General features: G+C 64.7%; 44 protein-coding genes. 14 read left to right on the top strand and 30 right to left on the bottom strand.

What is annotated here, in order from left to right; all coding sequences use genetic code 11:
• Positions 1-103: 103 nt before the first annotated feature.
• Positions 104-1,771 (bottom strand): DNA repair protein RecN, encoded by a 1,668-nt coding sequence (gene recN, locus AC1VXC_RS11840; RefSeq protein ID WP_481538146.1) that lies wholly within the window; start codon positions 1,769-1,771, stop codon positions 104-106.
• Positions 1,772-1,955: 184 nt separating this feature from the next.
• Here recN and grpE point away from each other — a divergent pair, with 184 nt between their 5' ends.
• The 5 genes from grpE to AC1VXC_RS11815 all read left to right on the top strand — a co-directional run bounded on the left by grpE (position 1,956) and on the right by AC1VXC_RS11815 (position 8,032).
• Entirely contained in the window at positions 1,956-2,471 is a 516-nt protein-coding gene (gene grpE, locus AC1VXC_RS11835; RefSeq protein ID WP_481527601.1) for a nucleotide exchange factor GrpE, read from the top strand.
• A gap of 145 nt (positions 2,472-2,616) precedes the next feature.
• The gene (gene dnaK, locus AC1VXC_RS11830; RefSeq protein WP_481538147.1) at positions 2,617-4,533 is read left to right on the top strand and encodes a molecular chaperone DnaK; all 1,917 of its coding nucleotides are present in this window, start codon (positions 2,617-2,619) and stop codon (positions 4,531-4,533) included.
• 127 nt (positions 4,534-4,660) lie between these two features.
• Complete coding sequence (gene dnaJ / locus AC1VXC_RS11825) at positions 4,661-5,785, top strand: molecular chaperone DnaJ (RefSeq protein WP_303746657.1); 1,125 nt, start codon at positions 4,661-4,663, stop codon at positions 5,783-5,785.
• A gap of 226 nt (positions 5,786-6,011) precedes the next feature.
• Positions 6,012-6,920 carry a pyridoxal kinase gene (gene pdxY / locus AC1VXC_RS11820; RefSeq protein ID WP_313492970.1) on the top strand — a complete coding sequence of 303 codons (909 nt, stop codon included), beginning with the start codon at positions 6,012-6,014 and terminating at the stop codon, positions 6,918-6,920.
• Positions 6,917-8,032 carry a prephenate dehydrogenase gene (locus AC1VXC_RS11815; RefSeq protein ID WP_313169878.1) on the top strand — a complete coding sequence of 372 codons (1,116 nt, stop codon included), beginning with the start codon at positions 6,917-6,919 and terminating at the stop codon, positions 8,030-8,032. The genes pdxY and AC1VXC_RS11815 overlap by 4 nt, the downstream gene beginning before the upstream one ends.
• Positions 8,033-8,403: 371 nt before the next feature.
• On the opposite strand, the gene AC1VXC_RS11810 is transcribed toward AC1VXC_RS11815, so the two are convergent.
• The 5 genes from AC1VXC_RS11810 to AC1VXC_RS11790 form a co-directional block, all read right to left on the bottom strand.
• Positions 8,404-8,619, bottom strand: coding sequence for a hypothetical protein (locus tag AC1VXC_RS11810; RefSeq protein WP_313169880.1), 216 nt, complete (start codon positions 8,617-8,619; stop codon positions 8,404-8,406).
• An 88-nt stretch (positions 8,620-8,707) separates the two neighbouring features.
• Positions 8,708-10,474 carry an ABC transporter transmembrane domain-containing protein gene (locus AC1VXC_RS11805; protein ID WP_481539108.1) on the bottom strand — a complete coding sequence of 589 codons (1,767 nt, stop codon included), beginning with the start codon at positions 10,472-10,474 and terminating at the stop codon, positions 8,708-8,710.
• On the bottom strand, positions 10,467-11,063 hold the full coding sequence (locus tag AC1VXC_RS11800; protein ID WP_313169883.1) for an IMPACT family protein: 597 nt from the start codon (positions 11,061-11,063) through the stop codon (positions 10,467-10,469). Before AC1VXC_RS11800 ends, AC1VXC_RS11805 begins: the two co-directional genes overlap by 8 nt.
• 46 nt (positions 11,064-11,109) lie before the next feature.
• The gene (locus AC1VXC_RS11795; RefSeq protein WP_481539109.1) at positions 11,110-12,168 is read right to left on the bottom strand and encodes a hypothetical protein; all 1,059 of its coding nucleotides are present in this window, start codon (positions 12,166-12,168) and stop codon (positions 11,110-11,112) included.
• The gene (locus AC1VXC_RS11790; RefSeq protein WP_313169887.1) at positions 12,165-12,722 is read right to left on the bottom strand and encodes an RNA polymerase sigma factor; all 558 of its coding nucleotides are present in this window, start codon (positions 12,720-12,722) and stop codon (positions 12,165-12,167) included. The genes AC1VXC_RS11795 and AC1VXC_RS11790 overlap by 4 nt, the downstream gene beginning before the upstream one ends.
• A 181-nt stretch (positions 12,723-12,903) precedes the next feature.
• On the opposite strand from AC1VXC_RS11790, the gene AC1VXC_RS11785 reads away from it, so the two are divergent.
• Positions 12,904-15,819 carry an EAL domain-containing protein gene (locus AC1VXC_RS11785; protein ID WP_481539110.1) on the top strand — a complete coding sequence of 972 codons (2,916 nt, stop codon included), beginning with the start codon at positions 12,904-12,906 and terminating at the stop codon, positions 15,817-15,819.
• Positions 15,820-15,971: 152 nt separating this feature from the next.
• On the opposite strand, the gene AC1VXC_RS11780 is transcribed toward AC1VXC_RS11785, so the two are convergent.
• From AC1VXC_RS11780 to purB, 8 genes are all read right to left on the bottom strand, one after another.
• Entirely contained in the window at positions 15,972-16,565 is a 594-nt protein-coding gene (locus tag AC1VXC_RS11780; RefSeq protein WP_313169891.1) for an LOG family protein, read from the bottom strand.
• Between the two features lie 125 nt (positions 16,566-16,690).
• Positions 16,691-18,115, bottom strand: a complete 1,425-nt coding sequence (gene lpdA, locus AC1VXC_RS11775; protein WP_312916695.1) for a dihydrolipoyl dehydrogenase — start codon at positions 18,113-18,115, stop codon at positions 16,691-16,693.
• A gap of 129 nt (positions 18,116-18,244) precedes the next feature.
• Entirely contained in the window at positions 18,245-19,441 is a 1,197-nt protein-coding gene (gene sucB, locus AC1VXC_RS11770) for a dihydrolipoyllysine-residue succinyltransferase (protein WP_481539111.1), read from the bottom strand.
• Between the two features lie 42 nt (positions 19,442-19,483).
• On the bottom strand, positions 19,484-22,315 hold the full coding sequence (locus tag AC1VXC_RS11765) for a 2-oxoglutarate dehydrogenase E1 component (protein WP_313169895.1): 2,832 nt from the start codon (positions 22,313-22,315) through the stop codon (positions 19,484-19,486).
• 174 nt (positions 22,316-22,489) lie between these two features.
• Entirely contained in the window at positions 22,490-23,395 is a 906-nt protein-coding gene (locus AC1VXC_RS11760; RefSeq protein WP_481539112.1) for a GNAT family N-acetyltransferase, read from the bottom strand.
• Positions 23,392-24,867, bottom strand: coding sequence for a ribosomal protein uL16 3-hydroxylase (locus AC1VXC_RS11755; RefSeq protein ID WP_313169899.1), 1,476 nt, complete (start codon positions 24,865-24,867; stop codon positions 23,392-23,394). Before AC1VXC_RS11755 ends, AC1VXC_RS11760 begins: the two co-directional genes overlap by 4 nt.
• Positions 24,868-25,130: 263 nt before the next feature.
• Positions 25,131-25,640 (bottom strand): DUF3060 domain-containing protein, encoded by a 510-nt coding sequence (locus AC1VXC_RS11750; RefSeq protein ID WP_481539114.1) that lies wholly within the window; start codon positions 25,638-25,640, stop codon positions 25,131-25,133.
• Positions 25,641-25,951: 311 nt separating this feature from the next.
• On the bottom strand, positions 25,952-27,334 hold the full coding sequence (purB, locus tag AC1VXC_RS11745; protein ID WP_313169903.1) for an adenylosuccinate lyase: 1,383 nt from the start codon (positions 27,332-27,334) through the stop codon (positions 25,952-25,954).
• Between the two features lie 204 nt (positions 27,335-27,538).
• Between purB and AC1VXC_RS11740 the strand changes: the two genes are divergently transcribed.
• On the top strand, positions 27,539-28,948 hold the full coding sequence (locus AC1VXC_RS11740; RefSeq protein WP_313169905.1) for a class II fumarate hydratase: 1,410 nt from the start codon (positions 27,539-27,541) through the stop codon (positions 28,946-28,948).
• 216 nt (positions 28,949-29,164) lie between these two features.
• On the opposite strand, the gene AC1VXC_RS11735 is transcribed toward AC1VXC_RS11740, so the two are convergent.
• The 7 genes from AC1VXC_RS11735 to AC1VXC_RS11705 all read right to left on the bottom strand — a co-directional run bounded on the left by AC1VXC_RS11735 (position 29,165) and on the right by AC1VXC_RS11705 (position 33,577).
• Positions 29,165-29,593 carry a hypothetical protein gene (locus AC1VXC_RS11735; RefSeq protein WP_313169907.1) on the bottom strand — a complete coding sequence of 143 codons (429 nt, stop codon included), beginning with the start codon at positions 29,591-29,593 and terminating at the stop codon, positions 29,165-29,167.
• 69 nt (positions 29,594-29,662) lie between these two features.
• Complete coding sequence (locus AC1VXC_RS11730) at positions 29,663-30,247, bottom strand: DUF2884 family protein (protein ID WP_313169908.1); 585 nt, start codon at positions 30,245-30,247, stop codon at positions 29,663-29,665.
• A 29-nt stretch (positions 30,248-30,276) separates the two neighbouring features.
• Positions 30,277-31,101, bottom strand: a complete 825-nt coding sequence (locus AC1VXC_RS11725) for a DUF4097 family beta strand repeat-containing protein (protein ID WP_313169910.1) — start codon at positions 31,099-31,101, stop codon at positions 30,277-30,279.
• Between the two features lie 21 nt (positions 31,102-31,122).
• Positions 31,123-32,103, bottom strand: coding sequence for an ABC transporter permease (locus AC1VXC_RS11720; protein ID WP_313492987.1), 981 nt, complete (start codon positions 32,101-32,103; stop codon positions 31,123-31,125).
• Positions 32,100-32,972, bottom strand: coding sequence for an ABC transporter ATP-binding protein (locus AC1VXC_RS11715; RefSeq protein WP_313492988.1), 873 nt, complete (start codon positions 32,970-32,972; stop codon positions 32,100-32,102). Before AC1VXC_RS11715 ends, AC1VXC_RS11720 begins: the two co-directional genes overlap by 4 nt.
• The gene (locus tag AC1VXC_RS11710) at positions 32,969-33,331 is read right to left on the bottom strand and encodes a GntR family transcriptional regulator (protein ID WP_062166162.1); all 363 of its coding nucleotides are present in this window, start codon (positions 33,329-33,331) and stop codon (positions 32,969-32,971) included. Before AC1VXC_RS11710 ends, AC1VXC_RS11715 begins: the two co-directional genes overlap by 4 nt.
• Before the next feature lie 3 nt (positions 33,332-33,334).
• Positions 33,335-33,577, bottom strand: a complete 243-nt coding sequence (locus tag AC1VXC_RS11705) for a hypothetical protein (protein WP_313169916.1) — start codon at positions 33,575-33,577, stop codon at positions 33,335-33,337.
• Positions 33,578-33,705: 128 nt separating this feature from the next.
• Here AC1VXC_RS11705 and AC1VXC_RS11700 point away from each other — a divergent pair, with 128 nt between their 5' ends.
• The 5 genes from AC1VXC_RS11700 to AC1VXC_RS11680 all read left to right on the top strand — a co-directional run bounded on the left by AC1VXC_RS11700 (position 33,706) and on the right by AC1VXC_RS11680 (position 37,619).
• Positions 33,706-34,272: a glutathione peroxidase gene (locus AC1VXC_RS11700; RefSeq protein ID WP_481539115.1), complete on the top strand. Its 567-nt coding sequence runs from the start codon at positions 33,706-33,708 to the stop codon at positions 34,270-34,272.
• Positions 34,273-34,357: 85 nt separating this feature from the next.
• On the top strand, positions 34,358-35,338 hold the full coding sequence (locus AC1VXC_RS11695; protein WP_313169919.1) for an FKBP-type peptidyl-prolyl cis-trans isomerase: 981 nt from the start codon (positions 34,358-34,360) through the stop codon (positions 35,336-35,338).
• A 25-nt stretch (positions 35,339-35,363) separates the two neighbouring features.
• Positions 35,364-36,713: a UDP-glucose dehydrogenase family protein gene (locus AC1VXC_RS11690; RefSeq protein WP_482995046.1), complete on the top strand. Its 1,350-nt coding sequence runs from the start codon at positions 35,364-35,366 to the stop codon at positions 36,711-36,713.
• On the top strand, positions 36,706-36,945 hold the full coding sequence (locus tag AC1VXC_RS11685) for a SlyX family protein (protein ID WP_313169923.1): 240 nt from the start codon (positions 36,706-36,708) through the stop codon (positions 36,943-36,945). Before AC1VXC_RS11690 ends, AC1VXC_RS11685 begins: the two co-directional genes overlap by 8 nt.
• A gap of 8 nt (positions 36,946-36,953) precedes the next feature.
• Positions 36,954-37,619, top strand: a complete 666-nt coding sequence (locus AC1VXC_RS11680) for a DUF2058 domain-containing protein (protein WP_481539197.1) — start codon at positions 36,954-36,956, stop codon at positions 37,617-37,619.
• A 68-nt stretch (positions 37,620-37,687) separates the two neighbouring features.
• On the opposite strand, the gene AC1VXC_RS11675 is transcribed toward AC1VXC_RS11680, so the two are convergent.
• From AC1VXC_RS11675 to AC1VXC_RS11660, 4 genes are all read right to left on the bottom strand, one after another.
• A complete protein-coding gene (locus AC1VXC_RS11675) occupies positions 37,688-38,224 on the bottom strand; it encodes an NMCC_0638 family (lipo)protein (RefSeq protein ID WP_481539198.1) in 537 nt (178 codons plus the stop codon).
• A gap of 64 nt (positions 38,225-38,288) precedes the next feature.
• On the bottom strand, positions 38,289-39,476 hold the full coding sequence (locus tag AC1VXC_RS11670) for an MFS transporter (protein WP_313169929.1): 1,188 nt from the start codon (positions 39,474-39,476) through the stop codon (positions 38,289-38,291).
• A gap of 261 nt (positions 39,477-39,737) precedes the next feature.
• The gene (locus AC1VXC_RS11665) at positions 39,738-41,189 is read right to left on the bottom strand and encodes an amidohydrolase family protein (RefSeq protein ID WP_313169930.1); all 1,452 of its coding nucleotides are present in this window, start codon (positions 41,187-41,189) and stop codon (positions 39,738-39,740) included.
• 53 nt (positions 41,190-41,242) lie between these two features.
• A complete protein-coding gene (locus AC1VXC_RS11660; RefSeq protein ID WP_481539199.1) occupies positions 41,243-41,914 on the bottom strand; it encodes an ankyrin repeat domain-containing protein in 672 nt (223 codons plus the stop codon).
• Between the two features lie 104 nt (positions 41,915-42,018).
• Here AC1VXC_RS11660 and AC1VXC_RS11655 point away from each other — a divergent pair, with 104 nt between their 5' ends.
• The gene (locus AC1VXC_RS11655) at positions 42,019-42,909 is read left to right on the top strand and encodes a LysR substrate-binding domain-containing protein (RefSeq protein ID WP_481539200.1); all 891 of its coding nucleotides are present in this window, start codon (positions 42,019-42,021) and stop codon (positions 42,907-42,909) included.
• A 10-nt stretch (positions 42,910-42,919) separates the two neighbouring features.
• Here the strand turns inward: AC1VXC_RS11655 and AC1VXC_RS11650 are convergent, their stop codons facing one another.
• The 5 genes from AC1VXC_RS11650 to AC1VXC_RS11630 all read right to left on the bottom strand — a co-directional run bounded on the left by AC1VXC_RS11650 (position 42,920) and on the right by AC1VXC_RS11630 (position 49,100).
• Entirely contained in the window at positions 42,920-43,603 is a 684-nt protein-coding gene (locus AC1VXC_RS11650; RefSeq protein ID WP_312916724.1) for a hypothetical protein, read from the bottom strand.
• A gap of 73 nt (positions 43,604-43,676) precedes the next feature.
• On the bottom strand, positions 43,677-46,457 hold the full coding sequence (gene metH / locus AC1VXC_RS11645; protein WP_481539201.1) for a methionine synthase: 2,781 nt from the start codon (positions 46,455-46,457) through the stop codon (positions 43,677-43,679).
• Entirely contained in the window at positions 46,457-47,059 is a 603-nt protein-coding gene (locus AC1VXC_RS11640) for a short chain dehydrogenase (protein ID WP_481539202.1), read from the bottom strand. Before AC1VXC_RS11640 ends, metH begins: the two co-directional genes overlap by 1 nt.
• Positions 47,060-47,069: 10 nt before the next feature.
• Positions 47,070-48,149 (bottom strand): homocysteine S-methyltransferase family protein, encoded by a 1,080-nt coding sequence (locus tag AC1VXC_RS11635; RefSeq protein ID WP_481539203.1) that lies wholly within the window; start codon positions 48,147-48,149, stop codon positions 47,070-47,072.
• A 21-nt stretch (positions 48,150-48,170) separates the two neighbouring features.
• On the bottom strand, positions 48,171-49,100 hold the full coding sequence (locus tag AC1VXC_RS11630; protein ID WP_313493001.1) for an ArsR/SmtB family transcription factor: 930 nt from the start codon (positions 49,098-49,100) through the stop codon (positions 48,171-48,173).
• A gap of 127 nt (positions 49,101-49,227) precedes the next feature.
• Between AC1VXC_RS11630 and AC1VXC_RS11625 the strand changes: the two genes are divergently transcribed.
• Positions 49,228-50,376, top strand: a complete 1,149-nt coding sequence (locus AC1VXC_RS11625; RefSeq protein WP_481539204.1) for an acyl-CoA dehydrogenase family protein — start codon at positions 49,228-49,230, stop codon at positions 50,374-50,376.
• Positions 50,377-50,547: the final 171 nt, after the last annotated feature.

Raw genomic sequence — 50,547 nt, 5'->3', positions numbered from 1 at the left:
CCCCCCCCCCCCCCCCCCCCCCCACTTTTTTTTTTCCAGCACAAGACGGCATACGCTCTTCGCCTTAGTCTCGTGGGCTCGGAGATGTGTATAAGAGACAGTATCAGGCCTCCGTCAGCAGCTTCCGCGCCGCGGCCCGCGCCTCCTTGCTGACCTCGGCCCCGCCCAGCATGCGCGCTAGCTCTTCCTCGCGGCCCTTGGCATCCAGCAGTTCAACCGCGCTCTGGGTCATGCCTTCCACCGGTGCCTTGCTCACCCGGTAGTGGCTGTGACCCTTGGAAGCGACCTGCGGCAGATGGGTCACGCATAACACTTGGCGGCGTTCGCCCAGAGCGCGCAGCTTCTTGCCGACAATGTCGGCAATCGCGCCGCCAATGCCCGAATCTACCTCGTCGAAGACCATTGTCGGTACGGCATCCAGACCCAGCGCGGCCACTTCAATGGCCAGCGAAATGCGCGACAACTCGCCGCCTGAGGCCACCTTGCGCAGGGCCCGCGCCGGCTGGCCGGCGTTGGCGGCGACCAGGAACTCGACCCGCTCGGCACCGTTCGGATCCGGGCGCAGCTGCGCCTGCGGTTCCAGTTCGATCAGGAATTGCCCGCCGCCCATGCCCAGCTCGCCGATCAATGCGGTGGTGGTCTCGGACAGGGAGGTGGCGGCCGCCTGGCGGCTGCTGGAAAGGGTTGCGGCTACGGCTTGCCAGCGCGCGGCAGCCTTGTCGATCTCGCCAGCCAGCTTGGCCAGGCGCTCGTCGGCACCGCGCAGCTGCTCCAGCTCGCTTTCCATGCGGTCACGGGTGGCGGCGAGTTCTTCCATTGGTACGCGGTGCTTGCGGGCCAGGTCGTGCAGGCGGCTCAGTCGGCGCTCGATCTCTTCGAAGGCGTCCGGGTCACTGTCCAGGTCGTCCTGGACCCGATCCAGCTGGGCCAGCGCCTCGTGCAATTGGATACCAGCGGCGTCGAGCATGGCGTCGACTTCACCCAGGCGGGCGTCGTGCTGGCTGACCCGGCCCAGTTCGTGGCGCACCTGCTGCAGTAAAGACAGCAGCGAAGGGCCGTCTTCATCGCCGTTGAGCAGGCCGCCAGCGCGTTGGCAGGCTTCGATCAGGGCGGTGGAATGGGCCTGGCGGCGGTGGCTGGCGCCCAGTGCAGCGATCGCCGCCGGCTCCAGATCCTCCCGCTGCAACTCGCCCAATTGGTGTTCGAGGAAGCCGATGCGGTCGGAGACATCCCCTTGCTGGGATAGCGCATCGCGCTCATCCAGCAGTGCCTGCCATTGGGTGCTGGCACTGCGTACGGCGCCGCGCTCTGCTTCATTGCGGGCGAAAGCGTCCAGCAGCGCCAACTGGCTGGGGCGCGACAGCAGGGCCTGCTGGTCATGCTGGCCGTGGATCTCGACCAGGAAAGCGGCCAGCTCGGCCAGCTGCGACACCGGCACCGGGCGGCCATTGATGAAGGCGCGCGAGCCGCCATCGGCACGGATCACCCGGCGCAGTTGGCATTGTTCCTCGTCGTCAAGCTCGTTGTCGCGCAGCCAGGCGCGCGCCGGGGCATCGTCGTCCAGGCTGAATTCGGCCGACAGCTCCGCACGGGCCGCGCCATGGCGGACCACGCCGGAGTCGGCGCGCAGGCCGGACAGGAAGCCTAAAGCGTCCACCATCAATGACTTGCCGGCACCGGTTTCACCGGAAACAACAGTCATGCCAGGGCCGAACTCCAGTTCGGTGGCGCGGACAACGGCAAAATCCTTGATCGAGAGATGTCTGAGCATGGCGGGCAGGTCTAGGGGCCGCGCAAAACTAGCACGCGTACCGGGCAGGTCAATGTAGGACAGGCGATGGCGGGCCCAGATTAGGAACAATGCGTCTCATGGCGTGAGCCGGAGCCTTGAAACTTTCGGTACAGCCCACATACGAGGCGGGGTAGACGGCAGATCATCCGTCAGGGAACCGGAAATGAACCAAGAGCACACTGAATTCGACCCCGAGAACGCCGCCATGGGCGGTGATGACGCGCAGCACGACCAGATCGAGGCGCTGCGCGCTGAGCTGGAGCAGGTCAAGGCCGAATCGCTGCGCGAGCGCGCCGATCTGGAGAACCAGCGCAAGCGCGTGGCCCGCGACGTCGAGCAGGCCCGCAAGTTCGCCAATGAGAAGCTGCTTGGCGACCTGCTGCCGGTGTTCGACAGCCTTGATGCAGGCTTGGCTGCCGCTGGCAGCGAGCCCAATCCGCTGCGCGAAGGTATGGAACTGACCTACAAGCAGCTGCTCAAGGTGGCGGCTGACAATGGTCTGGCCCTGCTGGACCCGGCCGGCCAGGCCTTCAATCCGGAACATCACCAGGCCATCAGCCAGGTGCCGGCGCCGGCAGGCGTGGCCCCGGGCGCGGTGGTGACGGTGTTCCAGAAGGGCTATCTGCTCAATGAGCGCCTGCTGCGGCCGGCGCTGGTTGTGGTGGCCCAGGCCGACTGATCGGCCGCGCTGGCTGGCCGCTGCCTAAACCAGGCGCGGCCGTCGGCAAACAGTGTTCCGGGGATGACTTGAATGTCATCAGGTCGTCCCCCACATCCCATTCATCCCCGGCGGCTGCCGGCAAACGAATCCTCAGGAGTCCCCCATGGGCAAGATCATTGGTATCGACCTCGGCACCACCAACTCGTGCGTGGCGATCATGGACGGCGGCAAGGCCCGCGTCATCGAAAACTCGGAAGGCGACCGCACCACGCCCTCCATCGTCGCCTACACCAAGGACGGCGAAGTACTGGTGGGTGCCTCGGCCAAGCGTCAGGCCGTCACCAACCCGAAGAACACCTTCTATGCGGTGAAGCGCCTGATCGGCCGCAAGTTCACCGACGCCGAAGTGCAGAAGGACATCGCCCACGTGCCGTACGGCATCCTGGCGCATGACAACGGCGACGCATGGGTAGAAACCAGCGACGGCAAGAAGATGGCGCCGCAGGAAATCTCTGCCCGCGTGCTGGAGAAGATGAAGAAGACCGCTGAAGACTTCCTCGGTGAAAAGGTCACCGAAGCGGTCATCACCGTGCCGGCCTACTTCAACGACAGCCAGCGCCAGGCCACCAAGGACGCAGGCCGCATCGCCGGTCTGGACGTCAAGCGCATCATCAACGAGCCGACCGCGGCTGCCCTGGCCTATGGCCTGGACAAGGGTGACAACAAGGATCGCAAGATCGTTGTCTACGATCTGGGCGGCGGCACCTTCGACGTGTCGATCATCGAGATCGCCAACGTCGACGGCGAGAAGCAGTTCGAAGTGCTGGCCACCAACGGTGACACCTTCCTCGGCGGCGAAGATTTCGACAACCGCGTCATCGAGTACCTGGTTGAAGAGTTCCAGAAGGACCAGGGCATCGACCTGCGCAAGGATCCGTTGGCCCTGCAGCGCCTGAAGGACGCCGCCGAGCGCGCCAAGATCGAGCTGTCGTCCGCGCAGCAGACCGAAGTGAACCTGCCGTACGTCACTGCAGACGCTTCCGGTCCGAAGCACCTGAACATCAAGCTGACCCGCGCCAAGCTGGAAAGCCTGGTCGAAGAGCTGATCAAGAAGTCGATCGAGCCGTGCCGCGTTGCGTTGAATGACGCCGGCCTGCGTTCGAGCGACATCAGCGAAGTGATCCTGGTCGGCGGCCAGACCCGCATGCCGAAGGTGCAGCAGGCTGTCACCGAGTTCTTCGGCAAGGAACCGCGCAAGGACGTCAACCCGGACGAAGCCGTGGCACTGGGTGCCGCGATCCAGGGCGGCGTGCTGGGCGGCGACGTCAAGGACGTACTGCTGCTGGACGTGACCCCGCTGTCGCTGGGTATCGAGACCATGGGTGGCGTGTTCACCAAGATCATCGAGAAGAACACCACCATCCCGACCAAGGCCTCGCAGACCTTCTCGACCGCCGAGGACAACCAGTCGGCCGTGACCGTGCACGTGCTGCAGGGTGAGCGCGAGCAGGCCCGTTACAACAAGTCGCTGGCCAAGTTCGACCTGTCCGGCATCGAGCCGGCACCGCGCGGCATGCCGCAGGTCGAGGTGTCCTTCGACATCGACGCCAACGGCATCCTGCACGTGTCGGCCAAGGACAAGAAGACCAACAAGGAACAGAAGGTCGAGATCAAGGCCGGTTCGGGTCTGTCCGAGGAAGAGATCGCACGCATGGTCGCCGACGCGGAAGCCAACCGCGAAGAAGACAAGAAGTTCCAGGAACTGGTCCAGGCCCGCAACCAGGCCGACGGTCTGATCCACGCGACCCGCAGCGCCATCACCGAGCATGGCAGCAAGGTTGGCGGCGACGTGATCGGCAAGGTTGAAGCGGCACTGGCCGATCTGGAAACCGCGATGAAGGGCGACGACAAGGCGCAGATCGAAGCCAAGTCGAAGTCGCTGGAAGAAGCCGGTCAGGCGCTGTTCGCTGCCGCTTCTGCCGGTGAACAGGGCCCGGCGGCGGGTGCCGATGCTGGCACCCAGTCCAATGACGACGTGGTGGACGCCGAGTTCACCGAGGTCAAGGACGACAAGAAGTAAGGCCGGGAATGGTGATTGGGGATTCGGGATACGGAACTGCGGTTCCGGGTTCCGGATCCCCTTCCGGCATCTGTAATCCAGCTGCTGTCCTTGACCCCCGACAACCCGATTCCGAAACCATGTGCCAATGAAACGCGATTATTACGAAGTACTGGGCGTAGCCCGCACCGCCACCGATGAAGAGCTGAAGAAGGCCTATCGCCGTTGCGCGATGAAGCACCACCCGGACCGCAATCCGGGCGATGCCGCCGCCGAAGCTGCCTTCAAGGAGTGCAAGGAGGCGTACGAAACCCTGTCCGACGGCAATAAGCGGCGCATGTACGACGCCCACGGCCATGCGGCGTTCGAGCACGGCATGGGCGGTGGCGGTGGTCCGGGTGGTCCGGACATGAACGATATTTTCGGCGACATCTTCGGCAATATCTTTGGCGGAGGTGGCGGTGGTCCGCGCCAGCCGCGTCGCGGTGCCGACATCGGCTACGTGATGGAGCTGGACCTGGAAGAAGCGGTGGCCGGCGTTGAGCGCCGCATCGAGATTCCGACCCTGGCCGAGTGCGGTGATTGCGACGGCAGTGGCTCGGAAGACCGCAAGGTCGAGACCTGTAATGTTTGCGGTGGCCGCGGCCAGGTGCGTGTGCAGCGTGGCATCTTCGCCATGCAGCAGGCCTGCCATAACTGCGATGGTCGCGGTCAGATCATCAGCAAGCCCTGCAAGACCTGCCACGGCAATGGCCGTGTCGAGGAAGACAAGGTGTTGTCGGTCAAGGTGCCGGCAGGCGTGGATACCGGCGACCGCATCCGCCTGCAGGGCGAGGGCGAAGCCGGCCCGGCCGGTGCGCCGGCGGGTGACCTGTATGTGGAAGTGCGCGTGCGCGAGCATGCCATCTTCACCCGCGATGGTGACGACCTGCACTGCGAAGTGCCGGTGCGTATCTCGCAGGCCGCGCTGGGCGATGCGATCCGCGTCGCAACCCTGGGCGGTGAAGCGGAAATCCGCATCCCGGCCGAGACCCAGACCGGCAAGCTGTTCCGCCTGCGTGGCAAGGGCGTCAAGTCGGTGCGCAGCCGCACCGAAGGCGACCTGTACTGCCGTGTCGTGGTGGAAACCCCGGTCAACCTGACTGCCGAGCAGCGCAAGTTGCTGGAGCAGTTTGAAGCCACCTTCGTAGGCGAGGAAGCACGCAAGCACTCGCCGAAGTCGGCGACCTTCATCGATGGCGTAAAGGGCTTCTGGGAACGCATGAAGTCCTGATGCGTCACCTGTAATGCCGAGCCATGCTCGGCATCAGCTCCACCTGTAGTGCCGAGCCATGTTCGGCATCAGTTCCACTTGTAGTGGCGAGCCATGCTCGGCAGAGGCGTTCCCGGTAATGCCCCTGCCGAGCATGGCTCGGCACTACCTCGTTATGCCATCTGCTATTGGTTGCGCGCGCAAGCGTGTGCACTCGCGCCTCGTCCTGCGGACGTAGAATAGGGCGATGAACGAAGTCGACCATAGCCATCTCGTGCACGGTCGTCGGCAACGCCCGGATGGGCCGTCGCCGGTGGACGTGATCTCCGTGCAATCCCAGCTGGTCTACGGCCATGCCGGCAACAGTGCGGCTGTGCCGCCGCTGCGTGCACTGGGCCTGCGCGTAGCCGAAATTCCCACGACGCTGCTCAGCAACGCGCCGTTCTACGCGACGTTGCGCGGCCGCGTGCTGCCTGCAGATTGGTTCGCGGAACTGTTGCAGGGTGCGACCGAACGGGGCCTGCCGCAACGCGCCGGTGCGTTGGTATCCGGCTACTTCGGCAGCGTCGCCAACGGCGCCGCGTTTGCCGACTGGCTGGATGAGGTGCTGCCGCAATCGCCGAACCTGCGTTACTGCCTGGATCCAGTCATCGGTGACACCCATACCGGCCCTTACGTTGAGCCGGGGCTGGAGACGATCTTCAGCGAACGGCTGTTGCCGCACGCTTGGTTGGTCACGCCCAACGCCTTCGAATTGGGCCGCCTGACCGGCATGCCAGCGCTGGAGCAGGACGACGCCATCGCTGCCTCGCGCAAGCTGCTGGAGCGCGGCCCGGAATGGGTGATCGCGCATTCGGTGTCGGGTGACCCCGGTGAGCTGGTTACGCTGGCGATCGGCCGTGAACAGATCTGGCGCTGGACCTCGCCGCACCTGCCGGTGGACGTGGCCGGCACCGGTGATGTGCTGATGTCGCTGCTGGTGGCGTTCCTGCTCAAGGGCCATAGCTTCGAGGACGGTGTGAGCCGCGCCATTGCCGGCGTGCATGCGGCGCTGGAAGCGACCCTGGCCACCGGCGTGGAGGAATTCGACGTGCTGGCCGCAGCGCCGGCCGCGCTGGGCACGCCTTACCGCTTCCGCGCCGAGCGTCTGGCGTGAGTCTGCGTCCAGTCATCGGCATCGTCGGTAGCGGCGGTGCCTTTGGACGTTGGCTGCGTGGCTTCTTCGAATCGCGCATGGGTTTGCAGGTCATCGGCCACGATCCTGTCGATGTGGACTCGCAGACCCCGGAGCAGTTGCTGGAACAGGCCGATGTGCTGCTGTTCTCGGCGCCGATCCGGCACACGCCCGCATTGATCCGCGACTACATCCGCCAATCGGCCGGACGTGAGCGCGGCAAACTGTGGCTGGACGTCACCTCGATCAAGGCCGAGCCGGTGGCGGCGATGCTGGAGTCGCAGGCGTCGGTCGCTGGCCTGCACCCGATGACCGCACCACCCAAGGCGCCGACCTTGAAGGGCAGGGTGATGGTGGTCTGTGAAGCGCGGCTGGATGCGCAGTGGCAGGCGTGGCTGGATGAACTGTGCATCGCCTTGCAGGCCGAATGCGTGCGCGGCACTGCCGAGCACCACGACCGGGTGATGGCGCTGGTGCAGGCGATGGTGCATGCCACCCATCTGGCCCAGGCCGGCGTACTGCGCGAATACGCACCGATGCTGGGCACGCTGAGCGAATTGATGCCGTATCGCTCGGCTGCATTTGAACTGGATGCGGCGGTGATCTCGCGCATCCTGTCGTTGAACCCGGCGATCTATGAAGACATCCAGTTCGGCAATCCGCATGCCGGCGAAGTACTGGATCAGCTGCTGCTGCAGCTGCAGCAGCTGCGTGGCCTGGTGGGGCAGGGCGATGATGCCGCGCGAGCGCTGTTCCGTAGCCGGTATCTGGCTGACAACAAGGCGGCGGTGGATGAGCAGACCTTGCGCGATGGCAACTACAGCTTCGAGCGGGTGGGTTACCTGCTGGCGGATCTGACTGACCAGAGCGCGATGAGTGTGCATCTGCCGGAGGATCGCGCCGGCTCCTTGCGTGAGCTGCTGCATGTGTTTGAGCGGCATGGCATCAGCCTGGCCTCGATTCATTCCTCGCGCACGCCTGGCGGTGAGGTCCACTTCCGCATGGGCTTTGTGCAGGCCTACGCGGCCGATGTGATTTCAGCGGCCAGCGACGAGATCAACAGCAGCGGCATAGGTCGCGTACTGGAGCGCTAAGCCTGCAGTAGTATGGAAGCTGTGGGAGCGGCGTAAGCCGCGAAGCTCATGAGCCAACAGCAGCAAGAGCTACTGCATCTGCAACAGCCCAAAAGCACCCCTCTCCAACCCTCCCCTTTGCTGCGCAAAAGGGAGGGGGCGCAACCTATTGACGTCTCATTGGCTGCGACTTAATCCACAGCGACGTGTGTGCAAGCATGTGGATAATCACTGACATCCCTTGGGGCACAAGGCTGTCAAGATGGTTGGTGAAAAATTGATCAGCCGCAGGCCGGATCGGCAAAGCGTATTCAGAATTACCCGGCCAGCCGCCAGCGGGGCCTTCCTGATGCGCGCCGGCAATGATCACGGCGCGCTGTAGAAGCAGGGAATCAGGCCCGATAGGGCTGGTTCATCGACAGACTGACTTCGCCATCTGCACTGAACAGGTTGCTGCCACGACGCAGCAGCGGTCGACCGTCGGCAAGCTCATAGCGGGGCGGCCGGTTCGTCTTGCCTGTCTCGGGGCTGCTGGGTTCATCAAGAAACTCGATGACGATGCAGCTCTCGCCATCGCGCGTGGTTGCTGGAAACTGTCTGAACGCCATTGCTTGCCTCCAGGGCGGTGCCAGTGGCAGGGCTGCCACGCCCTGAGCTTGCCGCCGTGCTTGTTAGCCTTGCGTTACCGCAGCGTTCTCAATCTATGAACTGGAGGCGCGCCAGCTCGGCATACAGGCCGTCCTGTGCCAACAGTTCAGCATGCGTGCCCTGCGCGACGATGCGGCCGTGGTCCATCACCACGATGCGGTCGGCCTTCAATACCGTTGCGAGCCGATGGGCGATCACCAGCGTGGTGCGGCCTGCCATCAACCACTCCAGTGCCTGCTGCACGGCGCGCTCACTCTGCGCATCCAGCGCGCTGGTCGCTTCGTCCAGCAGCAGCACCGGTGCGTCCTTGAGCAGGGCGCGGGCAATGGCTACACGCTGCTGCTGGCCGCCGGACAGGCGTGCGCCACGTTCGCCCAGGTCGCTGGCATAGCCTTCCGGCAACTGCATCAGGAAATCGTCGGCCTCGGCCGAGCGCGCGGCGGCGCGAACTTCCTCGTCGCTGGCTTCGAGACGGCCGTAGCGGATGTTGTCGGCGGCGCTGGCGGCAAACAGGGCCGGCTGTTGTGGCACCAGCGCAATGCTCTGGCGCAGCTGTGCCGGATCCAGCTCGCGCAGGTCGACGCCGTCCAGACGCAGATGACCGCTGTCCGGATCATGGAAGCGCAGCAGCAGCGACAGCACGGTGCTTTTGCCGGCGCCCGATGGGCCGACCAGGGCCACGGTTTCGCCCGGCGCCACGGTCAGGCTGAAGTCATCCAGCGCCGGATGATCCGGGCGCTGCGGGTAATGGAACGACACATGCTCGAAGCGGATTTCGCCGCGAACCGGCGAGGGCAGCGATTGCGGCTTTGCGGGTGCGGTGATCTGCGGACTCTCCGCCAGCAGCTCACCAATACGGCCCATGCCGCCGGAGGCGCGCTGCAGTTCGTTCCAGACTTCGGCTAGGGCGCCAACCGAGCCGCCACCGATCAAGGCGTACAGCACGAACTGGCCCAGCGTACCTGCCGTCATGCGGCCGTCGACGACGTCGTGCGCCCCCGACCACAGCACCGCAACGATGGCACCGAACACCAGCACGATGGCGATGGCGGTAACAAAGGACTGGGTGCGGATGCGACGTTTGGCGGTGGCCACGGAGACATCCAGTGCGGCCTCGAAGCGCCCGCGTTCATAGGGCTCGCGCGCATGCGCCTGCACGGTGCGCACCGCGCCCAGCGTTTCTGCCGCCAGCGCATTGGCATCGGCGACGCGATCCTGGCTGGCGCGGGAGATCTTCTGCAGCTGGCGTGCACCGAGCACGATCGGCAGCACCGCCAATGGGATGCCGATCAACGAGTACACCGCCAGGCGCGGACTGGTAACGAACAGCATGACCATCGCGCCAACCACGGTAACGCTGCTGCGCAGTGCCACCGACATGGTCGAGCCGATCACGCTGCGCAGCAGCTCGCTGTCGGCGGTCAGGCGTGAGACCAGCTCGCCGCTGCGGGTACGGTCGTGGAAGCCGGCGTCCAGGCCGATCAGGTGGGCATAGAGCCTGCCGCGCAGGTCGGCCACGACCTTCTCGCCCAGCAAGGAGACAAAGAAAAAGCGTGCGGCAGTGGCCAGTGCCAGCACCACCGCGACAATGAACAGCAGCATGAAGGTGCGGTTGATCTCGCCGCCGCCGGAGAAGCCATGGTCGATCATCTGTTTGACCGCCATCGGCAGGCTGAGTGTCGCCGTCGATGACACCGCCAATGCGATCAACCAGGCCGTGAACAGGCCGCTGTGACGGCGAACGAACGGCCACAGGGTTTTCAGACTGCCGAGTTTCTGCAACTTGCGAGGCTGTGCGGAAGATGTATCAGTCATGGTCGACAGGTTCGCTCAGGCGTAGACGGTCGCGGGTGGCGTCGCGCAGGCGCAGGGCCAGCGCATCGATCTGGTCTGCCGGCAGGCGCACGTGCAGGCGCAGGCCCTCGGGCAGGAAGTGTTCTTCAAGTTTCTCGGCGCCGGCGCTGCCGAGCAGGGTATGCACGATGCCCATGTCCTCGAAGCCGCATTGCAGGATGCGTTCGGTCATGGGCACCAGCGGAAGGCGCTGGGCCAGTCGCAGGCATTCGGCGGCAGTGCCGCCATAGGCACGAACCAGGCCGCCGGCGCCGAGTTTGATGCCGCCATACCAGCGTGTCACCACTACAGCGATGCGGTCATAACCCTGACCGTCTATCGCTGCGAGAATCGGGCGTCCAGCGGTACCTGCCGGCTCGCCGTCGTCACTGGAGCGATAGTCATTGCCGTGTCGGTAGGCCCAGCAGTTGTGCGTGGCGTCGGCATCCGATACCGATTGGATGAATGCCAGCGCTGCGGCGGCATCGCTGATCGGCGCTGCCTGGGCAAGGAAGCGACTGTGTTTGATGTCCAGCTGGTGGCTGGTGGGTGCGGCGAGAGTGTCGAGCATTGCGGTCATTCTAGTGGCAGCGCCGCAAAGCTGTAGCGGATGCGGCTCAATCCCTGAGCAGCGGCCGCAGGTCGCGCGGAATGCGCGCTTCCGGGTAGTCGTGGGCGAAACGACGCAGGCTTGCCTTTGCACCCTCCAGGTCGCCGGCCTGTTCACGCTCGCGGATACGCTTGATCCACTGATGGCGCGACAGCATGGCATCGGCCTCGACGTCCGGGGTGCTGTCGGCAGCGATGGTCGCTGCGCGTTGGCGGCGTGCCTCCGCCGCCTTGCTGACAGTCTTGGCGCCAGCATGCGGAATCGGAGCGGCGCCAGTAGGTGCCGGCCGGCGGGATGCAGCACGTGCGGGAGCGGGTGCCGTTTCGCTCAGATAGACGTTGTCCTGTGAGGCGTCGGCGGAGCTGGCCTGTTCGGCTTGAACAGGTGCTGCCATCGGTGCCGGAGCCATCACGGGCGCTGGAGGGGCAGGCGGGGCGGGCGGGACAATGACCGGTGCAGCGGAGAAGGCGCGGGGCGATTGCCCTGTATTGCCGGTGGCGGGCTGCTCGATGCCGATGGCCTTGTCCTTGTGCGCAGCATGTGGCTGCGCGGCGCCAGCGCTGGACGCCTTCGCGTTGACGCCGGATCGGTCCTGCGGCACAGCCGCCGCCGCGGCGGCATCCTCGGCAGCTTGGGCCGGGGCTGGGCTTGCAGGTGCCGCAGCGACCTCGGCAGCGGCAATGTCAGCGGCCATTGGTTCCGTCGCGGGCGCGGACATATCGGCGTGTTGCATCGCCGGTTGCGGCGGTGTCAGCGGGCGCAGCTGCCAGGCCAGGCCTACCACCAATACCAGTGACGCGGCCACGGCCAGTGAAGAGACCAGCCCGCGCCGACGACCCCAGCCGCGGCGCTGCGATGCGGATGGCTGGCTGGCGGAAGCCGTGCCGCGAGTCTGGGTGTCCGCTTGGAGTTGTTCTGACTGAGGCTGCGTCTGCGGCTTGGCGCGGGCCAAGTCCATGATCCGCGCATCGAGCTGCGCGCTGGGGGTGGCCGCGCCGGCGCCGGGACGGCCGAGCAGGCGGGCCAGCTCGCGCTCTTCGGGGGTCAGCATGTCGGGGATGTTCATTCGCTCAACCTCGCGCGCAGCTTGTCCATCGCATAGCGCAGCCGCGATTTGACGGTTTCCCGGCCAACGCCGGTGATCTGCCCGATCTCCTCCAGGCTGAGTTCCTGTTCCAGTCGCAGGATCACGACTTCCTGTTGTTCGGGTGGCAGCTCGGCCAAGGCCTGGCGCAGCTGCAGGCGCTGGGCGTGTTCGTCGGCCAGCAACTCGGGAGTGCAATTGTCGGCCAGGCGTGCGGTGCGCTCGTCCGCATCTTCGGGTGCTGCAGGGCGATGACGGGCGGCGCGCCAGTGGTCGTTCAGGCGGTTGTGGGCGATCCGGAACAGCCAAGTGGCGAAGGCCGCATCGGGCTTCCAGCCGGCGCGGGCGTTGATCATCTTCTGCCAGACGTCCTGGAACAGCTCCTCGGCCAACGGCCGGTCACGCAGCTGGCCGAGCAGATAGTGGAACAGCCGCGCGCGGTGCCGGGCATAGAGCTCGGAGAACGCATCGCTGTCACCGTCGGCATAGGCCAACATCAGCACTTCATCGGTAGGGGTCTGGACAGCGGTATCCACCCGGCAAGCGTAGTGGCTGGGTGGGTTTCTGCCTAGCTCCGCAGCAGTCCCTGCCAAGGCATATTCATTTATGTGAAAACCAATCTTTTTTCTGGAACGCACTGCCCTTGACCGCTGTGAAAGGTATGCTGCGGGATCAGGGGGGAGTTCCGGCACACCGGGACCCAGAGAGAACGGATACATGTCGTATAGCGAGCTTGACGCGCGGATTGAAGCGCCGCGCGCCGATTCATTTTCGCCGGTCACCCAAGCGGTGGCGACATTGCAGGGTTTGTTGCACCACGCCAGCCCCGTTGCGCTGGCGTGGCGCGACGGGGTGCTGGGCGAGGGTGGGTGCAGTGTCCCGGAATCTGCCGTCGACCTATGCCAGCTGGCCCGTGGGCGGCTGATGGGAAAGGCTGCAGGCCTGCCTCCCGGCTGCCAAACGCTGGAATGGCGTGGTGACGATGGGGCCGAGTACGTATTGCTGATCGACGCCGGACCGGCGCTGCCTGCGATGGACCGCGGAGCCTGGCAGGGCGCGGTGCGGATGATGATCGGATCCGCCATGGAGCTGATGCGCCAACGCCGGCAGATAGACGAACTGCAGCGCTCCAAACAGCTGCAGAAGGCCTTGTTCGAGATCGCCGACCTGGCAGGTGCGGACCTGGCCATGACGGAGATGATGGCGCATTTCCATCGCATCCTCGGTTCGCTGATGTACGCCGAAAACTGCTACATCGTCGAGTGCGATGAGGAGCAGCGGAGCCTGGAGTTTCTGTACTTCGTCGACACCCATGACAGCTATCTGCCTGAGCCGGGTCGCCGCTATCGCTATGAGGAAATGCCGGCCAGCCTGACCTTCGCAGTACTGCGCAATGGGCGGGCGCTGAGTGGACCCTCGCGTGAACTGGCCAAATACCTGGAACACCCCTGCGAGGTGTCGGAGGGTGTGGAGAGCACCGACTGGCTGGGCGTGCCGATGTGGCGCGACAACCGCGTTTGCGGGGCGATCGTGGTGCAAAGCTACGTCGCCAATGCGTGCTACGGCGAGGAAGAGCTCGCATTGTTGAACTTCGTTGCCAAGCACATCCTTACCGCCATGGATCGCCATCAGGCGCATGCACAGCTGGAACAACGCGTCTGGCAGCGTACCCAGGATCTGGAACGCATCAACAACCACCTGCAAGGCGAGATCATCGAGCGGCGGCGCGCGGAGTTGCTGCAGGCGGCGCTGTTCAATATTTCCGAACTGGCACTGAGCGGCAAGACTACCGGCGAGTTCTATACGCAGGTGCACGAGATCATCGGCCGCCTGCTGGATGCCAGCAATTTCTACGTGGCAATGGTGACCGAGGACGCTGCGGGCATCGAGTTCGTCTATTCGGTTGACCGCTTCAACCGCGAGCGCGCTTCGCGCGTCTTCAGTGACGGCTTGACCGAGTATGCGCTGCAGCGCCGCGAGCCGGTGTTGTTGACGCGGGCGGACATCGACACGTTGATTGCCGCGGGGACCTTGAAGGAATTTGGTGCCAAGTCGCAATGCTGGTTGGGCGTACCGCTGTTCAGTGACGAGGAAGTGGTCGGGGTCATCGCCGTACAGAGCTACAACCCGCAGGTGGTGTTCAGCGCGGATGACCAGCGCCTGTTGGTGTTTGTCGCCCGTACCATCGGCAACAGCCTGGCCCGCCAGCGTGACCAGCAGCGCTTGGTGCAGGCCCATGCCGACCTTGAGCTGCGGGTGACCGAGCGTACCCGCGAGCTTGGCGAGGTGAACCAGAAATTGCTGGGGCAGATTGGCGAACGCATGCGCGCCGAGCAGCGCCTGACCCATCTGGCCATGCACGACGTGCTGACCGGCCTGCCAAACCGGCTGCATCTGCAGGATCGCCTGGAGCGCGCCATCGAGAATGCGGAACTCGGTATTGCCCCGCACTTCGCGTTGCTGTTCCTCGATCTGGATCGCTTCAAATGGGTCAATGACAGTATCGGCCATGCAGCCGGCGACCAGATGCTGGTCGAAGTGGCACGGCGCCTGGTTGGCCTGGTCCGCGGCGAGGATGTGGTGGCGCGACTGGGCGGCGATGAGTTTGCGTTGCTGGTGCACTCCGACCGCGGTTCGACGGCGGCGATGGATCTGGGCCGACGCCTGCTCAAGGCGCTGGAAGCGCCGATGTGGGTGGACGGGCGCGAGTTGTTCCCGTCGGGAAGCATCGGCATCGCGGTGTGGGATGCGCGCTACACCTCTGGCGCGGATCTGCTGCGTGATGCGGATGCGGCCATGTACCGCGCCAAGCTCAAGGGCCAGGACCGCTGCGTGATGTTCGACGGCGCGATGCACGACGAAGCCATGCGCAGCCTGGAACTGGAAGCGGACTTGCGCCGGGCGATCAAGAAGCGTGATTTCCTGCCTTATTACCAGCCCATCGTCTGCCTGCTCGATGGACGGGTGGTTGGCCATGAGGCGCTTCTGCGTTGGCAGCATGAGCGTCGCGGCGTGTTGCTGCCTGGCCAGTTCCTGTCACTGGGTGAGGAAAGTGGCCTGATCGAACAGGTGGACTGGCAGATCTATGAGCAGGTGATGGAGGACATGGCGGCGTCGTCGGTCGGCTATATCTCGGTGAATGTCTCGCCTCGTCACTTCCGCTCGGTTGAGTTCGCGCCACGCCTGCTGGGAATGCTGGATGCGGCGGGTGCGGACCCTGCGCGGCTGCGCGTGGAGATAACCGAGATGGCCTTGCTGGACGACGAGCCACGTACCTTGCGTGCCCTGCACCAGCTGCGCGAACGCGGTGTTGTGGTGCAGCTGGATGACTTCGGCACCGGCTATTCGGCGCTGTCCTATCTGCATCGGTTCCCGATCAGTGCATTGAAAGTGGACCGTAGCTTTGTCGCTGGCCTGCACGATGAGGGAAGCAGCAGCACGCTGGCCCTGGTGCAGGGCGTGCTGTCGCTGGCACGCACGCTGGGCATCGAGACGATAGGCGAGGGCATAGAGGACGAACGCCAGTTGCAGACGCTCAAGGAGCTCGGTTGCAACTTCGGCCAGGGCTACTTGTTGGGCTATCCGGCGCCGTGCGAGCAGAGCCTGCAGCGCAGGAAGGCCGCAGGGTTGTAGGAGCGGCGTAAGCCGCGAAGCCACCAATCCATCCGGTGCGTATCAGTTGCAATTGCACGATGCGCGTTTGCTCTTGAGCGCGGAATGTATGCGACCTGCATGGTCTACGAGCTTCGCGGCTTACGCCGCTCCCACAAAAGCTCGGCGGTTCATCAACGCAGCGCGTTGCGCTTCTTCTCGTCGAACCACTTGTCGGCCTGCGCCGGCGAGTAGTTGCGCATCCATTCCAGCATCTGCGTCGGGTCTTCGCCGTACCACAGGTCTTCGCGCTGTTCCGGGTGCAGGAAGCGCTCGCTGACCATGGTATCGATCATGCCGATCAGCGGCTGGTAGAAGCCGTCGATGTCGAGGAAGGCGCAGGGCTTGTGGCCGATGCCGAGCTGGCGCCAGGTCAGCATCTCGAAGATCTCCTCGGCGGTGCCAAAGCCGCCGGGCAGGGCGACGAAGGCATCGGACAGGTCGAACATGCGCGACTTGCGCTCATGCATGGAGCCGACGATTTCCAGTGAGGTAACGCCCTTGTGCGCCACTTCCATGTCCACCAGGTGCTGCGGGATCACGCCGGTGACTTCGCCGCCGGCCGCCAGTACGCCATCGGCCACCGCGCCCATCAGGCCGGTGCGGCCGCCGCCATAGACCAGGCGCAGGCCTTCGTTGGCGATGCGCTTGCCCAGTTCGGTTGCGCGTTCGACATAGACGGGCTTGGCACCGGGGTTGGAGCCGCAATAGACGCAGATGGATTTCATGGGTTGTTCCTGATGAATGGGAAGAGGTGGTCGTCCTGCTGCCGATGAATGCGCATGCAGACCGGGGAATACAAAAGCAAGAAGGCTCCGCCGGGGCGGAGCCTTCAGGTCACGGGCCGTGGAGCTTAGTTGGCCTTGTGGATGGCGCGCTTGGTCACTGCCATCGCCGCGTCGTGCACTGCCTCGGACAGCGACGGGTGGGCGTGGCAGATGCGGGCCAGGTCATCGGACGAGCCGCTGAACTCCATGGTCAGCACACCTTCGTGCACCAGCTCGGAGACATTGGCGCCCACCAGGTGCATGCCCAGCACGCGGTCGGTTTCGGCGTGTGCCAGCACCTTGACGAAGCCCGCCGGCTCCACCATGGCAACGGCACGGCCGTTGGCGGCGAACGGGAAGCTGCCGGCCTTGTACGGGATGCCTTCGGCCTTGAGCTGGGCTTCGGTCTTGCCGACCCATGCCAGTTCCGGCTCGGTGTAGATGACCCACGGGATGGTGTCGAAGTTGACGTGGCCCGGCAGGCCAGCGATCAGCTCGGCCACGGCAACGCCTTCCTCGAAGCCCTTGTGGGCCAGCATCGGGCCGCGCACGCAGTCGCCCACCGCCCACACGCCGTCAACGCCGGTGTGGCAATGGTCGTCGACCACGATCTGGCCACGCTCGTTGAGCTGCACGCCGGTGCCTTCGGCCAACAGGCCCTTGCTGGCGGCGCGGCGGCCAACGGCCACCAGCAGCTTGTCGACGGTCAGGGTCTTTTCGCCCTCGGCGTCGGTGTAGCTGACAATGACTTCCTCGCCCTTGATCTCGGTCTTGGAGACCTTGGCGTTGAGGCGGATGTCCAGGCCCTGCTTCTTGAATTCCTTGGCGGCAACCTTGGCCACTTCGGCATCGGCGGCAGCCAGGAACTCCGGCAGTGCTTCCAGGATGACCACTTCCGAACCCAGGCGCTTCCACACGCTGCCCAGTTCCAGGCCGATCACGCCGGCGCCGATCACGGCCAGGCGCTTGGGCACTTCGGTGAAGTCCAGCGCGCCGACGTTGTCGACGATGTGCTTGCCATCAAACTTGGCGAACGGCAGTTCGATCGAATCCGAACCGGCGGCGATGATGACGTTGGTGCCCTTGAGCTCGACTTCCGAACCGTCGTGCTGCTTGACCTTGACCACGTTGCCGGCCTGCAGCTGGCCGAAGCCGTAGTAGGTGGCAACCTTGTTGGCCTTGAACAACTGGGCGATGCCGCCGGTGAACTGCTTCACGATGGCGTCCTTGCGGCCGACCATCTTGCTCACGTCGATCTTGGCGTCGTTGAAGCTGATGCCGTGCTGATCGAAGATGTGGCCCATGTTCCAGTACTGGCGCGAGGAGTCCAGCAGCGCCTTGGACGGGATGCAGCCCACGCGCAGGCAGGTGCCGCCCAGGGCCGGCTTGCCGTCCTTGCCCAGCGCTGCGTCGATGCAGGCGGTCTTCAGGCCCAGCTGTGCGGCGCGGATGGCGGCGTGGTAGCCGGCCGGACCGGCACCGATGACGACGACGTCGAATTGTTCAGCCATTTGAGATTCCTTGTTGCCTGTCCCTTCTCCCGCCGGGAGAAGGTGGCGCATAGCGCCGGATGAGGGTGCGGGTGAGGCTTGCCCTCACCCCAACCCCTCTCCCGCAGGCGGGAGAGGGGCTCAGAGCTGTTACAGACCGAACAGCATGCGGCCCGGGTTTTCCAGCTGGTTCTTGATGTCCACCAGGAACTGCACCGAATCCTTGCCGTCGATGATGCGGTGGTCATAGGACATGGCCAGGTACATCATCGGGGCGATCACGACCTGGCCGTTCTCGGCGATCGGACGGTCCTTGATGGCGTGCATGCCCAGGATGGCGCTCTGCGGCGGGTTGACGATCGGGGTCGACATCAGCGAGCCGAAGGTGCCGCCGTTGGTCACGGTGAAGGTGCCGCCCTGCAGTTCTTCCAGCGACAGCTTGCCGTCACGGGCCTTCTTGGCGTAGTCGGCGATGGCCTTTTCGATGTCGGCGAACGACATGCGCTCGACGTTGCGCAGCACCGGGGTCACCAGGCCCTTCTCGGTCGAGACCGCGATCGATATGTCCGAGTAGCCGTGATAGATGATGTCGTCACCATCGATCGAGGCATTGACCAGCGGGAAGCGCTGCAGTGCGTTGGCGGCAGCCTTGACGAAGAAGCTCATGAAGCCGAGCTTGATGCCGTGGGCCTTGACGAACTCTTCCTGCAGCTCCTTGCGCGCAGCCGAGACCTTGGACAGGTTGACTTCGTTGAAGGTGGTCAGCATGGCGGTCGAGTTCTTCGACTGCATCAGACGCTCGGCAATGCGCTTGCGCATGCGGGTCATCGGCACGCGTTCTTCCGGACGTGCACCGCCGGCCTTGCCGACGCCGCCGTTGCGGGCGAAGTTGACGATGTCTTCCTTGGTGACCGCGCCGTGGCGGCCGGTGCCGGCCACGTCAGCCGGGTTCACGCCTTCGGTGATGGCCGAGAAACGGGCGCCCGGGGGCAGGGCATCGGCAGCCGACTTGGCAGCCGGGGCCGGAGCAGCGGCAGCAGCCGGAGCGGCGGCCGGGGCAGCAGCCTTCGGTGCTTCGGCAGCAGCGGCCGGGGCGGCAGCGGCAACCGCGCCTTCCTCGATGATGGCCAGGATCTGGTTCGAGGTGACGGTGTCGCCTTCCTTGAACTTGATTTCCTTCAGCACGCCATCAACCGGTGCCGGCACTTCCAGAACGACCTTGTCGGTTTCCAGGTCGAGCAGGTTCTCATCACGCTTGACGGCCTCGCCAGCCTTCTTGTGCCAGCTGGCGATGGTGGCGTCGGAGACGGATTCGGGCAGTACCGGTACTTTGACTTCGGTGGCCATTTGGCTGATTTCCTGGTTTCGTTTTCTTGTGGAAAAGGGGGCTTATTCGGCGTAGTTGTCGTCGATCTTGTTGACCAGCGCGTCGGCGAGCAGCTGTGCGAGTTCGCGCAGGTGATCGGACATGTGGCCAACGGCAGGCGACGGAGAACGCGGGCGACCGGCATAGTGCAGGGACTGGCCATCGGCCACGCATGCCTGCAGGTGGTGCTTGATCTGGTACCACGCACCCTGGTTCATCGGCTCTTCCTGGCACCACACGACGTCGGTGGCCTTGCCGTACTTCTTCAGCTCGGCGGCCAGCGCCGGGCGCGGGAACGGGTAGAGCTGCTCCACGCGCACCAGTGCCACGTCGTCCTGGCCACGCTTGGTCATGTCTTCCAGCAGGTCGTAGTAGACCTTGCCCGAGCAGACCACCACGCGCTTGACCTTCTTGGCGTCCGCGGTGGCGTCGCCGATCAGGTGCTGGAACTCGCCATTGGCCATTTCATCCAGGCTGGACACGGCCAGCTTGTGGCGCAGCAGCGACTTGGGCGACATGACGATCAGCGGCTTGCGGGTGTCCATGCGCATCTGGCGACGCAGCATGTGGAACGCCTGGGCCGGGGTGGACGGCACGCAGACCAGCATGTTCTCCAGTGCGCACAGCTGCAGGAAGCGCTCAAGGCGCGCCGAGCTGTGTTCCGGGCCCTGGCCTTCATAGCCGTGCGGCAGCAGCAGGGTCAGGCCGGAGATGCGGCCCCACTTGGCTTCGCCGGAGGCGATGAACTGGTCGATCACCACCTGGGCACCGTTGGCGAAGTCGCCGAACTGGCCTTCCCAGATGCACAGGGTGTTGGGATCGGTGGTGGAGAAACCGTACTCGAACGCCATCACGGCTTCTTCGCTGAGCAGCGAATCGATGATGGTGGCCTGTTCCGGCGACTCGACCAGCTGACGCAGCGGCAGGTAGTAGTTGTCGGTCTTCTGGTCGTGCAGGATCGCGTGACGGTGGGTGAAGGTGCCGCGGCCCACGTCCTGGCCGACCAGGCGCAGGCCATTGCCTTCGTCCAGCAGCGTTGCGTAGGCCAGGTTTTCGGCAAAGCCCCAGTCGCCGAGGATTTCGCCGGCGGCCATCTTGCGACGGTCGTCGTACACCTTGGCAACGCGCGAATGCACTTCCACGCCTTCCGGAATGGTGTTGATCATGGTGGCCAGCTGGGTCAGCTTGCCCATCTCGACCTTGGTGCTGACCGGGTCGGACAGCTTGCCGGACAGGTACTTCGGCCAGTTGACGAACATCTTGCTGGTGGCCGGGGTCTTTTCGACCGTGGCCAGCTCGGTGGTGACTTCACCGGAGTCCAGCTTGTTGCGGTAGGTGTCGACCATTTCCTTGCCGGCGCCGGCGGCGATCACGCCTGCGGCTTCCAACTGCTCTGCGTAGAGCTCGCGGGTGGTCTTGTGCTTGCGGATCACCTGGTACATCAGCGGCTGGGTGATCGCCGGCTCGTCGGCCTCGTTGTGGCCCCAGCGGCGGTAGCAGACCAGGTCGATCACGACGTCCTTGTGGAACTGCTGGCGGAAGTCATAGGCCAGCTTGGCCGCGAATACCACCGCTTCCGGGTCGTCGCCGTTCACGTGCAGGACCGGTGCGGCGACCATCTTGGCGATGTCGGTGCAGTACAGGGTCGAGCGCGAGTCGTCGCGGTTGGAGGTGGTGAAGCCCACCTGGTTGTTGATGACGATGTGCACGGTGCCGCCGACGGTGAAACCGCGGGCCTGCGACATCTGGAACAGCTCCATCACCACGCCCTGGCCGGCAAATGCCGCGTCGCCGTGGATCAGGATCGGCATCACCTGCTTGCGTGCGGTGTCGTTGCGGCGTTCCTGGCGCGAGCGCACCGAGCCGGCAACCACCGGGTCGGCGATTTCCAGGTGCGACGGGTTGAAGGCCAGTGCCAAGTGCACCGGACCGCCGTCGCTGACCACGTCGGCCGAGAAGCCCATGTGGTATTTCACGTCACCGGCAACGGCGCGGTCGTCGTGCTCGAACTTGCCTTCGAACTCGTCGAACAGCTTGCGCGGGTTCTTGCCCAGGGTGTTGACCAGCACGTTCAGACGGCCGCGGTGGGCCATGCCGATCACCACGTCCTTGACGCCTTCCTTACCGGCGTCACGGATGATGGTGTCCATCATCGGGATCAGCGAGTCGCCGCCTTCCAGCGAGAAGCGCTTCTGGCCGACGTACTTGGTGTGCAGGTAGCGCTCCAGGCCTTCGGCGGCGGTCAGGCGCTCCAGCGTGCGACGCTTGGTGTCGGCATCCAGGTTGTAGTTGCCACCGGCAGCCTCGAGGCGCTGGTAGAGCCACTGGCGCTGCTCGACTTCGGCGATATACATGAATTCGGCGCCGATCGAGCCGGTATACGTCGCCTTCAGGCGTGCAACCAGATCGCGCAGCTTCATCCGCGGCTGGCCGCCAACACCGCCGGTGCTGAACTCGTCGTTGAGGTCGGCATCGCTGAGGTGGTGGAAGGGCAGGCCCAGGTCCGGCGGATTGACCGGCGGGGTCAGGCCCAGCGGGTCAAGATTTGCGCCGAGGTGGCCGCGCGAGCGGTAAGCGGTGATCAGGCGGCCGACATTGCGCTCGCGCTCGTCGCCGGAACCGGCGTTGCCGCCGACCTTGCCAGCATTCTTTGCGGCTTCGGTGATGTGTGCGATGGCGGCAGAGTGCGGCACATCGCCAGCTTCGCGGCCTTTGAAGCCGTCAAAGTAGGACTTCCACTTGGGGTCCACACTGTCCGGGGAGACGAGGTACTGTTCGTACAGGTCCTCGACATAGGAGGCGTTGCCGCCGGCGAGCTGCGATGATTGCGCAAACTGCTTCAGTAGATTGTCCACGATGGAGAGTCGGATTCACTTGTGGGGTAGTTCTGGGAACCGGCGGACCTGTTCTAGCGTCCCGCGCGGGCGTGTTCTAACCACGAAATTATACCCCTCACTGGACAGGAAGGGGCACCTACACTGTCCCGCGCATTAATACCTGACTGGGGCTTGTCCTGCCCCGGTCAATGCTCAGACACCTAGTACGCGAAGCCCGTTGCAATCACGTGAACGCTCCCAGATGCGCTTGAACAGCAGCTCCTGCTGCTGGGCGCGGGCGGGGCTGTCCAGCGCCAGTTCGCCTTCGACGCGGGCACCTATTGGACGAAAGTAGCAGTCGCCCTGATCGTTGCTGATCGCCGCCGAGGCCACCTGACAATCCGCCGGGTCTACCGGTTCACGCAGATGGAACACACTGGGCAGGCGCTGCACCAGTGCGATGAAGGCCGCAGACAGGGCGGGCAGGTCGGCTTCGTGCAGCAGCACGTGTACCTGCTTGTCGTGACGGGCGGTGGCAAACCGGCGCAGGGCGTCCAGTACCAGGGGCTGGGCGAGCAGGGCGTCATTGCCACGCAGCTGGAGGTACAGATGACGGCGTGCAGCGTGGATCACCGCTGCTGCCGACGCCCGGGCCTGATCCGGGTCCTGCACCCGCATTGCTCCGTCCAGACGCCGGCGCATGGTCTGGTGACCGATGCCGGCTTCTTCAAATTCAGCACCTTCCGGCAGAAACCCGTTACAGGCATAGAAGTCGCGGGCGTGCAGTTGAGCGTGCAGGCTTATTTCGCCCCAGCCGCGCTTGCGGGCGGCGCCCAGTAGCGCATTCAGCAAGGACTGGCCTACGCCTTTGCCACGCCAGGCGGCCAGTACCGCCATGCGGCCGATGCGCTGATCCGGGGTCAGGCGAGCAGCGCCGATGGCCTGGCCGTGTTGGTCCAATGCCAGGGCGTGGTCGCTGAGCGGGTCCAGTTCGTCGATTTCCAGCTCGGCCGGGACGTTCTGCTCGCTGACAAATACGGTATGACGCACGCCGTGCAGCAGGGCCTGCTGCACGGCGTAGTCGGCGATCTCTACATGGAAGATCGCAGCTGGACTCATGCCGACGGGGTTTCCGCGTCGTCTTCGTCCTCTTCTTCGCCGTCGTCGCAGATCACCACGACTTCGACACCTTCCTCGTTGACCATGACGGTCTCGATGCTGGCGCTGGACGGCTCGCCGTCACCGGCTTCGCTGTACTCGATGACCTCGATCTCGACTTCCGGAGCGTCGTCTTCGTCGTCGAAGTCCTCGTCGAAGTCTGTTTCTTCGGCATCTTCCAGCACTTCAAGTGCGTCCTGCTCGGCCAGCATGGCGGCGATGGTGTCCACGTCCAGCAACTGGTAATGGCCGCCGATGATCAGCTCCATCAAGGCGTCACGGCCCTTGTTGCTGAGCTTGTTGAACAGGCCGATATCGATCTGCTCGGCGCCGGCCAGGGCCTGCGCGTCCTTGATCGACAGCTGGAAGGCCAGGCCCGAGCAGTACAGCGAGGCGCCGCGGGTGGCGCGGCGCCAGGCCAGGCGGGCCCAGGGGTGGCGCTCGAGCACGCCGCCGTTTTCCAGCTCGGCCTGGACCTCTTCCGGCGACGGCGGTGCCTGCGAAGGCAGGATGTCGCCGGCGGCACGGTAGGTGGTGATGAAGCGACCGAACCAGTTACCGAGGCGGTCCGGATCGTTCATGCGCAACGCATTGAGCGCAGCAACCACACGCTTCATGGCGGCGGCGTCGATTTCGTTCGGATCTTCCGGCAGCTTCAGGTCCGGGTCCTGGAAGCGGATGGATTCGTCGGCATCGGCAACCAGATCGTCCAGGTAATCGCTGATCAGCTCAGCCGAGGACGGTGCACGCATGCCGAAGGAGAAGGTCAGGCAGGGGTTCACGGCAACGCCGTTGTGCGGCACGTTCGGCGGCAGGTACAGCATGTCGCCCGGGCCCAGCACCCAGTCGTGGGTCGCCTTGAACTTCTTCAGCAGCTTCAGCTCGACGTCGGGGCGGAACTCCAGCGACGGGCGCTTGCCCTTGGTCGACTCGCTGGCGTCGATCTGCCAGCGGCGCTGGCCGTGGGCCTGCAGCAGGAACACGTCGTACTGGTCGACATGGGCGCCAACCGAACCGCCGGTGGCGGCAAAGCTGATCATCACATCGTCCATGCGCCAGCGCGGCAGGAAGTTGAAATAGGAGGTCAGCGCGCGCACTTCCGGGTCCCACTTGTCCACGTCCTGCACCAGCAGGGTCCAGTCGTGGTCGGGCATGCCGGGGAAATCTTCTTCCTGGAACGGGCCGGTGCGCAGGGTCCAGCCATCGGTGGCGCGGTCGTGGCTGACGATACGGGCCAGTGCGCCTTCCTCGCAGGCCAGGCCGGCCAGGTCTTCGGGCATCACCGGGGTTTCGAAATCCGGGAAGGCGGCGCGGATCAGCAGCGGGCGCTTCTGCCAGTAGTCGCGCAGGAAGGTGGCCGGGTTCATGCCCAGCGGCAGCCCGGGCTTGGCCTGGACTTCGATCGGATAGGTCTTTTGCTTGCGTGCAGCCATGGGGGAAATCCTTTGCAGCGGAGGTCGAACAGGGGCGCGGATGTTGCGCAGACCTCCATTGTCCCCTTGTTCGCGCCAATGCGCACCGTAGGCGACTGATCTGGATCAAATAGGTAGGGCCTCAGGTAGTGCCGAGCCATGCTCGGCAATGGTCTGCCCGATGGCTCCCGCCGCAGGGGCACTGTCGGGAATGCTTCAGCGGCACCGGTGCTATTGCTGGGAAAGCCCTTGCCGAGCATGGCTCGGCACTACCCGCGGGATGGTCAGATGACCCGGTTGCCGGTGCCGCTGTCCTCGATCCTGGGCTCGCTGCTGGCGTTGACGGTATTGCCGGTGCCGCTGAAGCTGACCTCGGCGGTCTCGTTGACCAGGATCATGTTGTTGTTGCCGCTGATGTCGATGCGGCGTGCATTGGTCAGGTTGAGGACGTTGTCGCTGCCGACCACGCGGACGGTGTCGACCTGTTCGTTGAGCACGGTGAACTGGCGGCCTTCCACGGTGATGGAGCGGGCTTTGCTGACATTGAGCGAGCCATTGGAGGCGGTCACAGTGACATCGCCACATTCGCCGTCGATGACCTGGCTGCTGTTGTCGTGGCTGATGCGCAGGTTCTTGCCGTCGCACAGTGCGCCCGCGCCAGGGTCAGTGAGGGTGCTGACTGCCGGGCCGTTGGTGGTCGCCGGCGCGACTGTTGCCGTTGCGGGCGACGGTTTGTTGCAGGCGGTCAGGCTGAGGGCGCTGGCAAGAACGATGTAGAACACGGGCTGCTTCATCAGCGATTTCCGGACTGAGGGGTCAGTCCGATGCTGTCAGAGCGGCTGCGAAGGTTTCATTAGGTGGGTGTGGCGCTGTGGCGAGCAGGCCCGGCCAAGGTGGGAGTCGCGGGCGCGCGGTGACCAGGGGCGTTGCCGTGGTGCCGACTCTTTCCCTTCTCCCGGTCACGGGAGAAGAGCCTGTCCCCGCGAAGGCGGGGATGCCCGAAGGGCGGATGAGGGCAGCTTTTGCCCCCGCCCGGTTTCGCGGATGGCCCCTCTCGCCTCAAAGGTCAAAGAGGGGCGCAGCTCAATCCAATATTACCGGTGGATTAGATCGCCTTGGCCAGATCCGCAGCCAGGCCGGCATAGCCACCCGGGGTCAGCTCGCGCAGGCGCTGCTTGGCATCGGCCGGCAGTTCCAGGGTTTCGATGAACTCGCGCATCGAATCGGCGGTGATGCCGTGGCCGCGGGTCAGGGCCTTGAGCTGCTCATAGGGGTTGGGCAGGCCGTGGCGGCGCATCACCGTCTGTACGGCTTCGGCCAGTACTTCCCAGGCGGCATCCAGGTCGGCGTCCAGGCGCTCCGGGTTGACGGTCAGCTTGCCCAGGCCCTTGGCCAGCGACTCCAGGCCCACCTGGGTGTGGCCGAAGGCGGTGCCCACGGCGCGCAGCACGGTGGAGTCGGTCAGGTCACGCTGCCAGCGGCTGATCGGCAGCTTGGCGCTGAAATGCTCGAACAGCGCATTGGCGATGCCGAAATTGCCCTCGGCGTTCTCGAAATCGATCGGGTTGACCTTGTGCGGCATGGTCGAGGAGCCGACTTCGCCTTCCTTGAGCTTCTGCTTGAAGTAGCCCAGCGAGATGTAGCCCCAGATGTCGCGGGCCAGGTCGATCAGGATGGTGTTGGCGCGGCGCGCGGCGTCGCCGATCTCGGCAACGTTGTCGTGCGGCTCGATCTGCGTGGTGTAGGGGTTGAACACAAGGCCCAGCGAGGTGACGAAACGCTCGGCGAAGGCCGGCCAGTCCACGTCCGGGTAGGACACGACATGGGCGTTGTAGTTGCCAACGGCGCCGTTGATCTTGCCGGTCAGCTCGACCGCGCCGATCTGGCGGATCTGGCGCTCCAGACGGGCCACGACGTTGGCGATTTCCTTGCCAAGGGTGGTCGGCGAGGCGGTCTGGCCGTGGGTGCGCGACAGCATCGGCTGCGCGGCCTGGGCATGGGCCAGCTGACGCAGCGCGGCGGCGATGCCGCCATAGGCCGGCAGGACCACCTTTTCGCGGGCTTCGGCCAGCATCAGGCCATAGGACAGGTTGTTGATGTCCTCGCTGGTGCAGGCGAAATGCACGAACTCCAGCGCCGGGGCCAGCTCGGCATCGTCCTTGAGCTGTTCCTTGATGAAGTACTCCACGGCCTTGACGTCGTGGTTGGTGGTGCGCTCGATTTCCTTCACGCGGGCGGCGTTGTCGACCGAGAAACCGTCGGCCAGCGCACGCAGCTTGGCCTTGCCGCTGGCCGAGAAGTCAGCCAGCTCGGCGATGCCCGGCTCGGCGCCCAACGCCAGCAGCCATTCGATCTCGACCTTGACGCGGGCCTTGATCAGGCCGTACTCGGAAAAGATCGGGCGCAGTGCGTCGACCTTGCCGGCATAACGGCCATCAAGCGGGGACAGGGCGAGCAGGGCGGCTTCTTGGCGGGACGTATCCGTCATGGCGGCGTGCAGTTGGGCAGTGGCGGGGGCGCATATTCTACGCTGCCCGGGCCATCGCCGTTGCCGGGCCGTTCTGTCCCATCGGCCGCGGATGTGTTTGCCCGGGCAGGCGGGTATGGTGGGCGTAGCCGCCAGCCCGGGAAATCTGCCCACCGCCAGCCGCAGCTTTCCCTTCCCCAACAATGAGATTGTGCGGAGTTGATGATGAGCAAGGTTTCCAAAGCAGGTTTCCGGACCGAACACGACAGCATGGGCGAACTGCAGGTGCCCGCCGAGGCCCTGTGGGGCGCGCAGACCCAGCGCGCGGTGCAGAACTTCCCGGTATCCGGGCAGCGCATGCCGCGCGCCTTCATCCGCGCGCTTGGCTTGATCAAGGGCGCCGCTGCCGAGGTCAACACCGGCCTGGGCCTGCTGCCCAAGGGCGTGGGCAAGGCGATCCAGTCCGCGGCCACCGAGGTGGCCATTGGCGCCCACGACCAGCATTTCCCGATCGACGTGTACCAGACCGGTTCGGGCACCTCATCCAACATGAATGCCAACGAGGTCATCGCCACCCTGGCCAACCACAGTGGCAAGGCCGGCAAGACGGCGGTGCACCCCAACGACCACGTCAATCTGGGGCAGAGCTCCAATGACGTGATTCCTACTGCCATCCGCGTCTCGGCCCAGCTGGAAACGATGGAATCGCTGCTGCCGGCGCTCAAGCACCTGCGCAAGACCATCGACAAGCGGGCGCGCGGCCTGGGCAAGATCGTCAAGACCGGCCGCACCCACCTGATGGATGCCATGCCGCTGACCTTTGCCCAGGAGTTCGGCGCCTGGTCGGCCCAGCTGGCCTCGGCCGAAGGGCGCATCGAGGACGCCTTGAAGCGCCTGCGCCGGCTGCCGCTGGGTGGCACCGCTATCGGCACCGGCATCAATGCCGACCCACGCTTTGGCGGCAAGGTCGCGCGGGCGCTGTCGGCCAGTACCGGGGTCAAGTTTGAAAGTGCAGCCAACAAGTTCGAAGGCCTGGCCGCGCAGGACGATGCGGTGGAGCTGTCAGGTCAGCTCAATGCGCTGGCGGTGGCTCTGATCAAGATCGCCAATGACCTGCGCTGGATGAATTCAGGGCCGCTGGCCGGTCTGGGCGAGCTGGAGCTGCCGGCGCTGCAGCCGGGCAGCTCGATCATGCCGGGCAAGGTCAATCCGGTGATTCCGGAAGCCACCGTGATGGTGGCCGCGCAGGTCATCGGCCACCACACGGCGATCACCGTGGCCGGGCAGACCGGCAACTTCCAGTTGAACGTGGCGCTGCCGCTGATTGCCGCCAACCTGCTGGATTCGATCCAGTTGCTGTCCAATGTGATGAACCTGCTGGCCGACAAGGTGTTCGCCGGCCTGGTGGTCAAGCAGGAGCGGGTGCGGGAGGCGCTGGCGCGCAACCCCATCCTGGTGACGGCCTTGAACCCGATCATTGGTTACGAGAAGGCGGCGGCGATTGCCAAGCGTGCCTACAAGGAGCAGCGGCCGGTGCTGGACGTGGCGCTGGAAGACAGCGGCTTGTCCGAGGCCGAGCTGAAGCGGCTGCTGGACCCGGCGGCGTTGACGCTGGGTGGTATCCACGACCATTGAGGCGGGTAGTGCCGGCCATGGTCGGCATTGCCCCGCTTTCCCCCTCCCTTTCGCGCAGCGAAGGGGAGGGCTGGGGAGGGCTTGGCTTTTGAGCCTTTCGGGTGGTGGCAGTTTCGCGGCGCATGCCGCTTCTGCAGGCTTTGTTGGTAAAGCCTCTGCCGAGCATGGCTCGGCACTACATGGCGTTAGTCGAGCTGCCTGGGGGGCGGCTGGGGCTCAGCGTATGGCGCGCAGGTTGGCCAGCGCTTCGTCGTACTTCTCGAACTCGGGAATGTGCTTGGCCAGGTCCGGTGGGAATGGCGATTGGCCTTCGGGGATCTGCAGCGGTAGCGTGCGCTGCTGTGCCAGCGACGGATCGGCGTCCACCAGGGTGTTCTGGCGCATGATCTGCAGCTTGACGAAGCTGGTCTGCAGCATGGCCTGCTGCTCGGCATTCAAGGGGATGACGATGTCATCCACGCGCAGGCGGCCGTCGGGCAGGATGTCCAGGTTCGGGTAGGGTGCGCGACGGATCGCGATGCGCTCCAGCGTTACCTCGGTCTTGGGTTTGCTGCGCTCGCTGCGGTGCTCGGCGTACTTCTCGCGATCACAGCCCGTCGCCAGGGTGGCGAAGGCAACGAGGATCAGCAACAACAGATTTTTCATGGCGTCGGCACAACAACGGCGGGGGAGGCCATTCTACCGCCCCCACCAGACACCGGTCAGGAACGCAGATCAGGGGATCTGGACATTGCCATCGCGGCAGTCGTCGATATCGCCCTGGTCCATCTTCGCGTACGGCTTGAACTCGGGCACCGCCGCAGCCAGTTGCTGCTGGGTTGCCATCAGCGCCGGCAACTGGTCGCACAGCTTGGCGGCACTGGCCTTGATCTTGTCCGCTTCGGCATTGATGCGTGCTTCGATCTGCTCGGAGTTGCCTGAGAAGATGCCCTTGATCGCCTCGCCCGCGGCCTTCGCACCCAGGTTGGCACCTTGCACGCCGATGTCGATGCCGGCTTCGGCAATGCCGATCATCTGTGTGCGATAGCGCAGGGTGATGGCGCGTTGGCTGTCATTGAGCGGGATGGATGCGCCGTTGATCAGCAGGTCGCCGGCTGGGGTGAGCTCGACCCTGGCACCATCGGAGCCGATGCTGATATTGCCTTCGGCCATTTCCTTGCGGGCCTTGTCGGTGGCTTCGCGGACCTTGGCGCCAACGGTGGTGTCGGTCGCCGGTGCATTGGCGGCCGGCTTTTCGCCGCAGGCGGCCAGCGGGAGTGCCAGCGCCAGGGCGAGCAGGGATGCGTTGAGGATCTTCATGGTGTGCGTTCCGTTGCGATTGGAAGGAATTAGCGTTTCTTGGGCAGATCGACGGCGCCGCTGATGCCGGAATGATTCACCGAGCCGCTGCCGAGCCGGTCCACCTTGAGGCTGGCGGCGCCGCGTACATCCAGGTCGCCAGAGCCCAGCGAACCCAGGCTCACCGCGCCACGGCTGTCACGGACGTCGACATCGCCGGAGCCAATGCTCTCAATGCGCACCGCACCCTGCACGCCCTGCAGTTCAAGGTCGCCCGAGCCCACGCTGCCAACCCGGGCATCGCCGCGCACGCCGTTGATCTTTGCATCGCCCGATCCGACCGACAGCAGGTACAGCGCGCCGATGTTGTGGAACTCGACGTCACCTGAGCCGACCGCGGCCGTGGCCAGGCCCCGGATGTCACGTGCACTGACATCGCCGGAACCCACGTCGGCACTCATGCTTTGCGCGCCGGCCAGCGAGGCATCGCCGGAGCCGACCTTCAGCTGGACCAGGATGTCGTCAGGCAGGCTGCCGGTCAGGTCCAGATAGGCATAGGTGTTGCCCAGGTTGATGTTCAGCCCTTGGCTCTTGCGCTCCAGCGTCACCACCAGCTTGTCGCCGACCTTGCGTTGGCTCAGCGACAACTGCTCCAGCAGCGCCTGGCTGGAGGCACAGGCGCGTCCGCCGAGGGCAGCTTTCGCGCCGGGGCTGGCCTGCAGGCGCAGGTCATGGCTGTTGACTTCGAACACCACGGTCTTGCTGCCGCCCAGGTCCAGGTTCAGCGATTGCGGTGCGGTAAAAGCGCAGGGCTGGCTGGCGAAGGCGGCGCCCGGGGCCGCCAGCAGTGCGGCCAGTACAAACGTCTTGTGCATGTACATTCTCCCGATAGAAAGTCAGATGTCGTCGCGACGGCGGCGCAGATAGATGGCGGCGACGATGAGAGCGATGCCAACAATCGCACCAATCCAGATATCCGGGTTGGAGACTACCTTGCCAAGGCTGTGGTGCTGCAGCAGCCATTGCACCAGATCGGCTGGCGTCTGCACGTCGTTGTCACCGAGGTTGGTGTCGGTCAGGCCGCGCGGCAGCCACGAAGACGGGAATACGCTCAGCAGTCCACGATAGGCAACGGTGTACCAGATCCAGCCCAGTGGCAGCTTCACGCCTGGCATGGCGCCGAGGATGCTGAGCATGGTGCAGGCCAGCAGCGGCAGCAGCACCGCCCACAGGAACGGCTTGCTACGCACCAGTGCCGAGCAGAACATCAGCCAGCCCACGGTTGGCAGTGCCCACAGCAGGCTGATCGGCAGGGTGCCCAGGACCAGCGCGAGGATCCGGAACGGGTGCGAGTGGGTGGCAATGGCCCAGGGACTGGTGGCGCCGGCGCCCGCAGCGCCCAGCATTGCCACCACCCACAGCACCAGGCCGACCGCCAGGCCAATGGCCATCGCGATCAACGGTGCCAATACCAGGGCCCAGGCCGCTTTGGACAGGACGGTCTGGGTGTCGGACACCGGCAGCGATTTCCAGAACAGCACGCTGCGGTCGCGGCGGTCGTCGTAAAGGCTGCCCAGCGCGTAGAAGAACACCACGAAGGCCAGGATCAGTGATGCCAGGAAGATGCCGGCCAACAGCAGGCCATCGCCGAAGGCTCCCATGACCTTGAGGTATTCGCTGGCATCGCCGGTGTGGTTGATGCCGTCGGAACTGCGGGCGGCGAACACACCGATCAGCGCGCCGATGCTGGCGAACAGGATGGCGATGCCGCCGGTGATGACCTGGGCCCAGACGAAACCGCCCCGGTTTTCCCAGTATTCACGCTTGAGCAGCCACTTGAACTTGCCGAGCGGGGTGATGTTGTGAACGGCGTTCATGCGTAGGTTCCCTTCATGGTGGCCACGAACAGGTCGGCCAGGCCGGGGGTGCGGATCTCGCCCAGGGCGGTCAGTTGGTTGCGATCGGCGCCGTCGAACAGCAGCACGGTCTTGCCGAATGGCAGGGAACGTTCTTCGATCGGCGCCAGGGCGCGCGCTGCCTGCAGCGTGTCAGCCGAGGCCAGCAGCTCGGTGTAACGCTCGGCCAGGGCTTCCATGTCCGAGGACAGCACGATCGAGCCATCACGGATGAACAGCACATCGGTCAGGATGTGCTCGATCTCTTCCACCTGGTGGGTGGTGATGATGATGGTCTTCTGTTCGTCGAAGTAATCCTCCAGCAGGCGCTGGTAGAACTCCTTGCGGTACATGATGTCCAGGCCGAGGGTGGGCTCGTCCAGCACCAGGATCCTGGCGTCGATGGCCATCACCAGGGCCAGGTGCAGCTGCACCACCATGCCCTTGGACATCTCGCGCACGCGCTGCTTGGGGTTGAGCTTGGTATTGGCCAGGAAACGCTCGCAGCGGGCGCGGTCAAAGCGCGGGTGCACGCCGGCGACGAAGTCGATGGCTTCCCTGACCCGCAGCCAGCGCGGCAGCACCGCGACGTCGGCAATGAAGCAGACATCATTCATCAACTCGTCGCGCTGGCTGCGCGGATCCATGCCCAGTACCCGCAGGTCGCCCTCGAACGAGGTCAGGCCGAGCAGGGCCTTGAGCGCGGTGGTCTTGCCGGCACCGTTGGGGCCGATCAGGCCGACGATGCGGCCCGGTTCGATGGTGAAACTTGTGTTGTCCAGCGCTGGCTTCTGCTTGTAGGCCTTGCGCAGGCCCTTGGCGGAAACGACGGCTTCGACGGCGGCGTTCATAGAGTGGTCCCCGGTGGCAGCAAATCTTTCATGGTCAGGCCCAGGCGCTGGATGCGCTCCAGCACGGCCGGCCATTCGTCATTGAGAAAACGGTCGCGCTCGTTGCCGCGCAGCTTCTGGGCGGCTTCTTCGGTCATGAACATGCCGAGGCCACGGCGCTTCTCGACCAGGTTCTCGTCGGCCAACTCCTGGTAGGCGCGTGAGACGGTGATCGGGTTCAATTGGTACTCGGCCGCCACCTGGCGCACCGATGGCAGGGCGTCGCCCGGCTTCAGGATTCCGTCCAGCATCATCGCGATGACGCGATCCTTCAGCTGGCGGTAAATGGGAGCGCCATCGCTCCACTGGATATCGCTCATGGGTCAGCTCCGCGAATTCAGCTGTGCGAAAGAAAAATAAGGCATCGAAAGACTGGTCCGCATACGCCGGGCCGGTCGTTTCGTTTTGGGGCTTTCGTCGGCATCCTGCCCATCACCACCCACCTGGGCTGCATAATCCCTGGCATCGGCCAGGCCGTTGCCGAGGGAACTGGAGCAGCCCAGCAACAGCAAGGTGCCTGTGACCATCAGTGCGTGGAGAGCGTGTCTGCCGTGCTTGGTGTTCATGGAGGCCCTGTGTAGGGTGGCTGGTGTTGTATGCAACTATAACACCGACACGCCGACATGCAACTGGTTCTGACCCAACTGATGGCCTATGCCATTCCAACCCTGCTCGTGGCGTCGAGGAGACTCCCATGAAAATTCGTAATTTATTGATTTCAATTGCCTTTATTGCGGGTTCCAGTGCTGCGTTGGAAGCGCTGGCGGGGCCGTTGCTGGATCGCAATTACCGTTCGTTGGCTGGAAAAGACGAGATCAACCTGAATCGCGCGTATGGCGGCAAGGTATTGCTGGTGGTCAACACCGCTTCCAAGTGCGGGTTTACCCCGCAGTACGAGGGGCTGGAGGCATTGCAGCAGGAACTGTCGCCACGTGGTTTTGCCGTATTGGGCTTTCCGTCCAACGATTTCAAAGGCCAGGAGCCAGGCAGTGAGGCGCAGATCCAGGAGTTCTGCACGCTTACTTACGGGGTGAAATTCCCGATGTTCCAGAAGGTCCATGTAATCGGACCGGAGACGACGCCGCTCTACCAGGACCTGACCCGCATCAGCGGCGTGGCGCCAGCATGGAACTTTCATAAATATCTGATATCCCGCGATGGTCAGGTGCTGGCACAGTTTCCGAGCCGGGTGAAGCCGGATGATCCCGAACTGCGGGCGGCGATCGACCGCGCGCTGGCCGCACCAGCACCACAGCGCTGATGCGCCTCGACATCTGCGGCGTGCATGCGACAATGTCGCCCCTCGCGCCGCCGGTGGCGTTTGTTCACTTCCAGGAATGCAGCGAATGAAGATGGGAAAGCGTGGCGCGGTTGCGTCGCTTCTGATTTTGGCGATGGCGGCCCCCGGGGTCGTTTTTTCGCAACAACCTGCCGCTGCGGCGGCGACCAAGGAGAAGTCTGTTTTGACCTCGGATCGTGAAAAGATTGGCTATGCCATCGGTATCGACGTGGCCAGCTCGTTTGAGCCGATTGCCTCGGAAGTGGATGTGGCTGCCCTGCGCCGTGGCGTGGAGAACGCGTTTGCTGGCGGCCAGCCGCTGCTGTCGCAGGAAGAAGCTCAGAAGACCGATCAGGCACTGCGTACCTTGATGATGGTGCGTTCGGGTCAGCAGGTTCCGGGCATGGCACCGGGCAGCCAGCCGCCGTCGGTGGACCGCGAAAAGGTCGGCCTGATGCTGGGCAGCTTCGCCGTGGGTCCGTCGCTGGCACGCATCCAGAAGGACATCGATCTGGATTCGGTGTTCCAGGCCGTCACCACCGTGTTCGCCAAGGGCACGCCGTTGATGACCCACGAGCAGGCACAGGGCGTGCTGCAGGCATTCAGCGCCACCAAGGAAGCTGAAATGAAGGCCGAGGCCGGCAAGGCAGCGCAGACCAACCGTGAAGAGGGCAATGCCTTCCTCGCCAAGAACAAGACCCAGCCGGGCGTGGTGACCACCGCTTCGGGCCTGCAGTACCAGGTGCTGCGCGCCGGCAGCGGCGAGCGCCCGATGGCCAGCAGCCGCGTGCGTGTGAACTACGAAGGCAAGCTGCTCAACGGCGAAGTGTTCGACAGCAGCTACCAGCGCGGCCAGCCGGTCGATTTCGGCTTGGACCAGGTCATCAAGGGCTGGACCGAAGGCGTGGCACTGATGCCGGTCGGCTCCAAGTACCGCTTCTGGATTCCGGGCGAACTGGCCTACGGCGAAGCCGGCACCCAGGGTGGCCCGATCGGCCCGAACGCGACGCTGAGCTTCGACGTCGAATTGCTGGGCATCATGCCGTAAGGCTGATCACGGAGCAGGCGCAACCATGCGTGTAGCTATTTTCGGCACCGGCTATGTGGGTCTCGTTACCGGGACCTGCTTGGCGGAAGTAGGACACGATGTGGTCTGCGTCGATATCGACCAGGCCAAGGTCGAAGGCTTGGGGCGCGGGATCATCCCGATCTACGAGCCTGGCCTTGAGCCGATGGTGAAAGCCAACCACGCTTCCGGGCGCTTGGCTTTCACCACCGACGCGGCGCAGGCCATCGATCATGGCGAAGTGGTTTTCATCGCGGTAGGTACACCGCCCGATGAAGACGGTAGCGCCGACCTGCAGTACGTGTTGGCGGTTGCCCGCACCATCGGCCGCCATCTGGCGCGGCCGACGGTGGTGGTCAACAAGTCGACGGTGCCGGTTGGCACCGCGTACAAGGTTCGTGCCGCCATCGCTGAAGAGCTGGCGGCACGTGGCCTGGAGATCGCTTTCGATGTGGTCTCCAATCCCGAATTCCTGAAGGAAGGCGATGCGGTCGCGGACTGCATGCGCCCGGATCGCATCGTCATCGGTGCCAGCAGCGCGCATGCGGTGACGGTACTGCGGCGCCTGTATGCGCCATTCAACCGCAACCGCGACCGCGTCGTGGAAATGGACGTGCGTTCGGCCGAGCTGACCAAGTACGCCGCCAATGCGATGCTGGCGACCAAGATCAGTTTCATGAATGAAATTGCCACTATCGCCGAGCGCGTAGGCGCCGACATCGAACAGGTACGGCAGGGCATAGGCTCTGATCCACGCATCGGCTGGCACTTCATCTATCCAGGCGCCGGCTATGGCGGCTCCTGTTTCCCGAAGGACGTTCAAGCCTTGGCGCGCACCGCCGCCCAGCACGGTCATCAACCACAGCTGCTCAACGCGGTGGAAGCCGTGAATGCGGCGCAGAAGGGCCATCTTTTCGAGCTGATCCAGCGCCACTATGACCGCGGCGAGGACGAGGGGGTGCGCGGCAAGACCTTCGCTGTCTGGGGGCTGGCCTTCAAACCCAATACCGACGATATGCGCGAGGCCCCGAGCCGCCGCGTGTTGGCGCAGTTGTGGGAAGCCGGCGCCAGGGTGCAGGTGTTCGATCCGGAAGCCATGGCCGAGGCGCGCCGCATCTTCGGCGAGCGGGACGACCTGGTGTTCTGTGATTCAGCCTTTGCAGCATTGCATGATGCCGATGCGCTGGTGGTGGTCACCGAGTGGAAGCAGTTCCGCAGCCCCGACTTCGCGCGTATGCGCGAAGCACTCGGTGATGCGGTGGTATTTGATGGCCGTAACCTCTACGACCCGGTTGAAATAGAAGCCGCCGGCCTGGCGTATTACGGTATTGGTCGAGGACGTTCCGTACATGCATGAATCAACTTCCGAACAGCGCGAGCAAGCGCTGGAAGCACGCCTGGTTGAGCTGGAGATGCGCGTCTCCTTCCAGGAGCACGCCCTGGCGGAGATGAGTGAAGCGTTGGCCGATGCCCGTATGCAGGGCACCCGTAACGCCGATCTGCTGCGCCACCTACTTGATGACCTGGGCAAGGTGCGCACGGCGTTGTACGCCGATGCTGCCGACGAACCACCGCCCCCGCACTACTGATATTTCCTATGAGTGACAATATTCGCGACCAGCTGCTCGGGCTGGGTTTCAAGCCAGCTCCCAAGCCGGAACGCAAGCCGGAAGCGCGCCGTGACGGCCGCTCGCAGGGCAAACCGGCGCAGGGCAGGCCGCAGGCGGGCAACAAGCCTGCGCATGCGGGCAAGCCGAGCCAGCACGGCAAGCCTGCCCATCCGGGCAAGCCCGGGCAGGGCAGGCCGCAGCAGGGGCCGCGCAAGCCGCGCTCGCAGGAAGATATCGACCTGGCCAAGGCTTACGCGATCCGTGCGCAGAAGGAAAAGGACGAACGCATCCAGGCCGAACAGGCCAAGCAGGAAGAGGCGCGTCGGCGACGCGAGGCCCGGGCCAAGCTGGATGAGCTGATCAAGGACAAGGGCCTGAACGACCCGAACGCCGACATCGCACGTCACTTCCCGTACGGCGGCAAGATCAAGCGTATCTACGTCAACGCCGAACAGCTCAAGGCGCTCAACGCCGGCGAGCTCGGCGTGCTGCAGCAGAACGGTCGCTATCTGCTGGTCACGGCCGAGCTGTTGGCGCAGGCCGAGGCGATTTTTGCCCAGGCCGTGGCACTGAAGGTCGACCAGAATGCTCCTGCAGATGCTGATCCCTACGCCGATCCGCAGTACCAGGTGCCGGACGATCTGGTCTGGTAGGGCCTGGGATCATCCAGCGGGAACGAAGAGACAGGCTTCTGGCCTGTCTTTTTGTTTTTGGGGCCTGATCAGGGTTTGTTGTCTGGAATCCGGCCGACACTGACGATGGCACGGATATGTGCGTGGGCTGCGTTGTTCAGCGCCATATGCAGGTAGATGTCGGTGGGGTTGTCGGGGTCGAACAGGGTATAGGCGTGTTCGTCCCAGCCGGATTCCCCGGTGACTGGCTGCCACTCCACCTTGTACCTCTCTTCGGCCATCTTGCCGAAATCAATGAAATCGGTGGCGATGGTCGCGGGGTCGCCGCTGATGGCCGTCATCGTGCAGATGCCTTGGTCGAAGAGAGCAAAGCCGTACAGCTTGTCCTCGTTCGTCAACAGCCAGGCCCGGCCTTTGCGGCCCTTGAGGAAGTTCTCCGCAGACCTGCCTTCCAGGCGCTGGGCGACGCTGTCCAGCCTGGCGGTCAATTCCGTGGGTTTGTCCAGGTACTGGAAGCAGGAGGCGACGAACCCGGGGATCGTCTGGTCTGCCTCGGCGTGGGCCATGACCGGTGCGGCAAGCAAGGCGGTGGCCAACGGGATGGATCGCAGGTAGTGCAGATTCATGACAACTCCCCCTGTGTCGTGAGTGCTGCGCCGTTATAGCAGGACCCTGCGAGGGCGGCTGTGTTCAGTTGCGCATGCTCCGTGCCTGCCGCGAAGGCGGCAGCCAGTACCAGGCGATCAGGGTGCCGAGCAGGGCGAAGCAGCCGCCCGCAATGAAGGCGACCTTGCCATCACCGAAGCGCCACAGCTGGCCGGCGATCAGCGCGCCAAGCACACCGCCGAGCCCGGAAGAGAAGCCGTAGAACAGGCCCTGGCCGTGGCCGTTGAGGTTGCCCGGGAAATAGCGGGCCAGCAACTGCATGGCCGAGGCGAAGAACGCGGCGAAGCCCAGGCAATGGGTGGTCTGCGCGACCAGCATCACCGGCAGGTTCTCCGGCCACAGCGCGGTGGCCCACCAGCGCAGCGCGGCGCTGGCCATGGAGATGATCAGCAGCCAGCTGGCATCCCAGCGGCGGAAGAAGCCGGCGATCAGGAAGAACACCGCCACCTCGAAGACCACGCCCACCGTCCACATCAGCCCCAGCAGCGAGGTGCTGTAGCCGTGCTGGTCCATGTACAGCGAGAAGAACGTGTAATACGGCCCGAACGAGAGCTGTTCCAGGAACGCGGCGATGAAGAACGCCAGCACCGGCTTCTGCCGCACGATGCTCCAGAAGCCGCCGTCGTGATGGCTGTGCGTACCGATGTTGCGTGCATAGCGGTTGAGGAAGGCCGAGCCGGTCATCAGCACGAACAGCGGCAACATCATCCAGGGCAAGCGGCTGGCGCCATGCTTTTCGATCAGCCAGCCGAACAGGGTAACCACGGCGATGAAGCCCAGTGAACCCCAGACCCGGATCATGCCGTAGCGATGGCTGTCCGCGCCCAGATGGGTGAGGGTGATGGACTCGAACTGCGGCATCACCGCGTTGTAGAAGAAGCAGAACGCGATCATCACCGCATACAGCGTCCACGGTGGGGCGGGCACCAGGAAGCCGGCGAAGCAGGCAATGGTGAGCACACAGCCGATCCGCAGCCAGCGGATCGGGTGGGGCGATACCGCCGCCAGCGAGGTCCAGGTGCTGGGGGCAACCACACGCGTGGCATACCACAGGCTCATCATCACGCTGATGGCGGTGATGCTCATCTCACGTGATTGCAGGTACAGGCTCCAGTACGGCGTGAAGGCACCCAGCGCGGCGTAATAGAAGAAGTAGAAGCTCGACAGCCGTGCGGTAGGCACGGCCTGCGATGGCAGGGCAACGGACGTCATGGAGATGCGCGGGACGCGCTGGGCAGACAAAGGGGGAAGCGGTGTGTGCCGCTGCCGCCTATTGTGCCTTTTGCCGGCACCCGATGGCAGTTCGCGGGCTGCAGGCCTGCGCATCGTTGATCCCGCACCGGCAGGCGCAACGCCTTCGGGGAGTCGGATTCGACAAGGGGCGTTGGCGTCGCGGCAATAGCAGCCCCGGGTGCGCTGCGCTTACCCGGGCTACGCTAGCTGCCACGCCGATGAACGGCCAGGGCGCATCCTTCAGGGCTTGGCCTGCGCGTTCCACTCGGCGACCTGCGCCTTGGTCCGGGCCAGCATCGCGTCCAGTGCGGCGCGATCATAGACCTTGCCGCGCATCACCACGGTATTGATCGCGCGGGTGGCGGTGATGTCCTGCAGCGGGTTGCGGTCCAGCAAAACCAGGTCGGCGGCCTTGCCTGCGGCAACCGCACCGTAGCGATCCAGCTTGCCGAACCAGGCCGGGCCGGCGCGGGTAGCCGATTGCAGTACCTGCAGCGGCGTCAGCCCTTCGCGCACATACAGTGCCAGCTCGTTGTGCAGACCGATGCCGGGGAAGTTGTAGGAGTTCAAAAAGCCCGCATCGGTGCCGGCCATGATGCGTACGCCGGCTTCCTGCAGCATCGGCAACACGGCGGCAACCTGCGCGTAATGGGCGTGACGGGCCTCGATCTGCGCGGGCGTGGCCTTGGCCGCGCGCTCCACGCGCCAGGCATAGGTATCACGCAGGCCTGGGCCGATATAGGCCAGGTAGGGATCGTTGTCGCGCGGCTCGACATCGAGGAAGTCGATGATGCGGCCGCCATCCAGCGTCGGGGTCACGGCGACGCCGAGTTCGGCAAAGCGGCGGTAGGCTGCCATCGCCGTGTCGCGGTCGAAGCCGGCATGCAGCCTGCGGTTGGCTTCGGCGCGGTCGATGCGGCCGGCGGCGAAATCGGCGGCGATCGCAGCCTCGTCCTTGACCCCGGCCTTGAAGGCGTAGTCCAGGTGCTCGATCGAGCTCATGCCGGCCTCGATGGCCTGGCCCACGGTCAGCGCCATCGGCACATGGCCCGAGCTGCGCAGGCCGCGTGCCTTGGCCTGGCTGACCGCGTACAGGAACAGCTCCGGCTTCAGGGTGCTGTCGGTGATCTTCACGAAGTCGACCTGGTCGCGTTGCTCGCGGTCCAGGGCGGCGTCCACGCCGGCCTTGTCACCGGCTTCAAGCGTGCCCTTCCAGACCGGTGCCAGGCCTTCGATCTTGGCGCCGGAGGTGAACAGCTGCGGCCCGAACAGCTGGCCGCTGGCAATCTGCCCGCGCCAGGACAGCACCTGTTCGGCGAGATCGCCGGAGGCATCGCGTACGGTGGTGATGCCATGGGCCACGTACAGCGGCAGCAGGGCCTTGTTCTCCTCGATCAGCGCAGGGCCGCCACCGAAGTGCACGTGCATGTCCCACAGCCCGGGAATCAGGTAGCGGCCGCGTCCGTCGATGGTGGTGCTGGCCTGCCATTGCGCGCCTGCAGCGGCGTCGTCGGTTACTGCAACGATGCTGCCGTCGCGGATCGCCACCGTCTGCGCGGGCACGGTGCGGCCATGCTCGACATCGATCACGGTGGCATGGCGGATCACGACATCGGCCTGGGAGGGCGCGGCGATGGCGGGGGAGATGCTGGCTGCCAGTGTCGTCAGCAGCAGGCCGAGGGTGTTCTTCATCAGGAGGTTCCAGTGGTAAGCGATTGCCGTGTGGGGCGATGACAGGGCGGGGTTCAGTGGGCGCCGGCCTTGCGCAGCAGGTCCTCGATCACGTGTTGGCCCCGCTGCCGGGCGTGCGCCAGCGGGGTGACGCCCTCTGCGTCGGCGAGGTTGACGTCGGCGCCGGCGGCGATCAGCAGGCGGGTGATGTCGACATAGCGCGAACTGCCATCACCGAGGATGACGGTCTCCAGCAAGGCGGTCCAACCGAGGTTGTTGATGTGGTCGACGTCCACACCGGCCTCGATCAGCAACTGCACCGTGGCGACGTGGCCGCGCTCGGCCGCCGGTATCAAGGCGGTGCCGCCGTAGCGGTTGGTGCTGCGCAGGTCGGCGCCGTGGGCCAGGGTCATGCGCAGGATCTCGTTCTGCCCGCTGGCACCGGCATGGAGATAGGGGCTGTCCTGCATCCGGTCCTTGGCGTTGACGTCGGCGCCTGCGTCGATCAGCGTCCGGGCGGTTTCGATCTGTTTCGCACGAACGGCGATCAGCAAGGGGGTGCGTCCAGCGGCATCGCGGTTGTCGATGTCGGCACCCCGGCCCAGCAGGACCTCGACGCGGCGGCTGTCGCCTTTCTCCGCTGCCTGCTGCAGCTGTTCCGCTGCAATCGCGCCACTGCTGGCGCTGCAGGAAGTGAGCAGGGTTGCGGCCAAGGCCGGGGCAGCCATCCAGTTGTTCACGATCATTGCCTGCCTTTGTTCCAGTTCATGTGCTGCGGCGTGGCTGCGGTGTTTGCCCGAGCCTGCAGGCGATGCTACAAGTGGATAGAGCTATCGTAAAATTAAATGTAATGGTCGATTCCATTCTAAAAACAAATAGGGCCTATTTCGATCTGGACCTGCTGCGGGCGCTGGTGATGGTGGCCGATTGCGGCAGTTTCACTGCCGCAGCAGCGCGCCTGCATTCCACCCAGTCCACCATCAGCCAGAAGCTGCGGCGGCTGGAAGAACTGGCCGGGCACCGCCTGCTGGACCGTGGGGTGCGCGATGTGCGGCCGACCGATATCGGTGAGACCGTGCTCGGCTATGCGCGGCGCATGCTGTCCTTGAACGAACAGCTGGGCGAAGTATTGTCCGGCAGCGGTGCCGCCACGGTGATCCGGCTGGGTGTGCCTGAGGACTTCGCCGCCGGCCGCACCACGCGGGTGCTGGCCGAGTTCAGCCGGCTGCATACGCGGGTCAAGTTGGAGGTCAGCAGCGGCCTGAGCCGGGCGTTGGCGGAAGGCTATGAACGCGGCGAGCTCGACCTGATCCTGGTCAAGCAGCGGCGGGGCAGTCGCGAGGCGGTGGCCTGCTGGCCCGAGCCGATGTGCTGGGTGGACAGTGCTTCGAGTCCTGCTTATGCGCTTGAGCCAGTGCCGCTGGTGGCTTTCCCGCCGCGAGGCATGTATCGGGAAGACATGATCGATGCGATCGAAGGCCTGGGCCGACGCTGGCGGATCAGCTTCACCAGCTCCAGCCTCGGCGGCATCCAGTCCGCGGTCTGTGATGGGCTGGGCATCAGCTTGCTGCCTGCGCGTGCGGTCAGCAGTGGCCATGTGGTACTGGGCGCCGACAGCGGCTTGCCGACGATTGACGGCATCGAGCTTGCGCTGCTGCACCGGCCCTCGGCCGATCCGGAGGCCAAGGCGTTGGCGGCCTTGCTGATTGAAATGCTGGCGCAGGACGGCGCACCGGGCTGAGTGCGTCGCCTCAAAACAGATCTTCGACCGGCGTATCCAGCAGTTCCTTGGCGCTGTGGGTGAAGCGGCGCAGGCTGGAAATGCCCAGATCGCGGATCAGTGAATGGGTGCCGTGCGGCAGGGCCGAGTCGTAGATGTCCTGCGGTGCGACGTTCTTGCCGTGCACGCCAGGCATCAGGTCGATGCCGGCAGCGGCATAGCAGTGCTGCACCATCGCCGAGCAGTACAGCGCGCCTTCCTTGGACAGCAGGTTGCTGCGCCGACGCAGGCGGGTGCTGTGCATGGCGAACAAGGTGCCGACCAGCTCGCTGAGCGAATAGCTGGACAGGCCGGACAGCAGGTCCAGCGCGGCTACCTGCACCTTGTGGGTTTGTGCCGCATCCAGGCCGAAATCGAGGATGGCCAGGTTGGGGAAGGCCTCATCGTCGAAGTAACGATCGGCGCGGTTCTCCTGCGCGCCGAGGCGGAGCTGGCGATTGCGCAGGTCCAGGTCCGATTCCAGTACCCACCAATGGCCGTCCAGGCGTTGCTCGCTGAACAGGAAGGCGTGCGACCACAGGCTGCGATGACCATCCTGGGTGAGCGGTGCCTGTGCCTTGCGGATGGCCTTGCCGACCCAGTCATCGGTACCGCACAGGCCGATGCGGCCGGGCGCGGCGTGCTTGCGGATCAGCTCGGCATTGCGGCTTTGCATGGGGCAGGGCGTCTGGAAGGATGGCTGCAGGATAGAGGCTGCCAGCGCGCCTGTGCGCGCCGGCAGCGGCGGATCATTCCGGATCGTAATCCAGGTTGGAGGCCAGCCAGCGCTCCACCTGTGCCCGCTCCACGCCCTTGCGCCTGGCGTAATCGGTGACCTGTTCGCGCGATACCCGGCCGACCACGAAGTACTGGCTCTGCGGGTGGCTGAAGTAATAACCGGATACCGCGGCGGTGGGCAGCATGGCGAAGCTTTCGGTCAGCGACATGCCAATGCCCTCGGCGTCGAGCAGTTGGAACAGGGTCTGCTTCTCGCTGTGTTCGGGGCAGGCCGGGTAGCCTGGGGCCGGGCGGATGCCGCTGTATTTCTCGGCGATCAAGGCCTCATTGTCGAGCTGCTCGTCCTTGGCATAGCCCCAGAATTCCGTGCGTACGCGCTGGTGCAGGCGCTCGGCCAGGGCTTCGGCCAAGCGGTCGGCCAGGGCCTTGAGCAGGATGGCGTTGTAGTCGTCGTGGTCGGCTTCGAAGCGGGCAACGTGTTCATCGATGCCGATGCCGGCGGTAACCGCGAAGGCGCCGATCCAGTCCTGCTTGCCGCTGTCTGCGGGCGCGATGAAGTCGGCCAGGCAGAAGTCCGGGCGCTCGGCCGGCTTGTCGACCTGCTGGCGCAGGAAGTGCAGGGTGCGTTGGTCAAGCGATGGAGCCAAGAGCTTGCCCTCATCCGCCCTTCGGGCACCTTCTCCCGCAGGCGGGAGAAGGGACGAAGCGATGCCTTCTCCGCGCGGGAGAAGGGTGAGCACGACATCATCTCCGTTGCTGTTTGCCGGCCAGATGCCAAACACCGCCCGCGCGGTCAGCCACTTCTCATCCACGATGCGCTTGAGCATGGCCTGCGCATCCTTGAACAGATCACTGGCCTGCGGGCCCACGATCTCATCGGTGAGGATGGCCGGGTACTTGCCTGCCAGTTCCCAGGCCTGGAAGAACGGCGTCCAGTCGATCACCGGCAGCAGGTCTTCCAGCGGATAGTTGTCAAAGACATGCACGCCCGGCTGGTTCGGCGTCGGCGGGGTGTACTGGTTCCAGTCGCAGGTGAAGCGCTGGCCGCGTGCGTGCTCCAGCGATACCAGGCGCTTGGCGTCGCCGCGGTTGCGGTGGCGCTGGCGGATATCGGCGTAGTCGGCGTCGTTGGCGGCGACGAAGCTGTCGCGCAACTCGCGCGAGATCAGCGACTGCGCAACACCTACCGCACGCGAGGCGTCCTTCACCCACACCGTGGGTGCGCTGTAGAACGGATCGATCTTCAGGGCGGTGTGTGCGCGCGAAGTGGTGGCACCGCCGATCATCAGCGGCATCTCGAAGCCCTGCCGCTGCATTTCCCTGGCGACGTGGCTCATTTCCTCCAGAGACGGCGTGATCAGGCCAGACAGGCCGATGATATCGGCGTTCTCGGCGCGGGCGGCGTCCAGGATCTTCTGCGCCGGCACCATCACGCCAAGGTCGACCACTTCGAAATTATTGCAGGCAAGTACCACGCCGACGATGTTCTTGCCGATGTCATGCACGTCACCCTTGACCGTGGCCATGATGATCTTGCCGTTGGACTTGCCGACATCGCCGGTGCGTGCCTTCTCTTCCTCGATGAAGGGCAGCAGGTAGGCCACGGCCTTCTTCATCACGCGCGCGGATTTCACCACCTGCGGCAGGAACATCTTGCCCGCGCCAAACAGGTCGCCGACCACGTTCATGCCGTCCATCAGCGCGCCTTCGATCACGTCCAGCGGACGCGCCGCGTGCTGCCGGGCTTCCTCGGTGTCTTCCTCTACCCAGGCATCCAGGCCCTGCACCAGTGCATGGGCCAGACGGTCGCGCACCGGGCGTTCGCGCCAAGCCAGGTCCTCGACCTTCTTCTCGCCCTTCTTGCCCTTGTAGCGTTCGGCGATCTCCAGCAGGCGCTCGGTGCCATCGGCGCGACGGTTGAGGATCACGTCCTCTACGCGCTCGCGCAGTTCCGGGTCGAGCTGGTCGTAGATCGGCATCGCACCAGCGTTGACGATGCCCATGTCCATGCCGGCCTTGATGGCGTGGTACAGGAACACCGAATGGATGGCCTGGCGCACGGTCTCGTTGCCACGGAACGAGAACGACACGTTCGACACGCCGCCGGACACATGGCAGTGCGGCAGCGTGCGCTTGATGATGCGGGTGGCCTCGATGAAGTCCACCGCGTAGTTGTCGTGTTCCTCGATGCCGGTGGCCACGGCAAAGATATTGGGATCGAAGATGATGTCTTCCGGCGGGAAACCCACGTCTTCGGTGAGGATGCGGTAGGCGCGGGTGCAGATTTCCACCTTGCGTTCGCAGGTATCGGCCTGGCCCACTTCGTCGAAGGCCATCACCACCGCAGCGGCGCCGTAGCGGCGCACCAGCCGGGCGTGTTCGATGAAGGCCGCTTCGCCTTCCTTCAGCGAGATCGAGTTGACCACGCTCTTGCCCTGCAGGCACTTCAGGCCGGCTTCGATCACGCTCCACTTGGACGAGTCGACCATCACCGGGATGCGCGCGATGTCGGGCTCGGACATGATCAGGTTGAGGAAGCGGGTCATCGCTTTCTCCGAATCGATCAGGCCTTCATCCATGTTGACGTCGAGGATCTGCGCGCCACTGGCCACCTGCTGGCGGGCAACGTCCACGGCTTCTTCGTAGCGCTCTTCCTTGATCAGCTTGCGGAACTGTGCGCTACCGGTGACGTTGGTGCGCTCGCCGACGTTGATGAACAACAGGTCAGGAGTGATGACCAGCGGTTCCAGGCCGGACAGGCGGGTGTAGTGGGTTGCGGTGTCGTTGCTCATTACCAGACCTTGAAAACCTGTCCATTGGCGATGCCATCGATGCTGCGCTGGTAGGCCAGTGCGGCGCGGGCGGCGGAAACCGGTTCAAAGCCGGGGAAGAAGTCGCCGTAGGCATCCAGCGCTTCGCTCAGCACGCTGGGGCTTACCGCGTTGATGCGCAGGCCGCGCGGCAATTCGAGGGCGGCGGCGCGGACGAAACCTTCGATGGCGGCATTGACGCTGGTGGCGTTGGCGCCCTGGGCGATCGGTTGTTCGGTGAGGATGCCGGTGGTCAAGGTGATGCTGCCGCCGTCACGCAGATGGTGCTGGCCGAGCAAGGCCAGACGCACCTGGCCCAGCAGCTTGTCATGCAACCCTTGTGCGAACTGTGCCGTGCTCATTTCCGCCAGTGGCCCGAAGTGGACGCTGCCGGTAGTGGCGACGATGGCATCGATTGCGCCGACTGCCTGCAGCAGCGCAATCACGCTGTCATCGCTGCCCAGATCGACGCTGTGCAGCGGGTCCGAGCGCGAGGCGGTGATGACCTGATGCTGTTGCCGCAGATGCTGTGCAACCGCCGAGCCCAGGGTGCCACTGGCACCGACCAGCAGGATCTTCTTCATCGCTGCATCCTCATGCGGCCTTGTCTGCAGCCAATGGCAACGCACGTGGCGGCAAGCCCGCAACGGCTTCGGCAATGGCACGGATGTGTTCGGGCGAAGTGCCGCAGCAACCGCCCACCAGGTTCAACAGCCCGGATTGGGCGAACTCCTTCAGCGTGGCTGCCATTTCCTCGGGCGTCTCGTCGTACTCGCCGAAGGCGTTGGGCAGGCCGGCATTGGGGTGGGCGCTGACGTAGCCGGTGGAGACCTGTGACAGGGTTTCCACATGCGGCCGCATGTCGGTGGCGCCCAGCGCGCAGTTGAAGCCGATCGACAGCGGCTGGCTGTGCGAGACCGAGGCATAGAAGGCTTCGGCGGTCTGCCCGGACAGGGTGCGGCCGGAGGCATCGGTGATGGTGCCGGAGATCATGATCGGCAGGCGCCCGCCGCGCGCATCGAAGACTTCCTCGATCGCGAACAGCGCGGCCTTGGCATTGAGCGTGTCGAAGATGGTTTCCACCATCAAGGTATCGGCACCGCCATCGATCAGGCCTTCAATGGCCTCGCGGTAGGTCGCGCGCAGCGCGTCGAAGCTGGTGTTGCGGAAGCCGGGATCGTTCACGTCCGGGCTGATCGATGCGGTGCGGCTGGTCGGGCCCAGCACGCCGATCACGAAGCGCGGCTTGTCCGGCGTGGTCGCCTCCACCGCCTCACAGCACTGGCGCGCGACCTGGGCGCCGGCCTTGTTCAACTCGTAGACCAGGTGTTCCAGGTGATAGTCGGCCTGGCTGACCGAGGTGGCGTTGAAGGTATTGGTTTCGACCAGGTCGGCACCGGCCTGCAGGTAGGCGGTGTGGATGCCGGCGATGACGTCGGGCCGGGTCAGCAGCAACAGATCGTTATTGCCCTTGAGGTCGTGCCCACAGGACGGCCCATGCACGTGCTGGCTGTCGAACCCGTCGACGAAGCGTTCGCCCCGATAGTCGCCTTCTTCCAGGCGATGGCGCTGGATCATGGTGCCCATCGCGCCATCGATGATGAGGATGCGCTGGGCCAGGGCGTCATGCAGCTTGCCGACGCGATCGGGGTGTAGCCAGGGGAGGGCTTGCATAGGGCGGGCCGAAGAGGTGGATCAGGGTTGGTGGGCGATCAGGGAGATCACTTCGAAGTGCGGCGGGCGCTTTTCGCGGGTGACGGTCTCCAGGCTGGAGACTTCCAGGCCGGCCTTCTCGACGAACTTGCGCAGCTCCTTGCCGGTGAAGCCCAGGTTGACGTGGCCATAGGCCTCGACCGCGACCTTGTGCTCATGGCGGGCCAGGCTGCACAGCATCAGCCGGCCCTGCGGGCGCAGCACGCGTGCGCACTCGGCCACGGCTTTGGCCGGCTGGCTGGAGTAGGTGAGGGCGTGCATCAGCACTACCAGGTCGAAACTGGCATCGGCGAACGGCAGCTTGTGCATGTCGCCTTCCAGCACTTCCACATTGGGCAGCTTGCGCAGGCGCTCGCTGGCGGCGGCCACCACGCGAGCGCTGGTGTCGATGCAGACATAGCGCTGTGCATGCGGGGCCAGCAGCTCGGCCAGCACGCCGTCGCCGGAGGCGATGTCCAGCACGTCGCCGGTTTCCAGCAGCGGCAGGGCGCTGCGCGCCATCGCTTCCCAGGTGCGGCCCGGCGAGTAATGGCGCTCCATGTCACCGGCGACGCTGTCGGCCCAGTTCTGGTCGGCGGCGCGCATGGCCAGCACTGCCGGCACGCGCTCGGCGTCCTGGCGCAGCAGCGGATCGTCGCTGCCGCTGCTCAGGGCATGCCACAATGCACGTTGCGCAGCGTCCAATGCCGCCTCGTCGAAACGGTAATACGCCGAGACGCCGGCGCGGCGATCGCGAACCAGGCCGGCTTCCTTGAGCCTTGCCAGGTGGGTGGAGACACGCGGCTGTGCCAGCGTGGTGATGGCCGACAGCTCGGCCACGGTCAGTTCTTCCTGTTCCAGCAGGGTCAGCAAGCGCACACGCGTTGCATCGGCGAACACTTTCAGACGGGTTGACCAGTCTTCCAGATCCATAAATATCTACCTATCGCGATATAGAGATATTTTCGCTTTGTTGCCGGTTTCGGTCAAGGCGATGCATAGGCTGAATGCGGTTGCGATGGTTACAATCGCAACTTGATCATGCCCTGGGAGGGGTGTTGTGGATTTCAGTTATTCCGACGAGCAGCTGATGCTGCAGGACGTCGCCCGTCGTATCGCCAAAGAAAAGATTGCCCCCAGCGCCGAGCATTTCGATGCCACCGGCGAGTACCCCTTGGAGAACATCCGGCTGCTGGGCGAAAACGGCCTGATGGGCATCGAAGTGCCGGTGGAGTACGGCGGCTCGGGAATGGACCCGGTCTCCAGCGTGCTGGCCATCATCGAGGTATCGGCGGCCGACGCGGCGCACGCCACCATCATGTCGGTCAACAACTCGCTGTTCTGCAATGCGGTGCTCGGTTACGGCACCGAAGCGCAGAAGCAGACCTATGTGCGCGCGATTGCCGAAGGCCGCGAGATCGGTGCGTTCGCGTTGACCGAGTCGCAGTCCGGTTCCGATGCCACTGCCATGCGCTGCCGCGCGGTCAAGCAGGCCGATGGTTCGTTCGTGATCAACGGCCAGAAAAGCTGGATCACCTCTGGCCCGGTGGCGCGCTACATCGTGCTGTTCGCGATGACCGAGCCGGAAAAGGGCTCGCGCGGCATCACCGCTTTCATGATCGACACGCAGAAGCCGGGCTTCGGCCGCGGCAAGACCGAGCCCAAGCTGGGCGTGCGCGCGTCGGCTACCTGCGAGATCGAGTTCCAGGACTATGTGGCGGCGGCTGAGGACGTGATCGGCAACGAGGGCGAGGGCTTCAAGATCGCGATGAGCCTGCTGGATTCGGGCCGCATCGGCATCGCCTCGCAGGCGGTGGGTATTGCCCGGGCGGCCTATGAGGCCTCGCTGGAATACGTGCGGGAGCGCAAGTCGTTTGGTGCGCCGATCGGCAGCTTCCAGATGATCCAGGCCAAGATCGCTGACATGAAGTGCAAGCTGGACGCCGCCCTGTTGTTGACCCTGCGTGCGGCCTGGATCAAGGCCCAGGGCAAGCGGTTCTCCACTGAGGCTGCGGTGGCCAAGCTGACCGCATCGGAAGCGGCGATGTGGATCGCCCACCAGGCGGTGCAGATCCACGGCGGCATGGGCTATTCCAAGGAGATGCCGCTGGAGCGCTATTTCCGCGATGCCAAGATCACCGAGATCTATGAAGGCACCTCGGAGATCCAGCGTCTGGTGATTGCACGCAACGAGACAGGCGTGCGCTAAGCGCACTGTAATGCCGGGCAAGGCCCTGATGTAGTGCCGAGCCATGCTCGGCAGATTTCCTCATGTAGTGGGGGGGGCCGTAGAGCAAGATGGGAAAACGCAGTAAAAACGTGTGAGCCACAGTGTGGAGCGACAACTCACCAGAAAAAAAAAAAACACAAAACAACTGGG

The organism is Stenotrophomonas sp. STEN033, from assembly GCF_056856655.1.
This window is presented reverse-complemented; position numbering and strand designations above follow the sequence as displayed.

Bases quoted from the DNA above. Each gene is read 5' to 3' on its own strand.
- AC1VXC_RS11690 (WP_482995046.1), top strand. From the start codon at position 35,364: ATGCGTGTAGCTATTTTCGGCACCGGCTATGTGGGTCTCGTTACCGGG.
- AC1VXC_RS11720 (WP_313492987.1), bottom strand. From the start codon at position 32,103: ATGAACGCCGTTCACAACATCACCCCGCTCGGCAAGTTCAAGTGGCTG.
- AC1VXC_RS11725 (WP_313169910.1), bottom strand. From the start codon at position 31,101: ATGCACAAGACGTTTGTACTGGCCGCACTGCTGGCGGCCCCGGGCGCC.
- AC1VXC_RS11800 (WP_313169883.1), bottom strand. From the start codon at position 11,063: ATGCTCGACACTCTCGCCGCACCCACCAGCCACCAGCTGGACATCAAA.
- AC1VXC_RS11740 (WP_313169905.1), top strand. From the start codon at position 27,539: ATGAGCAAGGTTTCCAAAGCAGGTTTCCGGACCGAACACGACAGCATG.
- AC1VXC_RS11785 (WP_481539110.1), top strand. From the start codon at position 12,904: ATGTCGTATAGCGAGCTTGACGCGCGGATTGAAGCGCCGCGCGCCGAT.
- AC1VXC_RS11675 (WP_481539198.1), bottom strand. From the start codon at position 38,224: ATGAATCTGCACTACCTGCGATCCATCCCGTTGGCCACCGCCTTGCTT.
- AC1VXC_RS11635 (WP_481539203.1), bottom strand. From the start codon at position 48,149: ATGCAAGCCCTCCCCTGGCTACACCCCGATCGCGTCGGCAAGCTGCAT.
- AC1VXC_RS11760 (WP_481539112.1), bottom strand. From the start codon at position 23,395: ATGAGTCCAGCTGCGATCTTCCATGTAGAGATCGCCGACTACGCCGTG.
- AC1VXC_RS11730 (WP_313169908.1), bottom strand. From the start codon at position 30,247: ATGAAGATCCTCAACGCATCCCTGCTCGCCCTGGCGCTGGCACTCCCG.
- metH (WP_481539201.1), bottom strand. From the start codon at position 46,457: ATGAGCAACGACACCGCAACCCACTACACCCGCCTGTCCGGCCTGGAA.
- AC1VXC_RS11795 (WP_481539109.1), bottom strand. From the start codon at position 12,168: ATGAACATCCCCGACATGCTGACCCCCGAAGAGCGCGAGCTGGCCCGC.
- AC1VXC_RS11750 (WP_481539114.1), bottom strand. From the start codon at position 25,640: ATGAAGCAGCCCGTGTTCTACATCGTTCTTGCCAGCGCCCTCAGCCTG.
- AC1VXC_RS11710 (WP_062166162.1), bottom strand. From the start codon at position 33,331: ATGAGCGATATCCAGTGGAGCGATGGCGCTCCCATTTACCGCCAGCTG.
- pdxY (WP_313492970.1), top strand. From the start codon at position 6,012: ATGAACGAAGTCGACCATAGCCATCTCGTGCACGGTCGTCGGCAACGC.
- AC1VXC_RS11670 (WP_313169929.1), bottom strand. From the start codon at position 39,476: ATGACGTCCGTTGCCCTGCCATCGCAGGCCGTGCCTACCGCACGGCTG.
- recN (WP_481538146.1), bottom strand. From the start codon at position 1,771: ATGCTCAGACATCTCTCGATCAAGGATTTTGCCGTTGTCCGCGCCACC.
- AC1VXC_RS11715 (WP_313492988.1), bottom strand. From the start codon at position 32,972: ATGAACGCCGCCGTCGAAGCCGTCGTTTCCGCCAAGGGCCTGCGCAAG.
- AC1VXC_RS11705 (WP_313169916.1), bottom strand. From the start codon at position 33,577: ATGAACACCAAGCACGGCAGACACGCTCTCCACGCACTGATGGTCACA.
- grpE (WP_481527601.1), top strand. From the start codon at position 1,956: ATGAACCAAGAGCACACTGAATTCGACCCCGAGAACGCCGCCATGGGC.
- AC1VXC_RS11680 (WP_481539197.1), top strand. From the start codon at position 36,954: ATGAGTGACAATATTCGCGACCAGCTGCTCGGGCTGGGTTTCAAGCCA.
- AC1VXC_RS11700 (WP_481539115.1), top strand. From the start codon at position 33,706: ATGAAAATTCGTAATTTATTGATTTCAATTGCCTTTATTGCGGGTTCC.
- AC1VXC_RS11650 (WP_312916724.1), bottom strand. From the start codon at position 43,603: ATGCAAAGCCGCAATGCCGAGCTGATCCGCAAGCACGCCGCGCCCGGC.
- dnaJ (WP_303746657.1), top strand. From the start codon at position 4,661: ATGAAACGCGATTATTACGAAGTACTGGGCGTAGCCCGCACCGCCACC.
- AC1VXC_RS11735 (WP_313169907.1), bottom strand. From the start codon at position 29,593: ATGAAAAATCTGTTGTTGCTGATCCTCGTTGCCTTCGCCACCCTGGCG.
- lpdA (WP_312916695.1), bottom strand. From the start codon at position 18,115: ATGGCTGAACAATTCGACGTCGTCGTCATCGGTGCCGGTCCGGCCGGC.
- sucB (WP_481539111.1), bottom strand. From the start codon at position 19,441: ATGGCCACCGAAGTCAAAGTACCGGTACTGCCCGAATCCGTCTCCGAC.
- AC1VXC_RS11660 (WP_481539199.1), bottom strand. From the start codon at position 41,914: ATGATCGTGAACAACTGGATGGCTGCCCCGGCCTTGGCCGCAACCCTG.
- AC1VXC_RS11695 (WP_313169919.1), top strand. From the start codon at position 34,358: ATGAAGATGGGAAAGCGTGGCGCGGTTGCGTCGCTTCTGATTTTGGCG.
- AC1VXC_RS11630 (WP_313493001.1), bottom strand. From the start codon at position 49,100: ATGGATCTGGAAGACTGGTCAACCCGTCTGAAAGTGTTCGCCGATGCA.
- dnaK (WP_481538147.1), top strand. From the start codon at position 2,617: ATGGGCAAGATCATTGGTATCGACCTCGGCACCACCAACTCGTGCGTG.
- AC1VXC_RS11665 (WP_313169930.1), bottom strand. From the start codon at position 41,189: ATGAAGAACACCCTCGGCCTGCTGCTGACGACACTGGCAGCCAGCATC.
- AC1VXC_RS11655 (WP_481539200.1), top strand. From the start codon at position 42,019: ATGGTCGATTCCATTCTAAAAACAAATAGGGCCTATTTCGATCTGGAC.
- AC1VXC_RS11780 (WP_313169891.1), bottom strand. From the start codon at position 16,565: ATGAAATCCATCTGCGTCTATTGCGGCTCCAACCCCGGTGCCAAGCCC.
- AC1VXC_RS11640 (WP_481539202.1), bottom strand. From the start codon at position 47,059: ATGAAGAAGATCCTGCTGGTCGGTGCCAGTGGCACCCTGGGCTCGGCG.
- AC1VXC_RS11805 (WP_481539108.1), bottom strand. From the start codon at position 10,474: ATGACTGATACATCTTCCGCACAGCCTCGCAAGTTGCAGAAACTCGGC.
- AC1VXC_RS11755 (WP_313169899.1), bottom strand. From the start codon at position 24,867: ATGGCTGCACGCAAGCAAAAGACCTATCCGATCGAAGTCCAGGCCAAG.
- purB (WP_313169903.1), bottom strand. From the start codon at position 27,334: ATGACGGATACGTCCCGCCAAGAAGCCGCCCTGCTCGCCCTGTCCCCG.
- AC1VXC_RS11810 (WP_313169880.1), bottom strand. From the start codon at position 8,619: ATGGCGTTCAGACAGTTTCCAGCAACCACGCGCGATGGCGAGAGCTGC.
- AC1VXC_RS11685 (WP_313169923.1), top strand. From the start codon at position 36,706: ATGCATGAATCAACTTCCGAACAGCGCGAGCAAGCGCTGGAAGCACGC.